Here is a 57,406-nt window from a genome sequence, read left to right as displayed (position 1 = left end):
CAGCGCCGGCCGCCTGATGCGCACCGACACCATCGCCGTGCGCGCCGACGTCAGCCTGGAGACGGTCAAGCGCTTCCTGCGCTGGAAGGAGACGGTGCCCGACAACACCCATGCGCTGATGGTGGTCGACCGCAACGGCTTCTTCGTCGGAGTGCTGCCGCTGGCTCGCCTGGTGTCCAACGACCCCGAGATGGCCGTCGCCGACCTGATGGACCACGAGGTGGACAGCATCCAGGTGACCATGCACTCCCGTGACGTGGCCACCCTCTTCCAGACCCACGACCTGGTCTCCGCGCCGGTGGTCGACGAGACCGGCCTTCTGCTCGGGCGCATCGTCATCGACGATATCGTCGACGTGATCCGCGAGAACTCCGAGCAGGCACTGATGAACATGGCCGGCCTGGACGAGGAGGAAGACCTCTTCGCGCCGGTGATGCCCAGCGCCAAGCGACGCGCCGTATGGCTGGGCATCAACCTGCTCACCGCCTTCCTGGCCTCCTGGGTCATCGGCCGCTTCGAGGATGCCCTGGACAAGATCGTGGCCCTCGCGGTGCTGATGCCCATCGTCGCCAGCATGGGCGGCATCGCCGGCAGCCAGACCCTGACCCTGGCGATCCGCGGCCTGGCCCTGGGCCAGATCAGTCGCACCAACAGCAGCTGGCTGCTGCGCAAGGAGATCGGCATCGCCGCCCTCAACGGCGTGCTCTGGTCGCTGGTGGTGGCCGTGCTCGCGGTGCTGTGGTTCGACAGCATCGCCATCGGCGTCATCATCGCCGCGGCACTCGTGATCAACATGCTGGCCGCCGGCATCGCCGGCATCGTCATCCCGCTGATGCTCAAGCGCTCGGGTATCGATCCCGCCCTCTCGGGGTCGGTGATCCTGACCACGGTGACCGACGTGGTGGGCTTCATGGCGTTCCTGGGACTGGCCACGCTGTTCCTGCTGTAACCGCTGCCCCGTCTGACACCTGCCCCTATCAACAACAACCCCCGCCGATGGCGGGGGTTGTTGTTGATGGCCATGAGAACACCGACCGATCAGGTCTCACGATTGCTCTCGGCCAGGTCGACCAATTCGCGTACGGCCACCGCGAAGAGCGGGAAGCCGCCATGGGCGCCGCTGCTCACCTCCTCGAGCAGGCGACACCAGCGCTGGTGCATGCCCTGGTGCAGCGAGAGCCACTGTTCGACCCGCTCGGTGGAATCCCTGGGGCCGTCATCCATGCCCAGCACGCTGATGGTCAGCGCCAGCTGCTGGCGATCGATGTCGTCGCGGAAGGTCTCACGGGCCTGAGCCTGCCAGCTGTCGCGCACCTTGAGATCGGTGATCTGCTGGATCATCCACGGCAGCTCCAGGCGATCGCCGATCTCGTAGTACACCTCGGCGACACGCTGGGGCTTCTCGTTGGTCTGGCGGGCCGCCTGGATGATGCCGAGTGCCGCGTAGAGGCTGCCGGCGGCGGCCACGGTAGAGGCCAGGGCCTGTGGCACGCCGGCCTCCATGAGCTCGTTGCGGCGGGCCTCCCAGGCCTCGAGCTCTTCGCCGCGCAGGCGCTTGCCGATGTTCTCCTGCAGCTTTGCCAGGCGCGGGGCGAAGAAATCGATGGCATCCCGGGTATTCATGCCGGTGCGATTGCGCAGGAACCAACGGGTGGCACGACGCAGCATGCGCATCAGGTCGAGCATCATGGCGTACTGCACGGCGCTGGGCACCAGGTTGTCCAGCGCCTCGATCTGCTCCCAGAGGCGCGGCAGCTGGAAGCTGTCACGCGCGACCACGTAGGAGCGGGCGATAGTGGCACGGTCGGCGCCGGTGGAATCGATCAGCCGGCGCACGAAGACGATGCCCATGTGATCGACCAGGTCGTTGGCGACCTGGGTGGCGACGATCTCGCGCTTCAGGCGGTGGTCGTACATCTCCTGCTTGTAGCGCTCGACCAGCACCCCGGGGAAGATCCGCTCGACGAACTTGACGATGGTCGGGTCGTCGGGCACGTCAGAGGCGATCAGGTCGCCCTTGAGCACGCTCTTGGCGTAGGAGATCAGCACCGAGAGCTCCGGCAGCAACATCCCCTGCTCGTTGGCGGCGCGCTCCTTGAGCACCTCGTCGTCGGGCAGGAACTCGAGCTCGCGGTCGATCTGGCCGGCGGCCTCCAGCTCGCTGATGAAGCGCCGGAAGGGCCCGATGCCCTGCCGGGAGAGGAGCTCGGCGAGATCCAGCGCCTGGGTCTGGCGATAGTTGTCCAGCAGCACCAGGTCGGAGACTTCACCGGTCATGTCGGCGAGCAGCTGGTTGCGTTGCTTCTCGGTCATGTCTCCACGCTTGACCACCTCATCGATGAGGATCTTGATGTTGACCTCATGGTCGGAGCAGTTGACCCCGCCGGCGTTGTCGATGAAATCGGTGTTGACCCGGATGCCCCGGGCGGACGCTTCCATGCGCCCGCGCTGGGTGAGGCCGAGGTTGCCGCCCTCGCCGATGACCCGGCACTGTAGCTCGCGGCCATCGATGCGCAGGCCGTCGTTGGCCTTGTCTCCCACCTGGGCGTCGGTCTCCTCGCTGCTCTTGACGTAGGTCCCGATCCCGCCGTTCCACAGCAGGTCGACCCGTGACTTGAGCATGGCGCGGATCAGCTCGTTGGGGGCGAGCTTGTCCTCCTTGATGCCGAACAGCGCCTTCATCTGCTTGGAGATGGGGACGGTCTTGGCCGAGCGCTTGAACACCCCGCCGCCCTCGGAGATCAACTCGGCGTTGTAGTCTTCCCAGCTGGAGCGCGGCAGGGCGAACAGGCGCTGGCGCTCGGCGAAGCTCGCCGCCACGTCCGGGGTCGGATCGACGAAGATATGCAGATGGTTGAAGGCCCCCACCAGGCGGATCCTGTCGGAGAGCAGCATACCGTTGCCGAAGACGTCGCCCGCCATGTCACCGATGCCGAGCACCGTGAACTCGTCCTCCTGGGTGTTCAGCCCCAAGCCACGGAAGTGGCGCTTGACCGACTCCCAGCCCCCCTTGGCGGTGATGCCCATCTTCTTGTGGTCGTAGCCGTTGGCCCCGCCCGAGGCGAAAGCATCGCCCAGCCAGTGGCCGTACTCGGCCGAGATCTCGTTGGCGATGTCGGAGAAGGTCGCGGTGCCCTTGTCAGCGGCCACCACCAGATAGGCGTCGTCGTCATCGTGGCGCACCACGTCGCGAGGCGGCACGATCTCGCCCCCCACGCGGTTGTCGGTGACGTCGAGCAGGGCACGGATGAAGGTCTTGTAGCAGGCGATGCCCTCCTGCTGGAGGGCATCGCGGTCACCTCCCTCAGGAAGGCGCTTGCAGACGAAGCCACCCTTGGCGCCCACCGGCACGATCACGGCGTTCTTGACCTGCTGCGCCTTGACCAGGCCGAGCACCTCGGTGCGGAAATCCTCGAAGCGGTCGGACCAACGCAACCCGCCCCGCGCGACCTTGCCACCGCGCAGGTGCACCCCCTCCACGCGCGGCGAGCCGACGAATATCTCGTAGGCCGGCCGCGGCTTGGGCATGCCGGTGACCCGGGAAGGCTCCATCTTGAAGGACATGTAGTCCTTGTGACGGCCATCGTCGCCCCGCTGGTAGTAGTTGGTGCGCTGGGTCGCCTGGATCAGCTCCATGTAGCGGCGCAGCAGCTGGTCATCATTGAGGCTGGCGACATCGTCGAGCAGCCGGATGATACGCGCCATGCAGTTATCGATCTCACCTTCCGGCGGGCGCTGGGCTGGATCGAAGCGCAGCTCGAAGAGCGTCACCAGCTCACGGGTGATCTCCGGATGGTTGACCAGGGTGGTGGCCATGTAGTCCTGGGAGACACCGAAGCGGATCTGCTTGAGATAGCGGGCATAGCCTCGCAGCATGGCCACCTCGCGCCAGTCCAGGTTGGCGCCGATGATCAGCCGGTTGAAGGGGTCGTTGTCAGCTTCCCCGTTCCAGATCCGCTGGAAGGCCTCGACGAAGGGCCCGCGCATCTCCTGCAGATTGACCTCGGTACTGGTGTGGTGCTCCAGATCGAAGTCGTGAATCCAGTAGCTGCCGTCGCTGGCCTGCAGCTCGTAGGGGCGCTCGCCGATCACCCGCAGCCCCAGGTTCTCCATCATCGGCAGCACGTCGGAGAGCGGGATGGGCTGGTCACGGTGGAACAGCTTGAGGTTGACCCCGCTGCCCTCCTCCTCGACCAGCCGGTAGAGGGAGAGCGCCAGCGGACAGCCGTCATCAAGCTCGCTGATGTGCTGCAGGTCGTAGACCGCGGTACGCGCCGAAAAGTCGTCGCGATAGCTGGCGGGGAAGGCATCGCGGAAGCGGTCCATCAGCAGGTTGGCCTGCTCCTCGCCGAATCCCTCGATGGCGGCGCCTTGGAGGTCGTCGCGCCAGTTGCGGGCCAGGGTCGCCAGCTTGACTTCCAGGCGTCGCAGGTCGTAGTCGGCGGGCTGGTCCCCCTTGAAGCGCAGGATGAACTGGATGCGGGCCAGCACCGACTCCGAGAGGTAGGTGTTGAAATCGCCGAAGGTGGCGTCGAGTTCCTCGCAGAGCAGGGCCTGGGTGCGCAGACGCAGCTCGGTGGAGAACACATCGCGTGGCACGAAGGCCAGGCAGGAGTAGAACTTGCCGGAGCGGTCCTCGCGGATGAACAGTCGCACCCGGCGCCGCTCGCGCATGTCGAGGATGCCCAGGGCCGTCTGGGTCAGCTCGTCGGTGTCAATCTGGAAGAGATCGTCGCGCGGATAGACCTCGAGGATGTGCAGCAGGTGCTTGCCGTTGTGTCCCTTGGGGTTGAAGCCGGACTTGTCCATCACCGTCTTGAGCTTGCGACGCAGGATGGGCACGTTGCGCGGCGACTCGTTGTAGACGGTGGCGGTGAACAGGCCGAGGAAGCGGCGCTCGCCGATCACCCGCCCCTGGTCGTCGTAGCGATCGATCGAGATGTAGTCGGGATAGGTCGGGCGATGGATCCGCGCATGATGGGCGCTCTTGGCGAACGACAGCAGCTGGGGGACCAGCACGTAGTGGTCCCCCTCGACGCCCTGGTCGGTGCGGATACGCTCCTGGTAGCGGGGCTGGTCGAGGCGGAACACGCCCAGCTTGCTCTCGTCGACCCGGTCGAGGCGCTGCCGCCCATCGGCCTCGTGGACGACATACTCGTCGTAGCCGAGGAAGGTGAAGTTGTCATGCAGCAGCCATTCGAGAAAGGCGATGGCCTCCTCGTGATCGCCGGCATCGACCTGCTCCGGGCGCGAGGCCTTGAGCTCGGTGACAGCCGCCCGGGCCTGCTCGCGCATCGGCTCGAAGTCGGCCACCGCGGTGCGCACGTCGCGAAGGATTTCCTGCAGGCTCGCCTCGATGTCCTCGAGCAGCGCCGGGTCCGAGTGGCGGTCGACCTCGATGGCGATCAGCGACTCTCGGCCTTGCGGGGCATCGGCCTGCCGGGTCGGAGTGACCCGGTTGAGCCGATGCTGGCCGTCGCGCTCCGTCGCCAGCACCGCATTGTGGATGGCGTGGACGGTCATGCCCCGCCGGTTGAGCTCGATGCGTACCGAGTCGACCAGGAAGGGCATGTCCTCGTGGAGCACGGCGATGAAGGTGTGTGTGGACTGCCAGCCATGCTGCTCGAAGTCGGGGTTGAACACCCGCACCTTGGGATCGGCAGGATCGAATTGCTGCAGGAAGTGCCATACGGCGAGGGTGGCGCCATAGATGTCGTCGAGACGGCGGTCGGCCAGGTCATCGAGCGGTACCGTGGCATAGAAGTGGCGGGCGAAGGCACCGACTTGGGCGGCCTTGTCTTCGTCCAGACGGCCTTGCAGCCGCTCCTCGAGTTGCTTAAGCAGATCCTGGCGGGTCTCCTCGTGTGCGACGTGTTGCATCCATCACCTCGGCTGCCTGCGGCCGCCGGAGGCGGCCGGGAGAACTTGACGTGGCGGCCCCCTGGCCGCATCGCCTTCCAGCTTACGTCACTTCCCGCGCCCACCCCAGCCACATGCCCCTTCACTCATGGAGCATGTCGTTTGCGCATCGCCGCTTGACATCCAGTCGGCCCGCGACGCCTCAGTCACGGCGCTCCAGCAGGACCCCGCATTCACAGTGATGCGTCCAGGGAAACTGGTCGAAGAGCGCGAAACGCCGGATGTCGTGGGTGCGGGCCAGCGTCTCGAGATTGTCGGCCAGGGTCTCGGGGTTGCATGAAATATAGACGATACGCGCATAGTCGCTGAGTTGGCGACAGCTCTCGTCATCGAGACCCGCCCGGGGCGGGTCGACCAGCACCGTGGAGAAGGCATAGTCGTCGAGGGCCATCTCGGCCACCCGGCGCCCACCCTTCTCGCCCTTCAGGGCCTGGGAGAACTCCTCGGCGGACATGCGACCGACCTCGGCGTTGCCGATGCCATTGGCCGCCAGGTTGACCCGGGCACTGGCCACCGAGGTTCGCGAGATCTCGGTGGCCAGTACCCGCCGGAAGTTGTCGGCCAGCGCCACGGTGAAGTTGCCGTTGCCGCAGTAGAGCTCCACCAGGTCACCGTTCTGGCTGCCCCGAGTGACGTCCCGAGCCCAGGCCAGCATCGCGCGGCAGATCTCGGCATTGGGCTGGGTGAAGCTGTTCTCCACCTGCTGGTAGACCAGGTCATCGCCGTCCACGGCGAGGCGCTCCCAGACATGGTCACGCGCCAGCACCAGGCGCTGCTTGCGGGCGCGGCCGATGACCATAATGCCCAATGCCTGCTGGAGGGCACGGGCCTCGGCCTCCCAGGCCTCATCGAGCCGACGATGATAGATCAGGGTGACCAGCGCCTCGCCGGAGAGGGTAGTGAGAAACTCTACCTGGAACAGCCGGCGGCGCAGCAGGTCGTTGTCGCGGATGGCATCGAGCAGGCGCGGCATGAGGTCATTGATCTGCCGGCTGGCCACCGGATAGTCATCCAGGCGGACCACCGTCTTGCGCTTCGGATCCTCGGGGTCCCCCTCGGTCCCCTGCATTTCGAACATCGCATAGAAGAGGTCATCCCCCTGGTGCCAAAGGCGAAATTCGCAGCGCTGACGATAGTGACTCGGCGGTGAGGGAAACACCTCGAGCGTTGGCGGCGCGAAGCGCGCGAAGTCACGGCTGATGCGCTCGCGCTTGGCCGCGAGCTGCTGGTCATAGCGGGCGGGATCGACGACGGGAATGGCCACGGCGGCTCCTGGGAAGAAGATGACAAGATTGCGAGAGTCATGCAGATGCCGACACGCGCGATCGGCTCAGGCCGGATGCAGCAGCCTCGGCGAGGCGAAGCCGAAGGTGGCCAGCCCCCTGCCCAGGCGTTCGTCGGGGGTGGTGACGAAGCTCGGCGTGTCGCCCTGGCGAGGGGCGAAAACCGTTACCACCTGGGCCACCCGGCGGGCGATGGCCTCGCCGGAGTCGATCCAGGTCACCTGCCGCGGCGCGGCCTCGGCGAGCCACGGGGCCAGCAGCGGGAAGTGGGTGCAGCCGAGCACCACGGTATCCAGATCGGGATCCTCCCACAGCGGGGCGAGGGCCTGGCACAGAATCGTCCGGTCGGGAAGCTCCCCGGCCACCAGGCGCTCCGCCTCGATGACCAGGGCATCCGCGGCGACCCGGGTCACCCGGCAGTCGGCGGCGAAATCCTGGATCAGCTGCAAGGTGTAGGGCCGCGACACCGTGGCACGCGTCGCCAGCAGGCCGATATGGCGCGTCCGGCTGAGCTGGGCCGCCGGCTTGATGGCCGGCACGGTGCCGACCACGGGGATCGCCAGGCACTCGCGCAAGACGTCCAGCGCCAGGGTGCTGGCGGTATTGCAGGCCACCACCAGGGCACTGCAGCCACTGGCCGCGACGGCGGCCTCGCACACGGCCCGGATTCGCTGTACCAGCCAAGCATCCTCGCGCTGGCCATAGGGCAGCATGGCATTGTCGCAGGCATAGGCCAGAGCGGCCTCAGGCAGGCGCTGGCGCAGCGCCTGGACCACCGACAGCCCGCCGACGCCGGAATCGAAGACCAGGATCGGCCCCGCCATCAACCTTGACTCCGATGCCACAGGGCCAGGTCTCTAGAGATGGTCGAGGGCGTGTGAAGCAGGAGCGGATCATGCATGACGAGAGGAAGGCAGCTGAGCATGTCAGCCATTCTACCCCAGACCCGGAGCAGAGCAGAAACCCGCGCCCGATATCGGCGGCGGGAGGGTCAGGTCATCGGCTCGGGGGCATCACGTAGCTCGGCATAGAGCTCGGGATAGGCCTCCTGCAGCCGCTCGAGCTGCGCCTGGGCGCCCTCGGGCAGCGCCGCCGCGAGGGCCTCGAGGTCCTGGTCGTTGAAGTGCTCACGGATCAGCGGGAACAGCAGCTCGCGCTCGTCCCGCAGGTAGGCACGGTGACTGTCCAGGTAGGCCTTGAGGTCCTCGGCGAAGCGGTCCATGGGCACCACAGCATCCATCAGGATCATGTCGAGGTCGTTGGACAGCCGCTTTAGCCGGGACTTCAGCGACCGATAGTCCCGGGACAGGCGCTCGGTGACCTCGACACTCGAGGGGTCGAGCTCCTTGAGGCGCTCGGTGCAGACCTTCTCGAGTGGCTGGGTGAAGCCTTCCTGATAGTCGAGAATGTAGTCGACGACCTCCCGGACCAGCTGGAAGTTGGGACGCTCGCCGCACGCCAGGGACTTCTGCTTGAGCTGCAGGACGTGCAACATGCGCGCCATGTTGGCATGATCCTGACGCAACTGCTTCAGCATGGGCATGACAGGAGTCTCCTCTGTGGCGATGTGGAACATCACTCTTCGATTCACCGCGGCAGGTCGGGTTCACCGAGCCGTGCCCCGAGGCAAGGCCAACCTGTCTCAAGCTAGCCCCTCAGGGGGAATTGTGCCTGTCGCCCAAGGTCGTATTGCCTGCGACGACACATCCACTCTAGCAGTCGCGAGCCAAGGAGTCAGAAATGGATCTCTTCCAGGGCAACACCCCCGACGATGCCGCGCCGCTCGCCTTTCGCATGCGCCCGCGCCGGCTCGAGGACTATGTGGGGCAGCAGGCGCTGGTCGGCCCTGGCAAGCCCCTGGCGCGCATGGCCGAGAGCGGCGTGGTGCGCTCGATGATCCTCTGGGGCCCCCCGGGGACCGGCAAAACCACCCTGGCCGAGATCCTCGCCGAGGTATCCGGCGCCCACCTGGAGCACCTCTCGGCGGTGATGGCTGGGGTCAAGGAGATCCGTGCCGCCGTCGATCGCGCCCGGGACAGGCAGGCCCGCGAGCGCCCCACCCTGCTGTTCCTCGACGAGATCCACCGCCTCAACAAGAGCCAACAGGATGCCCTGCTGCCCCATGTCGAGTCGGGGCTGCTGACACTGATCGGCGCCACCACGGAGAACCCCTCCTTCGAGGTCAACTCGGCGCTGCTCTCCCGAGCACGCGTGCACGTATTGAAATCGCTCGCCGAGGAGGAACTCGTGGAGGTGATGCGGCGGGCGCTGGCCGACGAGGCGCGCGGCCTGGGCGCTCGGCAGATCCGCGTGGACGACGCCGTGCTGGCGCTGTTGGCCCGGGCCGCCGCCGGCGATGCCCGCCGCGCCCTGGGCCTGTTGGAGACCGCCTGTGACTTCACCGTGGCCGAGGGCGACGGCGAGCGCCTACTTCGCCAGGCACTGGAAGACGTCATCGGCCACCAGGCCAGCGCCTTCGACAAGCAGGGCGACCACTTCTACGACCTGCTCTCGGCGATCCACAAGTCGGTGCGCTCCTCGCGACCCGACGCCGCCCTCCTCTATATCGCCCGCTTCGTGCAGGGCGGCGGCGATCCGCTGGACGTGATCCGCCGCCTCGCGGCCGTCGCTTCGGAAGACGTGGGCAACGCCGACCCGCGCGCCCTGCCCCTGGTGATGTCCGCCTGGGACGCCTACCTGCGCCTGGGCGACCACGAGGGCCAGCGCGCCATCGCCCACGCCGCCATCCACCTGGCGGTGGCCCCCAAGAGCAACGCCATCGACCAGGCTTGGAAGCAGGCCAAGGCCTTCGTGGCGGAGCAGCCCCAGCTGGAGGTGCCAAGCTACCTGCGCAACGCCCCGACCAAGCTGATGGAATCCCTGGGTCACGGCCAGGGCTACCGCTACGCGCACCACGAGCCCCACGGCTATCCCGCCGGCAGCACCCATGACTGCTGGCCGTCCGCCGTCCCCCAACAGCATTTCTACACGCCCACGGAATACGGCCAGGAGAAGCGCTACGGCCAGCTCATGGCCTGGCGGGAGCAGCTCGACCGGGAAGCGGATGGGGACGGTGGCGACAGCACCTAGAGAACAGTGGCAAGCAGCCAAGCGGCCAAGCGGCCAAGCGGCCAAGCGGCCAAGCGGCCAAGCGGCCAAGCAGGATAACCTAGCCCCAAAAAGAACCCCCGCCGGACCTCAAATCCGACGGGGGCACTCATTCTTTGCCTCAATGCCTGCCACCTGCCACCGAACAGCTTGGCGGCTCGGCGCTTTCAGCTCGGCGCTTTACTGCGTATCGCGGATCACGTCGGTGCCCTCGGGGATCTCGAAGGTGAAGCGGCTGTCGTCCAGCGGCTCGTTCATGCGCACGTTGTCGAACTCGATGGCGGTGCGCTGCCCGGTGCTGTCGGTCATCTGCAGCAGGTTCAGCGCCTCGCCGCGGAAGGTCATCTTCAATTCCTCAAACAGGGTATCGGGATCCTTGGGCACCAGGGTAAAGGTCTCGCTGCTGCCCTGCTGCTGACGGCTGACGTCGTAGCTGCCCGTCAACTCGTCGGCGCTGCCGGACAGCAGCAGGGCCGGGGTATGGGTCACCCGCTGGTCCAGCGGCTGCACCGTGGCCTGCTCCAGGTCCGGGTCGTAGAGGGTGACCTCCTCGCCTGTGGAGACCACCACCTGCTCGTAGGGGGCATCCACCTCCCAGCGGAACTTGCCGGGACGCGATAGCCACATGCGGCCGTGGACCTCCTGCAGGCGCTGGCCGCTGCCATCGAGGATCTGCTGCTCGAAGTCCGCCACGTAGGTCTCGAGCGGCTCGAGAATGTCCGCCAGCCGCTCGGCGCCTTCGCTGGCCAGGGCCGACATCGGCACGGCGAGCGTCATGGTCAGCGCGGCGAGGGTCTTCTTCACTATCATCGTCTGTGTCTCCCTGAACGGGTCCATCATGGCGTCCTGTCACTCGGACCCGGGATACCCCGGCGGGTTGCATCCCCGCCGGGGGCTTCCATCATTGCTGCAAGGTTGCCACGCGTCAGTGGCCCACCGGCGGCGGGGCCAGCACCTCACGCGCACCGTTGGTGCCCATGGTGGAGACCACCCCGGCCATTTCCATGGATTCGACCAGTCGCGCGGCCCGGTTGTAGCCGATCTTGAAGCGGCGCTGCACCGCCGAGATGGAGGCCCGGCGACTCTCGGTGACATAGGCCACCGCCTCGTCGTAGAGGGCATCCTGCTCGGCGTCGTCGTCACCGCCGCCCTCGGCCTCCAGGCCGGTGAGGGCCTCGGCGGAGACGCCGCCGGAGAGGATCTCGTCGATGTACTCCGGCTCGCCGCGGCGCTTCCAGTCCTCGACCACCCGATGCACCTCGTCGTCGTCAACGAAGGCACCATGGACGCGGGTCGGCATGCCGGAGCCGGCCGGCAGATAGAGCATGTCGCCGTGGCCGAGCAGGTTCTCGGCGCCCCCCTGGTCGAGGATGGTGCGCGAGTCGACCCGGGACGAGACCTGGAAGGCCATGCGGGTGGGAATGTTGGCCTTGATCAGACCGGTGACCACGTCCACCGAGGGACGCTGGGTGGCCAGTATCAGGTGGATGCCGGCGGCGCGGGCCTTCTGGGCCAGCCGCGCGATCAGCTCCTCGACCTTCTTGCCGACGATCATGAACATGTCGGCGAACTCGTCGATCACCACCACGATGTAGGGCAGCTTCTCGAGCACCGGCGGCGACTGGTGCATCTCCCAGGGCTGGGGCTCCCAGAGCGGGTCGGCCACCCGGGCGCCGGCCCGCTCGGCCTCGTCGAGCTTGCCGTTGAAGCCGGCGATGTTGCGCACGCCCATGGACGCCATCAGCTTGTAGCGACGCTCCATCTCGGCCACGCACCAGCGCAGCGCGTTGGCGGCCTCCTTCATGTCGGTGACCACCGGCGCCAGCAGGTGCGGGATGCCGTCGTAGACCGACAGTTCCAGCATCTTGGGGTCGACCATGATCATGCGCAGCTCGTCGGGCGTCGCCTTGAGCAGCATGGAGATCAGCATGGCATTGACCCCCACCGACTTGCCCGAGCCGGTGGTGCCGGCCACCAGCAGGTGGGGCATCTTGCCGAGGTTGGCCACCACCGGGCCGCCCCCGATATCCTGGCCCAGGGCCAGGGTCAGCGCCGAGGCCTCGTGCTGGTAGCGGTCGGAGTCGATCACCTCGCGCAGCCGGATCATCGCGCGATGCGGGTTGGGGATCTCGATGCCCACGGTCGGGCGGCCAGGAATCACCTCCACCACGCGCACACTCTTGACCATCAGCGAGCGCGCCAGGTCCTTGGCCAGGTTGCTGATCTTGGAGACCTTCACGCCGGCTGCCGGCTTGATCTCGAAGCGCGTGATCACCGGGCCCGGCCAGGTCTCGACCACTTCGGCCTTGACCCCGTACTCGCGCAGCCGCGTCTCGAGCAGTTCGGCCATCTCGGCCAGCTGCTGCTCGGAGTAGTTGCGCTGCTGGGGCTGCGGCGGCGTCAGCAGCCGCAGGCTGGGCAGCTCGCCATCGGGTTCCGGCAGCTCGTCGAGCACCGGCCGCTGGCTCTGCAGGTGCTCCACGGTCCACAGGGCCGGCCCCTCGGGCTCGTCGGCGGCCTCGCGCCCCTGCTCGGCGGTCGCCACCTGGGGCGCCGGCTCCGGCGTCGGTTCCGGTGGGGCAACCCCCGGATCACGCCGGCCGGTGGACGCCTCCCCGTCCCCCATGGCGCCCTCACTCGTCGGCACCCAGGCCAGTTGCGGTTCGTCCGTGTCGTCGGGCTCCTCCCGGTAGGCGTCCTGCCAGTCGACCAGCTCCGGCTCACGGCGCCGCCCCTCGCGGGCCGGCGAGTGCGGCGAGGCCCCCGAGGAGGCCCGGGCGGGGGGCGGCGCATCGGCCTCCCCGCCGGCTTCGGCGCTGACGGAGGCGGCATCGACGCTTGCATCGAGACGCCCCTCGTCACGCCAGGCCCGCAGGGCGGGACCCTGCCAGGCCGGCATCACCTCGTCATCATCGGGCAGTACCGGCTCGGGCACCGTTTCCGGGACCCGGCGTGTGCTGTCCTTTTCGCGGCTCTCCGGCCCGGTGCGCGACGTCTCGCCAGGCACGGGTGGAGCGGCGTGGCGAGCATCGGGCGTCGGCTCGCGTGAGGCCGGGGGCATCGTGGCGTCGGCAGGCATCGCCTCGGCGTGGGGCGAGGAGGCGGGCATCCGCTGCTCCCCCGGCGGGGTAATCGCCACCCGCGGCTCCATGGCCTCACGGGCGGCCCGGGCGGTGTAGGCCGCCTCGGGTTTCTTGGCCGAGGGCGTGCGCTCGGGCACCTCCCAGGGAATGTCGGTCACACCGTCGTTGCCGAAACCGGGTTCGCGACGCGAGACCCCGTCGGCGGCCAGCACCGGGTCGGCCTCGCGACGACGGCCGCCCCCCAGACGCTGCCACCAGCGCGGCCGGTGATCGGCCTCGGGCGAGGCCTCGTCGGCCTCCCGCTCATCGGCTTGGGCGACCGGGGGCTCACTCTCTTCCCGGGCCTGGTCACGCTGCTCGGCGCGTCGTTCGCGCACCAGGCCGAAACGGTCGGCCACCCAGCGCCATAGCGCCAGGCTGCGGTGGCCCAGCTCATCCATCACCGTCAGCCAGGAGAGCCCGGAGAACAGGGGAAAACCGCAGAGCATGGCGGCCACGGCCAGCAGGCCGGTACCGCCCGTCCCCACCAGGGGGATCAGGGCACCGACCAGCCCCTCGCCGAGGATGCCCCCCGTGGAGTAGGGCAAGGAGCCATCGGGACGGTAGAAGTGCAGCGCCCCCAGGGTGGTGGAGCCCAGCAGCAGCAGCACCAGCCCCCCACAGCGCACCGCCAAGGCGGTGGCATCCCACTCGAAGCGCACCTGTCGCGAACTGATCAGCCACCAGGCGGCGAACCCCAGCATGCCGGGCCACCACAGGGCACTGACCCCGAACAGCGAGTACAGCACATCGGCGAGCCAGGCCCCGATGGGCCCCATCCAGTTGACGACCTCGGTCTCGGGGCCGCTGCGCGACCAGCCGGGATCCTGGGCACGGAAGCTGTAGAGCGCCAGCAACAGGAACACACAGGCGGCCAGCAGCAGGATCACCACGCCCTCGCGCGCTGACCCCTGCAGCCGCAGGCCGACGCGCTTCGCCGTCTCCCTGGCATTCGCCGCCGTCACCCGACGTGACGAGGTCCTCTTCTTGGCACTCAAGCGGCCATCCCCCTTGCGCCAACATGGCGTCTTCCAGATTTCATTGTGCTCAATCATACCGAGCAAGTGCTCACCATCACAGGGCCTGCATGCCTTGAGCCTCATCCCGCCGCGCGGCAGACTGGGCGGGTCATCAACGAGGAAGACGCTGCCCATGCTCCCCTGGCTCCCTGAGCGCCCCGTGGGCTTCCCGCCCATCGCATCTGCCCTGCGCGATCCCGACGGCCTGCTGGCCGCCGGCGGGGCCCTGACCCCGGAATGGCTGCTGGCTGCCTATCGCCGCGGCATCTTTCCCTGGTTCAGCGATGACCAGCCGGTCCTGTGGTGGAGCCCGGACCCGCGCATGGTGCTGTTCCCGGATGAGATCCGGGTGCGGCGCAGCCTCGCCAAGCGGCTGCGCAACGCCGGTTTCCGGATCACCGCCGACACCGCCTTCGAAGGGGTGGTGGCGGCCTGCATGGCGCCCCGTGACGGTCAGCCCGGCACCTGGATCACCGCCGAGATGCAGACGGCCTATGGGCGCCTGCACCGGCTCGGCGCGGCCCATTCGGTGGAGGTGTGGCACGCCGACGAACTGGTGGGCGGCCTCTACGGGGTGGCCATGGGGCCGGTATTCTTCGGCGAATCGATGTTCTCCCGTCAGGCGGATGCCTCGAAAGTGGCCCTGGTGCACCTTGCCCGGGCCATGACCGCCGGCGGTGGCCGGCTGATCGACTGCCAGATGCATACCGGGCACCTGGCCAGCCTGGGGGCCAGGGACATCGCCCGGAGCGAGTTCATCGGCTATCTTGAACAGTGGCTGGGCGATGCCGGCAGTGGCCGCCGGGAGACGGTCGACGACATCTCGGCAGCGACCTGGCCCTTCGATGCGATCGACACCCTTGCATGACCGAGCCAGCGATTCAGAGGAGATGGCAGCCTTGAGCAGCAATGCCCCCCGGCAGCCGGTAAGGGACCTGCGCTTCTTCCTGACCGTGCCCCATGCCTGCAGCTACCTGGCAGGCCGCGAGGCGACCACCCTGTTCCTCGACCCCCAGGAGTCACCGGGCCAGGGGGTCTACGATGCCCTGGCCCTGCTCGGCTTCCGCCGCAGCGGTCGTCACCTCTATCGACCCCACTGCGACGCCTGCAATGCCTGCATCTCGGTGCGCATCCCGGTGGCGGAGTTCGTGCCGAGTCGCACCCAGCGCAAGCTGGCCAATCGCAACGCCGACCTGACGCTGCACGTGCGTCCCGCCCTCTTCGATGCCGAGCACTATGCGCTCTATGCCCACTACGTCCGGACCCGTCACGCCGACGGCGACATGTACCCACCGAGCCACGAACAGTACCGTACCTTCCTGACCCTCGATCAGGCCTACGCCAGGCTGCTGGAGTTCCGGCTCGACGGCCGGCTGGTGGCCGTCTCGGCCTTCGACCAGCTCGAGCACGGCCTCTCGGCCATCTACACCTTCTTCGACCCCGCGCTGGAGCTGGAGCGTCGCTCGCTGGGCACCTTCGCCGTGCTCTCGCTGATCCAGCGTGCCTGGGACCAGGGGCTGCCCCATGTCTATCTGGGCTACTGGATCCGCGAGTGCCGCAAGATGAACTACAAGCAATCCTTCCGGCCGCTGGAGATGCTCGACGGCCGCCACTGGCGCCGCATGATCACCCTGTAAGGGCGAGCGGAGCGCGGGTTCCTTTGCCTTGACGAGCGGCATGCGGCACAATATCGCGCTATCCTGTCGGCACGGGCGGCGAGGCCGTGAGACCGTGCCGCCTTCTTTCGTCATCTCATCAGCGAGGAACCGCCTATATGGCACGTGAAGACCATATCGAAATGGAAGGCGTCGTCGTCGATACCCTTCCCAACACCATGTTCCGTGTCGAGCTGGAGAACGGCCACGTGGTCACCGCCCACATCTCGGGCAAGATGCGCAAGCACTATATCCGCATCCTCACTGGCGACAAGGTCAAGGTCGAGCTGACCCCCTACGACCTGTCCAAGGGCCGCATCGTCTACCGCGCCCGCTGAGCGCCGATCGGGCCGCCAGGGCCCGGACCCCGCTCGAGTGTCGGCCGCCTTCGCGTCCGCCACCTCCTCCCGCTGCAAGGCCCGAACGAACAACGCCCCGTCCGCAGACAGGGCGCTGTGGGTTGGTGGCCGCCTGATCCCCGTCAGGGCGCGTCGGCCAGCTCCGACTCCGTGGAGAGGTGGAGCTCGCCCTCCTCCACGCTGACGTGCACCACCCCGCCGTGCTCGGCCAGCTCGCCGAACAGGATCAGCTCGGCCAGCGGCTTCTTGAGCTTCTCCTGGATCAGGCGGGCCATCGGGCGAGCCCCCATGTCGGGATCGTAGCCCTTCTCGGCCAGCCAGTCCCGGGCGGCCTCGTCCACGTCGAGCTGGACCCGCTTCTCGTCGAGCTGCGCCTGAAGCTCGACCAGGAACTTGTCCGCCACGTTGCGCACCACCGGGGTAGGCAGGGCATGGAACTGGATGATGCCGTCCAGGCGGTTGCGAAACTCCGGCGAGAAGGTCTTGCGGATCACCTCCATGGCGTCCGTGGAGTGGTCCTGGGTCTGGAAGCCGATGGAGCGCCGCGTGGCCTGCTCGACCCCGGCGTTGGAGGTCATGATCAGGATCACGTGGCGGAAGTCCGCCTCGCGGCCATTGTTGTCGGTCAGGCGGCCATGGTCCATGACCTGCAGCAGCAGGTTGAAGACCTCGGGATGCGCCTTCTCGATCTCGTCGAGCAGCAGCACGCAGTGAGGCTGCTTGGTGATCGCCTCGGTCAGCAGGCCGCCCTGGTCATAGCCGACGTAGCCGGGAGGCGCGCCGATCAGCCGCGACACGGTGTGGCGCTCCATGTACTCGGACATGTCGAAGCGCACCAGCTCGACGCCCATGATATGCGACAGCTGCCGGGCCACCTCGGTCTTGCCCACCCCGGTCGGGCCGGCGAACAGGAAGCTGCCCACGGGTTTGTCCGGCGACTTGAGGCCGGCACGCGACAGCTTGATCGCCGCGGCGAGGCTGTCGATGGCCTCGTCCTGGCCGAACACCAGCATCTTCAGGTCGCGATCGATGTTGGCCAGCAGCTTGCGATCGGAACTGGAGACGCTCTTCGGCGGGATCCGCGCGATGGAGGCCACCACCGCCTCGACCTGGTCGACGTCGATGGTGTCCACGCGCACCTCCGGCGGCAGTAGCCGCTGGTGGGCACCGGCCTCGTCGATCACGTCGATGGCCTTGTCGGGCAGGTGGCGATCGTTGATGTAGCGGTCCGACAGCCGGGCGGCACTCTCCAGGGCCGCATCGGTGTACTTCAGCTGATGGTGTTCCTCGAAGCGCGAGCGCAGCCCCTTGAGGATGCGGATGGTGTCCTCCACCGAGGGCGCCATGACGTCGACCTTCTGGAAACGGCGCGCCAGCGCGCGATCCTTCTCGAAGATGCCACGGTACTCCTGGAAGGTGGTGGAGCCGATGCAGCGCAGCTCCCCCGAAGAGAGCAGTGGCTTGAGCAGGTTGGAGGCGTCCATCACCCCCCCGGAGGCGGCGCCGGCACCGATCACCGTATGGATCTCGTCGATGAACAGGACAGCATGGGGCTGCTTGAGCAGCTCGGCCAGCAGGTTCTTGAGACGCTTCTCGAAGTCGCCGCGATACTTGGTGCCGGCCAGCAGGGCGCCCATGTCCAGCGAATAGACCACGGCGTCGCTGATGACGTCGGGCACGTCCTCCTCGACGACGCGCTTGGCCAACCCCTCGGCGATGGCGGTCTTGCCCACGCCGGCCTCACCGACCAGCAGCGGATTGTTCTTGCGCCGGCGGGCCAGGATCTGCACCACCCGCTCAAGCTCGTGCTCGCGGCCGATCAGCGGATCGATCTTGCCCAGCCGCGCCTGCTCATTGAGGTTGGTGGCGTAGCCGGTCAGCGGGTTGGAGCCGGTCTCGGCACCGCCCTCCTCGGCTTCCTCGGCCTCCGGCGAGGGCGACGACTGGCTCTGGCCGTGACCGGCCACCTTGGAGATGCCGTGGGCGATGTAGTTGACGGCATCGACCCGGGCGACGTTCTGCTGCTTGAGGAAATAGACCGCCTGGCTCTCCTGCTCGGAGAAGATCGCCACCAGCACGTTGGCGCCGGTGACCTCGCTCTTGCCCGAGGACTGGACATGGAAGACGGCGCGCTGGAGCACGCGCTGAAAGCCCAGGGTCGGCTGTGTCTCTCGGTCCGACTGGTCATCGGGGATCAGCGGCGTGGTGGAATTGATGAAATCCTGCAGGTCGGACCGCAGCTTGTCGAGGTTGGCCCCGCAGGCACGCAGCACATCCGCCGCCGAGGCGTTGTCAAGCAGCGCCAGCAGCAGGTGCTCCACGGTCATGAACTCGTGGCGCTTGGAGCGGGCCACGGTGAAGGCCGTGTTAAGGGTCAGTTCAAGTTCTTTACTCAGCATGGCAGTCCCCTTCTCGCCGCCCAGGGCTTCGCGTCGGATCATTCATGGTCCGGCATCATCAACATCGGGTACAAACGGCGCCGTTGCAAGTCTCCCTTCAACGCAGGACCGTCGCTGTCCCTCTTCGACCATGCCGCTCAGTCCGCCGCCTCGATGTCGCACAGCAGCGGATGCTGACACTCTCTTGCATATTGATTGACCTGATGGCTTTTGGTTTCCGCAATATCGCGGGTAAAGACACCACAGGTGGCCTTGCCCCGCGTGTGCACGGTCAACATCACCTGCACCGCGGTCTCGCTGTCCATGTGGAAGAAGGTCTGCAGCACCTCGACCACGAACTCCATGGGCGTGAAGTCATCGTTGTGTAGCACCACCTTGTACAAGGGGGGACGCGCCACTTCCGGGTCGGCATGCTGCACCGCCAGGTCGCCGTCGTCCTCCTCGGGGCCCGGCGGCCGGGTCATGCCCCCCCGCGTGGCCACCATGGCCACTCGCCACGCCACCTCATCGTCTCTACTGAACATAAGGGCCACTATCCATCTCGACAAGCCGGAGGCCGTCCATTATCTCAACCGTGATTGGACGCCATCATACCGGCAGGGTTCACCGCCTCTGTTCGCCACCAGGACGCCTCAACGCAAGGGCCCCCGTCCGCCGGGCGGCGGACGGGGGCCCCGGGTCCAGCGTCGCGACTCACATGTTGTCGGCGACGGCCTGGCCGAACTCGGAGCACTTGAGAAGCTTGGCATCGTCCATCTGGCGATGAAAGTCATAAGTGACCTCGCCCTTGGAGATGGCCTTCTCCATGCCCTTGAGCACCAGGTCGGCCGCTTCGACCCAGCCCATGTGACGCAGCATCATCTCGGCGGAGAGAATCAGTGAGCCCGGGTTGACCTTGTCCTGGCCGGCGTACTTGGGTGCCGTGCCGTGCGTGGCCTCGAACATGGCCACGGTATCGGACAGGTTGGCGCCCGGCGCGATGCCGATGCCGCCCACTTCCGCCGCCAGCGCATCGGAGATGTAATCGCCGTTGAGGTTCAGGGTGGCGATGACGTCATACTCGGCCGGACGCAGCAGAATCTGCTGCAGCATGGCGTCGGCGATGACGTCCTTGACCACGATCTCCTTGCCGTTATTGGGGTTCTTCATGGTCATCCAGGGGCCGCCGTCGAGCAGCTCGGCGCCGAACTCCTCCTTGGCGAGCTCATAGCCCCAGTCCTTGAAGGACCCCTCGGTGAACTTCATGATATTGCCCTTGTGCACCAGGGTCAGCGACTCGCGGTCGTTGTCGATGGTGTACTGCAGGGCCTGGCGCACCAGACGCTTGGTGCCCTCGACGGAGACCGGCTTGACGCCGATGCCGCAGTTCTCGGGGAAACGGATGTTCTGGACACCCATCTCCTCGCGCAGGAACTTGATGACCTTGTCGGCCTCCGGGGTACCGGCCTTCCACTCGATGCCGGCGTAGATGTCCTCGGAGTTCTCGCGGAAGATGACCATATCCACGTCGGCCGGCTTCTTGACCGGGCTCGGCACGCCTTCGAACCAGCGCACCGGACGCTGGCAGACGTAGAGGTCGAGCTTCTGGCGCAGGGCGACGTTCAGGGAGCGGATGCCGCCGCCCACCGGCGTGGTCAGCGGCCCCTTGATGGAGACGACATAGTCCTTGACCGCCTCCAGGGTCTCTTCCGGCAGCCAGGTGTCGGCGTCATAGACCTGGGTGGCCTTCTCGCCGGCGTAGACCTCCATCCAGTGGATCTTGCGCTCGCCGTTATAAGCCTTCTGCACGGCAGAGTCGATGGCGATCTTCATGGCCGGCGTCACGTCGACACCAATACCGTCGCCCTCGATGAACGGAATGACCGGCTCATTCGGCACGTTCAGCGTATTGTCGGCGTTGACGGTAATCTTCTGGCCGCCCTCGGGCAGGACGATTTTCTGGAACCCCATTGAGAACTCCCCTGTCTGGTCTGTTCTGGTCTGTTCAGTGGTGCGCGGAGTATAGCATTCACCCTCCGGAGCGGAGTAGGCTTGACGTCAGATTTGTCGACAATCCATGGTAGCAAGACTTTGGTCGAATGAGTGTCCTTTACCTGTTGCACAAGCCCTATCGCATGCTCTCCCAGTTCACCGACCGGAAGGCCAAGGACGGGGAGCGCCGCGCGACCCTGGCCGACGTCATCGACGTGCCGGATATCTATCCGGCGGGTCGACTCGACCACGATTCGGAGGGGCTATTGCTGCTCAGCGACGACGGCGAGTTGATCCATCGCATCAGCGACCCCCGCCACAAGCAGCCCAAGACCTACCGCGTGCAGGTAGAAGGCGAGCCCACTGAGGTCGCCCTGCAGGCACTGCGCGACGGCGTCGCGCTCAAGGAGGGCAGGACCCGGCCCGCGAAGGTGCAGCGCCTGACCGAGAGCGGGCTGCCCGAGCGCGACCCGCCCCTGAAGACGCGACGCCACCCACGCACCACCTGGCTCGAGCTGACCATCACCGAGGGCCGCAACCGCCAGGTCCGCCGCATGACCGCCCATGTCGGTCACCCCACCCTGAGGCTGGTGCGGGTGGCCATCGGCCCCTGGCGCCTGGATGGCCTGGCCCCCGGGCAGTGGCGACGGGAGACGCTTCACGCCCCGCGCAGGCCGCCAGCAGGTGCTCACCGGGGCCCAGCAAGAGGAGGCCGCCGATGAGCCGCTGGCAGCCCTTCATCAGCGTGGCCACCGTGGTGGAGCGGGCCGGGCGCTTCCTGGTGGTAGAGGAGGATCGTGGCGGAGCCGAGACCCTCTTCAACCAGCCCGCCGGCCATCTGGAGCCCGGCGAACGTATCCAGGAGGGCGCCCTGCGCGAACTGCGCGAGGAGACCGCCTGGCAGGTGGGCATCACCGACTACCTGGGCATGTATATCTACCACACACCGGATGGCCTGACCTTCCACAGCCATGGCTTCTTCGGCATGGCGCTGGCCCACCTGGGCAATGAGCTGGACCCGGCCATCCTCGCCGTGCACTGGCTGACCCTCGACGAGCTCGAGGCGCTGGACCGGGAAGGCCGGCTGCGCAGCCCGCTGGTGCTGCGGCGTGTCCGCGATGCCCTGGCGAGCCGCTTCTACCCCATGGACGTGATTCACGAAAGATAAGCGGCCAAGCGGCCAAGCGGCCAAGCGGCCAAGCGGCCAAGCCGAGGCTCAAGCAGAAAGCAGAAAGTAACGAGCCTCCTTGCTCCTTGGAGCTTGTAGCTCGCCTCTCGGCGCCTGGCGGCAAGATCATGTATAATCCCCGCCCATTTGAGCCATACCCGATTCGAGAGCGCCCATGACCGCCACCCCAGTCAAGGTGATCGTCGGCATGTCCGGCGGCGTCGACTCCTCCGTGTCCGCCCTGCTGCTGCTGGAGCAGGGCTACGACGTCGAGGGCCTGTTCATGAAGAACTGGGACGAGGACGACGGCACCGAGTACTGCACCGCCAAGACCGACCTGGCCGACGCCGAGGCGGTATGCGAGAAGCTCGGTATCCGGCTGCACACCGCCAACTTCGCCGCCGAGTACTGGGACAACGTCTTCGAGCACTTCCTGGCCGAGTACCAGGCGGGGCGCACGCCGAACCCGGACATCCTCTGTAACCGCGAGATCAAGTTCAAGGTGTTCCTGGAGTACGCCGAAATGCTCGGCGCCGAGAAGATCGCCACCGGCCATTATGTTCGTCAAGGGCGGGTGCGCCAGGGGCAGGGCGACATTCGTCCGAGGTTGCTCAAGGGGCTCGACCCCCAAAAGGACCAGAGCTACTTCCTGCATGCCGTCCCCGAGGCTGCCATCGCCCGAACCCTCTTCCCGGTGGGCGAGCTGGAGAAGCCCGAGGTGCGCGCCATCGCCGAGCGCCATGACCTGATCACCGCGCGCAAGAAGGACTCGACGGGCATCTGCTTCATCGGCGAGCGCCGCTTCCGCGACTTCCTCAAACAGTATCTGCCCGCCCAGCCCGGCATGATCGAGACCCCCGAGGGCGAGGTCATCGGCGAGCACATGGGGCTGATGTACTACACCCTCGGCCAGCGTCAGGGGCTCGGCATCGGCGGTCTCGCCGACCATCCGGACGCGCCCTGGTACGTCGCCGCCAAGGACCTCGAGCGCAACGTGCTCGTCGCCGTACAGGGCAAGCATCACCCGCTGCTCTACACCGACGCGCTGGTCACCGAGGCCATGGACTGGGTGGCCGGCACGCCACCCGCCGCCGAGGGCCGCTATACCGCCAAGACCCGCTACCGCCAGGCCGACGTGCCCTGCCGGATGCGCGTCACCGCCGACGGCGGGGTGGAGGTGGGCTTCGATGAGCCCCAGCGCGCCGTCACCCCTGGTCAGTCGCTGGTCCTCTACGATGGCGAGATCTGCCTCGGCGGCGGGGTCATCCGCGAGACCTGGAACACCACGGAGCCTGCCTCATGACCGACTCGACCCCGATCCACCGCGCGCCGGATACCCCGGTCGCCCGTCAGGCCCTGGCGCTGGCCGGTGTCTTCCAGGCCGCCAGCCTGGTCGACGAGCTCGCCCGCACCGGCCAGGTCGAGTCGCGCGCCTGGGAAACCCTGATCCGTGCCACCCTGGACACCAACCCAGAGAGCTTCGAGGCGATCTACGGCGGCCATCCCAACAACCTGCGCCGCGGCCTCGACGTGCTCGAGGGCGTGGTCGGCCGCCAGCAGGTCAACCCCGTGGTGCTGCGCTACGGCTTCTCGCTGTTGATGCTGATGAACAAGCTGCGCGGCAACGACGCCCTGATGGATGACCTCGGCACGCGCCTGACCCGTATCCAGGGCCAGGCCGAGCACTTCGGTGAGACCCACGAGAACGTCATCGCCAGCCTCGGCGAGGCCTATCAGGAAACCCTCTCGACCTTCAAGACCCGCATCGTCGTCCAGGGCGACCCCTCGCTGCTGCAGAGTCGCATGATGCCCGAGCGGGTCCGCGCCATCCTGCTCGCCGGCATCCGTTTCGCCCTGCTCTGGCACCAGCAAGGGGGCCGACGCTGGAAGCTGGTCTTCCAGCGCGGCGCCCTGAAGAAGACCCTGGAACAGCTGGGCTGAGCCCCTTCCACTTCCCTTGACCGGAATCCGACCATGCACGCCGCTTCCCTGCCCCTCTCCGCCCTGACTGCTCTCTCCCCCATCGATGGCCGCTACGCCGGCAAGGCCAAGGCCCTGCGCGAGCACTTCAGTGAGTTCGGCCTGATCCGCGCCCGGGTCATCGTCGAGATTCGCTGGCTCCAGCGCCTTGCCGAGCATCCGCAGATCACCGAAGTACCCAGGCTCTCCGCCGAGGCCACCGCCTTCCTCGAGGCCCTGCTGCGCGACTTCTCCGTAGAGGACGCCGAACGCATCAAGACCATCGAGCGCACCACCAACCATGACGTCAAGGCGGTGGAGTATTTCATCAAGGAGAAGATCGCCGGCCAGCCGGAGCTGCACGCCGTCACCGAGTTCGTGCACTTCGCCTGCACCAGCGAGGACATCAATAACCTCTCCCACGGCGTGATGCTGACCGACGGACTCCGCGCCCTGCTCCCGGTGATGCACCGGGTGGCAGACGAGATCGCCCGCCTGGCCCATGATCACGCCGCCCAGCCGATACTCTCGCGCACCCACGGCCAGACGGCGAGCCCCACCACCCTGGGCAAGGAGATGGCCAACGTCGCCTACCGCCTGCGCCGCCAGCTCGCGCAGATCGAGGGCGTCGAGATACTGGGCAAGATCAACGGCGCGGTCGGCAACTACAACGCGCACCTGGCCACCTATCCCGAGGTGGACTGGGAAGCCAACGCCCGCAGCTTCGTCGAGGGGCTGGGGCTGACCTTCAACCCCTATACCACCCAGATCGAGCCTCACGACTACATCGCCGAGCTGTTCGACGCGGTGTGCCGCTTCAACACCATCCTCATCGACTTCGATCGCGACGTCTGGGGCTACATCTCGCTGGGTTACTTCAAGCAGAAGACCGTCGAGGGCGAGATCGGCTCCTCGACCATGCCCCACAAGGTCAACCCCATCGACTTCGAGAACTCCGAGGGTAACCTGGGGGTGGCGAATGCCCTCCTCGGCCACCTGGCCCAGAAGCTGCCGATCTCCCGCTGGCAGCGCGACCTCACCGATTCCACGGTGCTGCGCAACCTGGGCGTCGGCCTGGCCTATGGCCTGATCGCCTACCAGGCCTCGCTCAAGGGCATCGGCAAGCTCGAGGCCAACCCGGCGCGCATCGCCGAGGACCTCGATGCCAGCTGGGAGGTGCTGGCCGAGCCGATCCAGACGGTGATGCGCCGCTACGGCATCGAGAAGCCCTACGAGAAGCTCAAGGAGCTGACTCGCGGCAAGCGCATCGACCAGACCGGCTTCGCAGCCTTCATCGACACCTTGCAGCTTCCCGAGACCGTAAAGGAAGAACTGAAGGCGCTGACCCCGGCGACCTATATCGGCAACGCCGAAGAGCAGGCGAGGAAGCTATGAACTCCGATGCGCCGCTGCCCATGCTGGGCGGCCTGACCGCCGCCGAGTTCCTGCGCGACGTCTGGCAGCAGAAGCCGCTGCTGATCCGCGGCGCCTTTCCCGATTTCGCGTGCCCACTGGACCCGGATGAGCTGGCGGGGCTCGCCTGCGAGGAGGGCGTCGAGGCCCGTCTGGTGGAGGAGCACGGTGCCGACGGCGCCTGGCAGGTCCGCCACGGCCCCTTCGATGAGGTCACCTTCGCCACACTGCCCGAGCGCGACTGGACCCTACTGGTCCAGGCCGTCGACCACTACGTGCCCGAGGTGGCCGAGTTACTCGAGGCCTTCGACTTCCTGCCCCGCTGGCGACTCGACGACATCATGATCAGCTACGCCCCCCCAGGCGGAAGCGTCGGCCCGCATGTCGACCAGTACGACGTCTTCCTGCTGCAGGGCAGCGGCCAGCGCCGCTGGCAGCTGGGCGGCAAGGTCGGCGACGACGCCCCGATCCTCGATGGCATCGACCTGCGCATCCTCGAACGCTTCGAAGTGGCCCCTGGCGATGACTGGATTCTCGAACCGGGCGACATGCTCTACCTGCCGCCCGCCTGGGCGCACCATGGCGTCAGCCAGACCGACGACTGCCTGACGTTCTCGGTGGGCTTCCGCGCGCCCTCCGCGGACGAGGCGATCACCTCGTTTGCCGACTATCGCGGTGAGCAGCTGCCGGCATCGAGGCGCTACGCCGATGCCGGCATGACGCCGCCCAAGGACCCCGCCGAGCTCGACGATGACGCCGTGGCCCGCATGCGCCACCTGATCCTGGAGACCCTGGACGACCCGGCCCAGCTGGCCCAGTGGTTCGGCCGCGTGATGACCCAGCCCAAGTACGTCGACCAGCTGGTCCCCACCGAGACGCCGACCGAGGTAGAGGACCTTGTCGCCGCCCTTCAGGAGGGCGAGGAACTGGCACGCAGCCCCGGTTCGCGCTTCGCCTGGCGGGCCCTGGACGACGACCGCGCAACCCTCTTCGCCGATGGCGACGGACTGAACTGCCCCCTGCCCCTGGCCCGGCATGTAGCCTCCGATGCCCCGCTGGACGAGGGCCTGCTCGCGCTGCCCGGTGCCGCCGAGCTGCTCGCCCGCCTGCTCGATATCGGCAGCCTGGCCTGGGCGGACGAGCTGGAGGAGTAGCAAGGAGCAAGGAGCAAGGAGCAAGGAGCAAGGAGCAAGGAAAACAATGTGTCACCAGGAGAGACGAAGTGAAAGAGACAGAGCTGGCCATTAAAGAGGGCAGCTGGGACGCGTTAGGCGCCGAGGCCAGCGAGATCCGCCGGGTGGTCTTTATCGAGGAGCAGCAGGTGCCTCAAGAGGAGGAGTGGGACGGCCGCGACCCCGACTGTCGCCACTTCCTGGCCCTGCACGACGGCATTCCCCTGGGCACCGCCCGGCTGCTGCCCGATGCCCATATCGGTCGGGTGGCCGTGCTCGCCCAGGCCCGCGGCCTGGGGATCGGCGCGGCCCTGATGCGGGCCGCCATCGAGGCCGCCCGCCGCGACGGCCATAACACGGTGGAGCTCGCCGCCCAGACCCACGCCCTGACGTTCTACGAACACCTGGGGTTCAGGGCCTTCGGTGACGACTTCCTCGAGGCCGGTATTGCGCACCGCAATATGCGCCTTCCCCTCGGCGCTTGAATCGCGACCCCCTGCTTCCGCGCGGAAACTCGACTACAGGAAAGGCCTCTCCCCGCACCGTCCTGTAGTCGAGTTACAACGCCCTCTCCCCCCAAGGATCAATTGCTGAAGCCCGCCATCAGGGGCCATAGTGGCTTCCATGGCGAGGGTAAAACAGCTGTTTACCAGCGGCCCGAAGGGGTCAGGCAGATCGGCTGGCACACCCTCCCCGAGGTTCGACCAAGGCCGTAGAGACAAGCCCCGGCATCTGTTCGACCCTGACAGTTCTTCGCAGATGCAGCATAAGGCATTGCCGAATGGTGCAGCAGGCGATTCCAGCGGCCGCGACACCGGTTTTTCCCGACATCGCGATCACGAGCTTCCACTCCTGACCCGAAGGATGGCCCATGACGACATTCAAAGACGAACTCAAGGCTCTGGCTCAACTGCGCGAAGCCCAGCAGGGCAAGTGGGACAACATCAACCCCGAGCATGCCGCCCGCATGCGGGTGCAGAACCGCTTCCAGACCGGCCTGGACATCGCCCGCCACACCGCCGGGATCATGCGCGAAGACATGGCGGCCTATGACGCCGACACCGCGCAGTACACCCAGTCGCTGGGCTGCTGGCATGGCTTCATCGGCCAGCAGAAGATGATCTCCATCAAGAAGCACTTCGGCACCACCAAGCGTTCCTACCTCTACCTCTCCGGCTGGATGGTCGCCGCCCTGCGCTCCGAGTTCGGCCCCCTGCCCGACCAGTCCATGCACGAGAAGACCACCGTGCCGGGCCTGATCGAGGAGCTCTACACCTTCCTGCGCCAGGCCGATGCCTGGGAACTCAATCACCTGTTCCATGACCTGGACGAGGCCAAGAAGGCCGGTGACCAGGCGAAGGCCGACGAGGCCATGGCGAAGATCGACGGCTTCGAGACGCATGTCGTGCCGATCATCGCCGACATCGACGCCGGCTTCGGCAACGCCGAGGCCACCTACCTGCTGGCCAAGAAGATGATTGAGGCCGGGGCCTGCTGCATCCAGATCGAGAACCAGGTCTCCGACGAGAAGCAGTGCGGCCACCAGGCCGGCAAGGTCACGGTGCCCCACGAGGACTTCATCGCCAAGATCAACGCCGTGCGCTATGCCTTCCTGGAACTCGGCGTGGAGGACGGCGTGATCGTTGCCCGCACCGACTCCCTGGGCGCCGGCCTGACCCAGAAGATCGCCGTGACCCACGAGCCCGGCGACCTCGGCGACCTGTACAACGGCTTCCTCGATGGCGACGCGATCGCCTCGGCCTCCGACATCAACAACGGCGACGTGGTGATCAAGCAGGACGGCAAGCTGGTCAAGCCCAAGCGCCTGGCCTCCGGCCTCTACGAGTTCAAGCCGGGCACCGGCGAGGACCGCGTGGTGCTGGACTGCATCACCAGCCTGCAGAACGGTGCCGACCTGCTGTGGATCGAGACCGAGAAGCCCCATGTCGGCCAGATCGCCGGGATGGTCAACCGCATCCGCGAGGTCTGCCCGGATGCCAAGCTGGTCTACAACAACAGCCCGTCCTTCAACTGGACCCTGAACTTCCGCCAGCAGGTGTTCGACGCCTGGGAGACGGAAGGCAAGGACGTCTCAGCCTACGAGCGCGCCGACCTCATGAACGCCACGTACGACGACACCGAGCTCGGGCAGCTGGCCGACGAGTGGACCCGCAACTTCCAGCGCGACGCTGCCCGCGAGGCCGGCATCTTCCACCACCTGATCACCCTGCCGACCTACCACACCGCGGCCCTCTCCACCGACAACTTGGCCAAGGGCTACTTCGGCGACGAGGGCATGCTGGCCTATGTGGCCGGGGTGCAGCGCAAGGAGATCCGCGAGGGCATCGCCACCGTCAAGCACCAAGACATGGCCGGCTCCAACATCGGTGACGACCACAAGGAGTTCTTCCACGGCGATGCGGCGCTCAAGGCCGGCGGCAAGGACAACACCATGAACCAGTTCGGCTGAAGCCGCTGGCGGTAACCACTGGAAACCTTGGGGAGGCCGATAGACCTCCCTTTTTTCATATTATTGGCCGCATGGCGACGCTACACTCGTGGCCAGAAAGTCCGGCGCGCTGGCCAAGCCGGTTCGCAGTGGGTAGACTCGTTAAAGAACACCGTCCATTAACCTTTGGTCACCATCCCGGGACCGAGTGTTCGTCACGGACATCAAGGAGATCCTGCATGAAACGCCTTCTTCCCGTTCTGGCCATCGGCGTCCTGACCCTGGCCGGCTGCGCCAACACCGCGCCCTATTCGGGCAACGTCTACAGCGGCAACCAGGCCAAGTCGGCCCAGACCGTGACCTTCGGCACCATCACCGCCCTGCGCCAGGTGCAGATCCAGGCCGACAGTCGGGCCGGGGGCCTGCTCGGCTCCGGCGGCGGTGCCGTGATCGGCGGCATCCTCGGCAACCAGGTGGGCGGCGGCACAGGGCGCCAGCTGGCCACCGTGGCCGGCGTCATCGGCGGCGCCGTCGCGGGCACCAAGGTCGAGGAGGCGACCAACCGCATCACCGCCTGGGAAATGGAGATTCGCCAGGATAACGGCCAGAACGTGGTCGTTGTCCAGAAGGCGGACCAGAACTTCCAGGTCGGCCAGCGCGTGCGCCTGATCGGCAGCGGCAGCAGCGTCAGCGTGGCCCCCTACTGAGGGCAGCCCTGGCCGCATGGGCGGCCGTCAATAAAGAAGGCCCGCGGAGCGATCCGCGGGCCTTCTTCGTTCCGGTGGCGACAGCCGGCGTGACCGGGACATCCTCAGTGCAGGTCGACCTTGTTCATGGCCCAGCCGGCCAGCTTGGTGGCGATCAGTGCCACCAGGCCAATCACGATCACGGTGAACAGCATGTCCACGGGGCGCACGATGAAGGTGGCGCCGAGCACCGCCAGGGCCGGGCTCCATATCCAGCGATCATCTTCGCTGCGCAGCACGGCCGGCAGCAGCGTGTCGAGAATACCGCTGACGGAGGCCTCCCAGCGCTTGAGGAAGAGATACAGGAGCACGGCGAAGGCGATCAGCCAGATCAGGGTCAAGGTCATGGCACTCTCCAGGGAAGGGTCGATCGAAGACTAGGGAAGGGTCGATCGAAGGGAATCGGGAAATCGGACTCCGGCAAGGGTATCCCTGCCCGGTAGGCCACGCAACCGTCCGAAAGTCCCCGCCCCGGGACCGGAAAGGCGTGAATGCGACTCAGGATCGGCCCTCACATCCTGAATTTCCTCCATGCCCCTGACAGTCGCTTGACTGCCGCGTTACCATGTCGCGCTACATGCACTCACCGAAAGGTTCATCAATGCAGATTGCGCAGAATTCCGTTGTCGCGTTCCACTACACCCTGACCAACGATGCAGGTGAAGTGCTGGACAGCTCGGAAGGCCGCGAGCCACTGACCTACCTCCACGGCGCAGGTAACATCATTCCGGGCCTCGAGAAGCAGCTGGAAGGTCGCGCCACCGGCGACAAGCTCGAGGCCAAGGTTGCCCCGGAAGAGGGCTACGGCGACGTCCAGCCTCAGCTCGTGCAGGAAGTGCCGCGTGACGCCTTCCAAGGCGTCGAAGACGTCGAGCCGGGCATGCAGTTCCAAGCCCAGACCCAAGGCGGTCCGCTGATGGTCACCGTGACCAAGATCGAGGGCGACACCGTCACCGTCGATGGCAACCATCCGCTCGCCGGCCAGCCGCTGAACTTCGACGTGGAAATCGCCGAGGTCCGCGAGGCCAGCGAGGAAGAAGTCGAGCACGGCCACGTGCACGGCGAGGGCGACCACGAGCACTGATATCTCGTGCCGACCGCACCGGCCGCCGACAGGCGAAACCGGGATCACGAAGGGGCAGCCAAGGGCTGCCCCTTCGTCGTTCAGGCGCGCGGTCGTTTCGGGCCCTCGTGCTCGAAGGCCCGCAGGGTGCGATGACCGCCCCAGAGCCGCATCGCGGTGGTCACCAGGCAGGCCCCGCCGAAGACCATCGCCAGCAGCGGGAAGTGCCCGGGAAACAGGCAGAAGAGCACGAAGGCCAGCACGGTCTCCGTGCCCTCGGTCAGGCCGTGCAGGTAATAGAAGGCCTTCTGCTGGAAGCGTGGCCGTTCCAAGCCATGGCGCGTGGCCATGATGGCGAAGGCCAGGAAGGAGGTCCCGGTGCCGATGAAAGCGAACAGCAGGAAGGCCGCCGCCAGGGCATTGGCTGCCGGGTCGGCAAGGGCGAAGCCCAGCACGACCGCCGCGTAGAAGACGAAGTCCAGGCCGATGTCGAGGAAGCCCCCGGCATCGCTCGCCTCCCCCGTCAGCCTGGCCAGAGCACCATCCAGCCCGTCGCCCAGACGGTTGAGCAGGATCGCCACCAGCGCCGGCAGGTACCAGCCGAGGGCCAGCAGCGGCAGAGACAGCATCCCCACCAGGAAGGCCGTGACCGTCACCTGATCGGGGCGGACCCTGAGCCTGGCGAGGCCGCGGGCCAGCGCCGACAGCGGGCCCTGGGTCAGCGGCATGGTCCAGCGATCGAGCATGCTAACGCCCTGTCTCGTCGGCCCCGTCGCCACCCCGCCGCCAGGCGAAGTAGCGCGCCAGCCAGCCCAGCAGGCGTTCCGGCTTGTGGGCATTCTTCCACACCCCGGCCGTGGCCTTGACCGCCTCGCTGTGGGTCGGATAGGGATGGATGGTGCCCAGCAGCTTGTTGAGCCCGATGCCGCGGGTCATCGCCAGGGTGAACTCGGCGAGCATCTCCCCCGCCCCCTGGCCGACGATGGTGGCCCCGAGGATCCGGTCGCGACCGGGCACGGTCAGCACCTTCACGAAGCCGCGGGTACTGCCCTCGGCGATGGCGCGATCCAGCTCGCTCAGGGCGTAGCGGGTGACCTCGACCTCGACGCCCGCTGCGAGGGCCTCACGCTCGTTGAGCCCGACCCGCGCCACCTCAGGGTCGGTGAAGGTGACCGCCGGCAGGGCCCGATAGCTCACCCGAAAGCGCTTGAGCTCGCCGAACAGCGCATTCACCGTGGCATGCCAGGCCTGGTGGGCGCTGGCATGGGTCAGCTGGTAGGGGCCCGCCACGTCGCCGCAGGCCCAGACATTGGGCAGTACGCTCTGCAGCGACTCGTCCACGGCCAGGGTGCCATCGGACCGGGTCTCGACGCCGAGGGCCTCCAGGCCCAGTCCCTCGACATTGGCCTGGCGCCCCACCGCCACCAGCAGGTGGGTGAAGGGCAGCCGCTCGAGCACCGGTTCTTCCCCGTGGGCGTCATGCCGCTCGACCTCCAGGGCATGGCCACCGCCCTCATCAACCACCACCCGCAGCGCCCGGGTGGCGAGATGCACCGCCAGGCCTTCCTCACCCAGCCGGGCCTCGACCTCGCTGGCCACCTCCCGGTCTTCCCGAGGCAGCAGCTGGCCGCCCATCTCCACCAGCGCCACCCGGCTGCCCAGCCGGGCGAAGCTCTGGCCCAGCTCGCAGCCGATGGGCCCACCGCCCAGCACCACCAGGCGTTCGGGGAGCGTCTCGAGTCGCCAGAGATTGTCGGAGGTGAGCACCTCGATGGCCTCCAGGCCCGGCAGCGGCGGCACGCGCGGCCGCGCCCCGCTGGCGATGATCACATGGCGGGTAGTGATCACCCGCTCCGTCTCGCCCTCCCGGATCCGCACTCGCCAGGGATCGTCGAGAACGGCATTGCCTTCGATCACCTCGACGCCCAGCCCCTCGTAGCGCTCGCGACTGTCGTGGGGCGCCACCTCGCGGATGGCGCGCTGGACATGGCCCATCACGGCGGTGAAATCCACCTCGGGTTCGCCGGCAGTGACGCCGTAACGTGGCGCCTCGCGGATCTCATTGGCGAGGCGGGCGGCGCGGATCAGCGCCTTGGAGGGCACGCAGCCGGTGTTGAGGCAGTCACCGCCCAGGCGATCACGCTCGACCAGGGCCACCCGCGCCTTCACCGCCGAGGCAATGTAGCTCGCCACCAGCCCCGCCGAGCCGCCGCCGATCACCACGATGTCCTGGTCGAAGCGGGCCGGCCGCGCGAAGCGACGGGCCAGCTGGCGGCGCTTGCCGATGGCCACCAGGCCACGGGCCAGCCAGGGGAAGAGGCCGATCAGCACGAAGGAGCCGATCAGGCCCGGCGAGAGGATGCCGGCCAGCGACTCCAGGTTGCCGAGTTCGCGTCCCGCGTTCACGTACACCGCGGTGCCGGGCAGCATGCCCAGCTGGCTGACCCAGTAGAAGGTCGTCAGCCGCATGCGGGTCAGGCCCATCACCAGGTTGATGACGAAGAAGGGAAACAGCGGGATCAGCCGCAGGGTGAAGAGATAGAAGGCCCCCTCGCGCTCGATGCCGGCGTTGATGCGCTCGAGCTGGGTGGCGAAGCGTCGCTCCAGGGGCCCGCGCGCCAGGGTGCGGGCGATCAGCGCGGCGAGCGTCGCCCCGAGGGTACTGGCGAAGGAGATCAGCAGCAGCCCCCAGCCGAAGCCGAACAGCGCCCCGCCGAGCAGGGTCAGCAGGGTGGCCCCGGGCAGCGAGACGGCGGTGATGGCCACGTAGATCAGGAAGAAGCCGCCGGCGACGGTCAGCGGTTCGGCGGCCAGCCAGGCCTGGAAGCGCGCCTGCTCGGCCTGGAGGTTATCGAGGGTCAGGGCTTGATCGGCCCCACTGAGGAAGTAGGCCGCGACCAGCAGGGCGATCACGGCCGCGAGTATCAGGCGTCGTCGTGTCAAGGGGGACTCCCGTAGGTAAATGATAAGGGTCACCGCATCCGCGGCCGTCGAAGACGCCCCTCTGTCGTTGTGGCTGACGGTAACTTACGCGGAAGCGACCACAGTGTCCTGTAAGGAACTGGGAGGATAGGGAACTCAATGGCATCACGTCTCTCCAACCTATCAACCCTGATCCATGGAGCCCTACGATGAGAGCCTTGCCCTTTCCTGCCTTTTGCCGGATGAGCCTGCTTGCCTTGCCGGCCGCGATTGGCACCATCGGCCTCGCCCAGGCCGATGGTGAGAGCGCCAGTGCCGTCTTCGCTGGCGGCTGCTTCTGGTGCATGGAGGAAGCCTACGACAAGGTCGAAGGGGTACTGGCGACCACCTCCGGCTACAGCGGTGGCCACACCGAGGACCCGACCTATGACCAGGTAGCGGCCGGCGGCACCGGTCATGCCGAAGTGGTCAAGGTCGACTACGACCCCGAGCAGGTGGACTACGAGACCCTGCTGCACGTATTCTGGCGCAACATCGACCCCTTCGCCGAGGACCGCCAGTTCTGCGACAAGGGCGCCCCCTACCGCAGCGCCATCTTCCCCATGGACGCGGAGCAGCACGCGCTGGCCGAGGCCAGCCGGGACGCCGCCGCCGAGCGCTTCGACCAGCCCATCACCACCGAGATCACCGACTTCGAGGCCTTTTACCCTGCCGAAGACTACCACCAGGACTACTACCTCGAGAACCAGGTGCGCTATCGCTTCTACAAGTCGGGCTGCGGCCGCGTCGACCGGCTCGAGGAGGTCTGGGGCGACGAGGCCGGCGCCAACTCGGCCCCCTGATCCTCGTGGCGTTCGCGTCGCCACAGCCAGCCGGCCAGCCCCAGGGTCACTGACAGCATCAGCCAGGAGGCCAGGACCACGCCCTGCCAGCCGGCGGCCCGCCAGAACGGCTCCAGCCAGAAGCCGCCCAGGCTGGCACCGCTGTAGTAGAACACCAGGTAGAGCGCCGAGGCACTGCCCCGTGCCGAGCGGGCCCGGCGCCCCACCCAGCTCGAGGCCATGGAGTGGGCCAGGAAGAACCCGAAGGCGTTGACGGTCAGTCCGGCGATGATCCACCAAAGCGACCCGGCCAGAGTCACCGCGGTGCCGACGATCAGGATCAGGATCCCCAGCATCATGCAGGCCGGCTGCGACCAGCGCGCGGCCAGCCGTCCGGAGAGCGACGAGCCGAGGGTACCGCCCAGGTAGGTCAGGAAGATCAGCCCCAGCACCCGGGTCCCCAGCCCGAAGGGGGGATCGGCCAGCCGGAAGGTGATGTAGCTGTACTGGTTGATGAAGATCAGGAAGTTGATCCCGCCGAGCAGGTAGGCGCCGAGCAGCAGCGGATTGCGCAGGTGACTGCCCAGGTCGGCCAGGGCACCGCGCAGCCCGAAGCGCCGCGGCGTGAAGGCGCGGGCGGCGGGCAGCAGCTTCCAGAACAGCGCCAGCCCGACCAGCGTCATCGCCCCCACCACCAGGAAACTGGCCGATGCCCCACCGACCTCGGCCACCACACCGCCCACCACCCGGCCACTAATGCCGCCCAGGGAGTTGGCACCGATATACAGCCCCACCGCCGAGAGCAGGGCCGGGTGCTCGAACTCATCGCCCATCCAGGCGATTGCCACCGCCGGCAGCCCGCCCAACACGAAGCCCTGCAGGGCGCGCATCGCCAGCAGCGTCTCGAAGTTCGGCGCGAACGCCAGCCCCAGCGAGAGCAGCCCGGCCGCCAGCAGGGTCAGGCGCATGATGGCGCCCCGGCCGATGGCATCCGAGAGCGGGCCGAACACCAGCAGCGAGGCGGCCAGCGCCAGGGTGGCGACCGACATCACCAGGCTGATTCCCAGCGTCGAGACCCCGAAAGTCTCGCGCAGCGCCGGCAGCAGCGGCTGTGGGACATAGAGGTTGATGAAGACCAGAAAGGAGCCCAGGCACAGGGCCAGGGTCGCGCGCCACCAGGCGCGGGTATGTGCGGCGATCATGACGTCCTCCGACTTGGCAGGCCATGATCCACCGGCGAGAATGATAAGCCAAACAGAATATCCAGATCATTAACATCTGGTTTTCTTATGACCCGATCCCCGGAGCACCGATGAGCCTGCCCTTCGACCTGCGCACCCTCAGGGTCTTCCTGGCCGTGGCCGACCAGGGGGGCTTCACGGCCGCCGCCCGGGCACTCCACGTGGCGCAGTCGGCGGTCAGCCAGACCATCGCCGGTCTGGAGAAGGGCCTGGAGTTGTCGCTCTTCCACCGCCACGAGCGACGCATCGCCCTGACCCCGGAGGGCGAGGCCCTGGTGCCCCATGCCCGAGCGCTACTCGAACGCGCCGAGGCCGCGCACCTCGCCATGCGCGAGCTGCATGGTCTGGTCAAGGGCGAGGTGCGCATCGGCATCCCCTCGATGCTCGGTTCCTACTACTTCCCGCCGCTGCTGATGGGCTTCAAGGCCCGCCATCCCGGCATCCGGCTGACCGTGGTGGAGGCCGGTGCACGACGCCTGCAGCGAATGATCGCCGAGGGCGAGCTGGACCTGGGGGTGGTGATCGACGACGATAGCTGCCGTCACCTAGAGCGGCGACGCCTGGTGCGCGAGGAGATGGTGGTCTGCGTGCCGCGGGAGCACCCCTTCGCCAGGCGCGCCAGCGTCTCCGCCGAGGCCTTCTTCAGCGAGCCCCTGGTGCTGTTCCAGGATGGCTACTTCCACCGCGAGTTCGTCGATGCCATGGCGCGCGAGACCGGCACCACGGCCGACATCGCCTTCCAGTCGAATCTGATACCGCTGACCAAGGCGATCGTCCGCCAGGGGTTCGGCATCACCACCTTCCTGCGGCGGGTGGTGGAGGAGCCGGAGCTCCGGGCGGTCTCCTTCGACCCGCCCGCCTGGCTGGACCTGTCGCTGGCCTGGGGACGCGGCGCCTACCTGTCGCGGGCCGAACAGGCCTTCCTGGACTTCGTGCTGGCCCACCGTGAGGTACTCTAACCGAGTCAGCCCTCGCTGGTCTCGCCCAGGCGTCTAGCCAGCAAGGTTGGCTCCAGGGTGCGCCTCGCCTGCCAGAAGTGGCGCCGCCAGTAACGGTTGTCGAGCTCGGAGATCATCACGCCCCGGGAGGTGGAGGCGTGCAGGAAGCGGCCCTCGCCGACATAGATGCCCACATGGCGATAGACCCCGGGGGGACGAAAGAACACCAGGTCGCCGGGGCGCAGGGCATCACGCTCGACCTCGAGGCCGGCTCGCACCTGTTCCTCGGTGGTCCGCGGCAGGTCGAAGCGGAAGGTATCGCTGAAGACGTTCTGCACCAGGGCCGAACAATCGATCCCCCGCATGGAGCTGCCGCCCAGCCGGTAGGGCGTGCCAGCCCAGCGCTCGTGCTGGGCCAGCAGGGCCCGGCGGATCAGCGTCGGGGGCGGGTTGTGCAGGCCGCGGGCTTCCAGGATGGGGTTGTCCACGGGAGACATCAGGGGGTCGGCGGGCATCCCCGGCAGGTCCCGGGCGAAGTAGCCGCCGACGACATGCTCCTCGACGCCGCTCGAGGCGGCACAACCCGCCAGCAGCACCAGGGCGCCCCCCAGGGCGGTGATACGACACATGCGTTTGTCCAGCATCCTGCGACGACCTCGTTCCCTGAGCCGCACCCGGCATCTCTCGGTCCCGCGGTGATGTCGCTGTGGCAGTGCTGCCGGGATGCGGCCCGGTGCCACTGCCAAAGCGGCCTGTCGGCGGCTCGCTGCCTGGAAGTGGCTCCCGACAGGAGGAGCCATGTCATAAACCCTACTGACTATAAACCATACGTTCTTAACAGGGCGAGCCCTCAGTGGAGGGTACGACGGTCGCCCGGCAGCGTATCGATGTGCAGCGGCGCCCAGTGGCGTGGCCGTGCCCCGGGAAAGTCGAGGCTGGCCCAGGCCCCCGCTAGCGGCGGCGCCCCCGAGAGCCAGGCCACCAAGGCCTGGCGGAGGCCGGCCAGGAAGCTCTCGCGCTCCGGGGTCTCGCCCATGAAGAACGAGAAGCCGGCGTGCAGGCCGCGGGCATACTCCTCCCAGCCCGCGTAGTGCTCGACGGCTAGCCCATGAGCACGCTCGAGCAGGTCCAGGAACGCCGCCTCGTCGAGCCACCCCAGCTGGCGGCCGGCGATGGCCAGGTCCACGGCCTGGGCGATGTCCCAGGCCGCCAGATCGACCTCGTTGCAGCCGTCCTCATTGTCCCTGACCCGCTGCAGGCGCAGCAGATGAGCGCCCTCCTCCTCGCTGCACGCGCCGCTCCCCAGGGTAGCGATCTCGGAGGCCAGCCGCCCGTGGTTGAGCGTGTAGGGGGCATAGTTGATCTGGTACTCCTGGCGATCGCCGACCTCGATCAGGTACCCGAGGAACTCACCCAGCTCCGCCGCCCCATGAAGGGCATAATGCCCATCGACCCAGTCGCGGATGGCCGCGCATTCGCGCTCGCTCTCCGGCTGCGGCAGGCTCCAGGCCGGGCTGTTGAGCGGCCCGACCAGCGCCATCGCGGTGAAGTGGACAAGCGTCGGTCGCGGCCCGGGCTCGCGCCAGGCCCCGCCGCGCCAGTCGAGCCAGTGGAAGAGGCTCCCGGGGTCCTCCAGGTGCCAGCGGATCTCGGCGACCATCGGGGGCTGGTCGGGCTCGGGCAACAGGCTCTCCCAGTGGGCCCAGGCCTGCAGCAGGCGACGTGCATCGGGGTAGAAGCGGCACAGCGAGCCCTGCAGGGCCTCGGCCAGCGTCGCCAGGCGGGCCGCATCGAAGTCCCCGCTGTCCATGGCCATCTGCAGGTGGAAGGCAAACTTCTCGGCCATGTGGATGGTGGCGGCGTGACGGCTCGCCTGCCTGAGGGCATCGCGGCTCGCCAGCTCGTCCGCGACCGGATGGCCGAAGGGGATCTCGGCCGGCGGCAGGGCGCCATGGACGGCATCCGCCGCCAGCTGGTTGAGGTGGTGGGCCTGGGCCGGCAGCCAATAGCGGGAAAGCGCCTCGACGCCCTCGTCGGCATGCAGGTCTAGGGTCTCGACCAAGTAGCGGCGCGCCTCCTCGCGCCGAGCGACCGGCAGCTCAGGCACCGGCCCCTGGCAGGCGGCGAATTCGGGCTCGCGTACCGCCGCCAGCGCCAGTGTCCAGTGGCGGGGGTCGCCACGCCAGCGTCGCAGGGCGACGCGCGAGGCCTCGATGAGTTCCTCCGGGATCAGCCCCTGCAGAGCCGGGCGCCAGGGGCTCACCGGCGAGTGCAGCAGTAGCGCCCAGTCCGCCTGGAGGTCGGGCAGCCGGTTGCGGCCCTCGAACAGGCTGCGCCCCCGCTGGTAGGCCCGAGTCAGGGCCGCCCAGTCGCTGTAGCGGCGCAGCGCCAGGTCGGCGCCATGGACGGCGAAGTCGCGGGCCTCCTGCGCCTCGAGCCAGCCCAGGCAGGCGCCGGCCCAGGCCAGGTCGATCAGCCGCAGCCAGTCCCAGGCGGCCCACTCCAGCGGCTCGCCCTGATCGAGGAAGCCCAGCAGCACCCGGCCATAGTCGCGCTCGCCCCCCGCCAGGGCCTCCCGCCACTGCCGGCGCTCCTCGGCGTTTGCCTCGAGCAGGCGTCCGGCATCCAGGTCCCAGGCCTGGCGATCGCCCTGGGAGGCCAGCCACAGCAGGCTGCGCACCAGGTCCTCGCGGCTGCGAATCTCCCAGGCCTCCTCCAGCCAGCCCGCCAGCCCCTGCCAGTCGTGCGGCCCGGCGGGCAGCTCGACGACCGGCGAGAAGGCGGCGCGCAGCCGCCAGACCCGATCCTCGGGGGCCGTCGGCCAGAGCGCGGGCGACGTGGCAGGGGCGGCATGGGTGGCATGGGTGGCCAGCCACTCCTGCAGCATGTCCCAGGTCACCCCCTCCCCGTCGTGCTCCAGGACCGAGAGGGCCTCGCAGGCCTCGAAGAAGCCGTCGTCGCCGCGTACCCAGCCCTCGGCACTGCGGGCATGCAGCAGCGCCTCCAGCCAGGCATCGAGGCTGGCGTGGTGGGCGCTGACCTCCTCGGCGAGCCGCTGGGCCCAGGCCCGGGCACGCGCCTCCCCGAGCCAGCCCGCCGCACCGCCCAGGGCGATGACCTCCAGGCCGGCCAGCAGCCTGGCCGGGTCGACGCCGGCGCCCCCGGCGCCCAGGGCCTCCAGCAGGCACCAGCCCAGCTCGCCACGGTCGGCCACCCCGAGGGCGGCCAGCCGCTCGACGGCCGTATCGGCCTCCACCGTCAGGGGATCGGGCGTGAAGGCCCAGTCACACAGCACCAGCTGCTGGGCCCACCAGGCATTCAGGGGATCGACCAAGGCTCACCTCGCCATAAAACCGGAACAGAAACGTGCCGCGCCGCACACCGCAGCGAATCGGCGCCATAGTGTAGCGGAAAGCGTTGCCGCCGCCGATGGCCGAGTGGCCAGCGGCCATGAAAAACGGGCGGAGCCGGGGCTTGGCGGCTTGTTTTAAATAATGCACACTCGTCCAACAAGATGATCAATCCCGACGAGGAATCACCATGTCCGCGGAACCCCAGCTACTGATCGACAAGGCCTATGTGGCCGGCCAGTGGCGCGATGGCGCGCGCCGCTTCGCCGTGGCCAACCCCGCCACCGGCGAGACCCTGGCCGAGGTCCCGGACCTCGACGCCGAGGATGCCCACGAGGCCGTCACCGCCGCGGCAGACGCCTGGCCAGCCTGGCGGCGCCGCACCGCCAAGGAGCGCGCCGCCCTGCTGCGCGCCTGGTTCGACGCCATCATGGCCCATCAGGAAGCCCTGGCGCGGCTGATGACCCTGGAACAGGGCAAGCCGCTGGCCGAGGCCCGCGGCGAGGTGGCCTATGGGGCCTCCTTCGTGGAGTACTATGCCGAGGAGGCCAAGCGCGTCGCCGGCGAGACCCTGCCCAGCCACGGCGCGGACAAGCGCATCCTGGTGTTCCGCGAGCCGATCGGCGTGGTGGCGGCCATCACCCCCTGGAACTTCCCGTTGGCGATGATCACCCGCAAGTGCGCCCCGGCCCTGGCCGCCGGCTGCCCGGTGGTGATCAAGCCCGCCGAGGCCACCCCGCTCACCGCCCTGGCCCTGGTGAAGCTCGCCGAGGAAGTCGGCTTCCCGGCCGGGGTGATCAACGTGGTCACCGCCTCCCGGCCGGCCGAGATCGGCGAGGTGCTGACCACCGACCCGCGGGTGCGCAAGATCTCCTTCACCGGCTCCACCCCCGTGGGCAAGCGGCTGCTGGCCCAGTGCGCCGGCACCGTCAAGAAGGCCTCCATGGAGCTGGGCGGCAATGCCCCCTTCATCGTCTTCGACGACGCCGACCTGGACGCCGCCGTGGAAGGGGCGGTGGCCTCCAAGTACCGCAACTCCGGCCAGACCTGCGTGTGCACCAATCGCCTGCTGGTGCAGGCCGGGGTCTATGATGCCTTCATCGAGAAGCTCGCGGCCCGCGTCGTCTCCCTCGAGGTCGGCAATGGCCTCGACGAGGGCGTGGTGCAGGGCCCGCTGATCAACGCCGCGGCGGTGGAGAAGGTCGAGGCACACATCGCCGACGCACTGGACAAGGGCGGCCGCTTGGTGTGCGGCGGCAAGCCCCACGCCCTGGGTGGCACCTTCTTCCAGCCCACGATCATCGCCGACGTGACCGAGGAGATGAAGGTGGCCACCGAGGAGACCTTCGGGCCCCTGGCGCCGGTGTTTCGCTTCGAGACCGAGGAGGAGGCCATCGCCATGGCCAACGCCACCGAGTTCGGCCTCGCCGCCTATTTCTATGCCCGCGACTATCGTCGTATCTGGCATGTCATGGAAGGGCTGGAATATGGCATGGTGGCGGTGAACGAAGGCATTCTATCCACCGAGCTGGCGCCCTTCGGTGGAGTCAAGGAGTCGGGGCTGGGACGCGAAGGGTCGCGCCACGGCCTGGATGAGTACACTGAACTAAAATACGTCTGTGTCGGCGGCCTCTGATCGCCCGCCGCCTCTTACCAAGGAGACAGGACCCATGAACAACGCACAGCTCAACGAACTCAAGCAGCGCTACGTGGCCAGCGGCGCCGCGAGCCCCGCCACCCAGTTTGCCGACCGCGCCGAGAACGCCCTGGTGTGGGACGCCGACGGCAATCGCATCATCGATTTCGCCGGCGGCATCGGCGTGCTCAACATCGGCCACCGCCATCCCAAGGTGGTCCAGGCGGTCAAGGACCAGCTCGACAAGGTGATGCACACCTGCCAGACCGTGATGCCCTATGAGGGCTACGTGAAGGTGGCCGAGAAGCTCAGCCAGGTCACCCCGGTGCGCGGCCACGCCAAGGTGATGCTGGCCAACTCCGGGGCCGAAGCACTGGAGAACGCCGTCAAGATCGCCCGTGCCGCCACCGGCAAGAACAACGTGATCTGCTTCGACGGCGGCTACCACGGCCGCACCTTCATGACCATGGCCATGAACGGCAAGGTCGCCCCCTATTCCACCGACTTCGGCAGCATGCCGGGCAACGTCTTCCGCGCCCCCTACCCGGTGCCCTACCACGGCGTCAGCGAGGACGAGGCCCTGCGCGGCCTGAAGATGGCGCTCAAGACCGACGCCAACCCGCGCGACACCGCGGCCATCGTGCTCGAGCCGGTGCTCGGCGAGGGCGGCTTCTATCCGGCACCGGCCAGCTTCCTCAAGGCGATCCGCGAGATCTGTGACGAGCACGGCATGCTGATGATCGTCGACGAGGTGCAATCCGGCTTCGGGCGCACCGGCAAGATGTTCGCTATCGAGCACAGCGGCGTCGAGCCCGATATCATCACCATGGCCAAGAGCATGGCCGACGGCATGCCGATCTCGGCGGTGGTCGGCACCGACAAGCACATGGACGCCTCCGGCGCCAACTCCCTGGGCGGCACCTACACCGGCAGCCCGGTCTCCTGCGCCGCCACCCTGGCCGTGCTGGATGTCTTCGAGGAGGAGAACATCCTCGAGAAGAGCCAGGCGCTCGGCGACAAGCTGGCCAAGCGCTTCGCCCAGTGGCAACAGACGTTCGATTGCATCGACAACGGCCGCAACATGGGCGCCATGGCGGCCATCGACCTGGTCTCCGACAAGGCCAACCACACCCCGGACGCCGACCTGGCCGGCGCGCTGTGCAAGAAGGCCCGCGAGAAGGGGCTGATCCTGCTCTCCTGCGGCCTCTACGGCAACACCATCCGCTTCTTGATGCCGGTCACCATCGAGGATGAGGTGCTCGAGGAAGGCCTCGCCATCGTCGAGGAGTCCCTCAAGGAGCTAGTCGGCAGCAAGCGTGCCGCCACCGCCTGACCGGGCTTGCCCGGAAACGGCACACAACGCGAACCGCCCGGCTGGAGACAGCCGGGCGGTTCGCGTTGGCGCCCCAAGGCGTTGACGCCATGAGGCCGAAACCCTGCTATGGTCGCAGCTTGGCTGCTCGGTCCTTCGCTCTCCCGCTCGCCTATCGGTATGGCACCATGATCCTTCGCACGCTCTCCCTGCTGCGCTCCCTGCAGGGCGCTCATCACACAGTCACCGATGCCCAGGCCCGCATCCAGCAGGCCGGTGACTACCGCTGGCTCCGCCGACAGCTGGGCCAGGGAATGGTCGACGCCCGGCAGACCGCGCTGGCCGACGACACCCCCGCCGTGTCGGTAGTACTGCCCTTCGTGGCCACCCCCGCGCGGCGCCGCGGGGGGCGCTGGCCGGAGGACCCCGATGAACGAGAGGGCTGCTTCGTGGAGGGGGCCCACGCCTGTCGGGCCGCCGGGGCCCCGGGCTACCGCAAGCTGGAGAGTCTCTCCCAGGGGCTGGCGCAGGGTGGCATGGCGGTGCTCAAGGACGCGGCGCGCTTCCAGTACCTGCTCGACCAGCAGGCCCTGCGGCTCACCTGGCGGCGCCCGGGTGCCCTGCCGCCCGACCTCGCCCAACAGCTCGGCCGCCACCTGCCCGACGGCGATGCCAAGCGTCACGGCCTCTTCCTGCTGACCCTCAAGGTGCCCGCCTCCCCCCCCGAGGGCATGCCGAACGGCGCCTGGCTGGACGGCTGCCTGGATCGCTACCGGCGCATCCTGCCGACCCCGGCCGGCTGAACCGCCAATGGCCGGACGCTAGTCGCCCTCCGCGGCCAGGTGGCGGACCATCTCGTCGGGCGGGATCCGACGCCCGGCGATGTAGAAGACCTCGTCACCCGCCGCCAGCAGCAGCTCGTCGTCAGGGTTGAGCACCGGGTGCGGTTGTGCGGCCTGCCGGATCGCGATCAGCGAGGCCCGGCACTGGCGGCGCAGGCGCCTCGACACCCGTTCGACGGTGAGCGGAAGCGACGGCCCCGCGAGGCGGGTCGAGTACTGGGTCTGCACCTGGTCGGCATCGACGAGCAGGCGCATGACCTCCTCGCTGCCGGGGTCGAGGGCGGCCTTGACCAGCATCTTCTGGTGCAGGGAGGGAATCACGTTCACCTTGGGACAGTGAGTCTCGAGCAGACGCCCCACCATCTGGTTCTTCACGTAGGCGGTGATCCGGCAGCGCTGATCGACGAGAGCGGAGAGGTGCATGCAAACCAGGTTGGTCTCGCTGTCGTCCTCGACGTCGACCACCACCAGGGAGGCGTACCTTGCCGAGGCGCGCTCGTAGAGCGTCTCGTCCGACAGGGAGGCGGCCCGGAAGTACTCCACCCCCTGTTCGAGGAAGGGGTTGCGCGTCGGGGCGTTCGCATCCACGCAGAGCGCCACCACTTGCCCGGGCCGCGCCTCCTCGCGGACCTGCCCGACCAGGGACTCGGTGTAGGCATTGAAGCCGACGATGACGATATGGTCCTTCTGCACGATCGATTGCTCCCCGTTGAGGCGCCGGGTGAACTGCGAGATCACCAGGGCGGAGGCCTTGCCCAGCAGGGTGGCGAACAGGCCGATGCCCACCGGAACGATAAAGAACACGACCATCAGCTGCCCGCCCCGCGTCACCGGGGAGTAATCCCCATAGCCGACGGTGGAGATGGTGACGATCATGTAGTAGAGAAAGGTGGTGGGCGAGTCGACCAGAGCCGTCTCGCCGGTCAGCGTCAGGCCGAGCCAGGCGAGCAGCAGGTAGGCGACCAGCAGCAGGCCAAGCACCCCCCAGCCCATGTCGGCCACACCGCGGACCAGCACCGCGCCGAGTCGTTTCAGTACATACATGGGTTTCCCTTGATACGGCCTTGCCATTCCCGATGGCGAGGCGACAGGAAAATCGCCCTCGCCCCGGCCGCATGCCGGAGCGAGGGCGCTTCGCATCGTCGCGGCGCGTCAGGCCTTCTTGACCTTGGCGATCACCCACAGCAGCACCACGGCGCCGACGATGGCGGTGACCAGCGAGCCGATGAAGCCACCGGCCTGCAGGCCCAGCAGGCTGAACAGGCCCCCGCCGATCACGGCCCCCACCACGCCGACCCCGATGTTACCGAGGATGCCGAAGCCGCCGCCGCGCATGATATGGCCGGCGATCCAGCCGGCCAGGCCACCGATAATCAACCAGGCAATGATTCCCATGACAGACACTCCTTATATGTGCTTGGTGAAGAACGCAACTGATCAAGAGGGCTCGATGGTGCCTTGCCGGGCGCCGGGAGAAAAGCCTCAGAACGCGGAACCGGGCTGCTCGAGGAAGGCCAGCTCCTCGCGGGTGGAGTCCCTTCCCAGCACGGCATTGCGATGGGGGTAGCGACCGAAGCGCTCGATCACCTCGCGGTGGCGGTGCTCGTGACGCAGGTTCTCCTCCAGCCCCGGCTGGGCGAACAGGCGCATGGCCTCGTCATGGATCGTCAGCGACTCGCTGTGCATGTAGGGCATGAAGAGAAAGGCCCGCCAGGGCACGTCCAGCAGCCGGTCCGCGCGCTGGGCGACCGCCTCCTGGGACAGCACCAGGGCCACCGGATCCCAGGCGAAGGCACGAGACGCCCCCCGATGGATGTTGCGCGGGAACTGGTCAAGCACGATCACCTCGGCCAGACGGCCGCGGGCGGACGCCCGCCACTGCCAGAACTCGCCACGCCCCGCGGCCGCGAGCCAGTCACCGAAGCGCCGTGCGATCTCGGCATCCAGGGCCGAGTCCTTGCGAAACCACTGGGCGGGCGCGAGTTCCCTGAACCAGAAGTCGATCACCGCCTCGGGGCGACGCTCTTCCATGACGGCCTCCTCTTCGCCCCGGGGTGGAGCTGGTACCATCACAGGGTAGCCGCCCCACCCCCTGCCCACCACCGAAGGGAGCCCCATGACCACCTACGACCTGCTGCAGATGCTGGGTTACGTCTTCAACATCCTCGGCCTGCTGGTCTGCATCGGCGGCCTGACCCTGGCCCGCCGTCCCGACCACCGCGTGCTCGGCCGCAGCCTGGCGGTGTTGGGGTTCGTGATCGCCGCGGCCCCGGTGCTGGTGCAGCTCCTCGGCCTGGTCGAGCCCGTGCCGGTGAGTGCCCTGCCACCCCGCTAGGCGGGATGACAGCGCCCCCTAATGTCGGACAATTAGACGAAAGATGAATGGCGGTGCCGTGTCACGGGATTAGACTCGTCCACCAACGTAGTAAATTTACTGACATTCATGCCGCTGACCGCCCGGAAGCGGCCGAACTCACCCCTCACAAGGATGTTTCCGACATGCACGTCCTGACCCTGGCGTCCTTCCTCTTCTTCACGGGGCTGGTCGCCTTCATCACCTGGCGCATCACGCGCCGCGACGACCACTCGACCTCGAGCGGCTTCTTCCTGGCCGGGCGCAGCCTGACCTTCCCGTTGATCGCCGGCTCGCTGCTGATGACCAACCTCTCCACCGAGCAGATGGTGGGGCTCAACGGCGCAGCCTTCAGCGACGGCCTCTCCGTGATGGCCTGGGAGGTGGTGGCGGTCATCGCCCTGGTGGCGCTGGCGCTGTTCTTCCTGCCGCGCTTCCTGAAGAGCGGCATCGCCACCCTGCCCCAGCTGCTGGAGCTGCGTTTCGACAAGACCACCCAGCTGATCACCAACATCATCTTCCTGATCGCCTATGCGGTGATTCTGCTGCCGATCATCCTCTACTCCGGCGCCATGGGCCTGCAGGGCATGCTCGACCTGCAGGGGCTCACCGGCATCGAATCGCCCACCGTGCTGCTGTGGCTGACGGTCTGGCTGGTGGGGCTGATCGGCTCCGTCTACGCCCTGTTCGGCGGCCTGCGCACCGTCGCCGTCTCCGACACCCTTAATGGCGTGGGCCTGCTGATCGGCGGCTTCGTGATCGTCTACTTCGGCCTGCAGGCGGTGAGCAGCGACGGCGGCCTGCTGGAGGGCTGGGCGATCCTCAAGGAGAGCAATCCCGAGATGCTCAACTCGATCGGCTCCAGCGAGCAGCAGGTGCCCTTCGCGACCCTGTTCACCGGGGTCTTCCTGATCAACCTCTTCTACTGGACCACCAACCAGCAGATCATCCAGCGGACCTTTGCCGCCAAGACCCTCGCCGAGGGCCAGAAAGGCGTGTTGCTGACGGGTTTCTTCAAGCTGCTCGGCCCCCTCTATCTGGTGCTGCCCGGCATCATTGCCTACCACCTCTATGCCGACCAGGGCGTCGTCGCCGATGAGGCCTATGGCCACCTGGTGTTCAACGTGCTGCCCGCACCGCTTACGGGTTTCTTCGCCGCGGTGATGGTCGGCGCTATCCTGTCGTCGTTCAACTCGGCGCTCAACAGCACCACCACCCTGTTCAGCCTGGGCTTCTACAAGGTCGTGCTCAACAAGAATGCCAGCGAGGCGCAGGTGGTGCGCTCGAGCAAGGTCTTCGGCTGGGTCATGGCCGTCGCCGCCATGACCATCGCCCCGCTGCTGGCCGGTCAGGAGAGCCTGTTCGGTTACCTGCAGAAGATGAACGCCATCTACTTCATTCCTATCCTGGCCGTGGTGCTGGTAGGCCTGCTGACCCGTCGCGTGCCGCCACTGGCGGCCAAGGTGGCCCTGGTGGGCGGCTGCCTGCTGATCTTCGCCGGCTACTTCATCCCGCCCTTCGACAGGCTGCCGATGGTGATGCACGAGTTCCACTTCGTGGCCGGCGTCTTCGTGCTGCTGGTGGCGGTGATGCTGCTGATCGGCCGGCTGATGCCCCGCGAGACCCCCTGGGTCCACGAGGACAGCGGTGCCGTCGACCTGACCCCCTGGCGGGGCGCCATCCCTGCCGGCATCATGCTGGTGATCCTGGTGATGGCCATCTACGCGGCCTTCGCCGGCTGACGCCGCCCGGCCTGCCCGATGCTGCCCCGCCCCGCGCGGGGCAGTGTCGTTTCATGGCCCTACGCCTTGTCAGGCACGCGTCCGACCCGCACATTAGGTCAGCATACGACCCTGCCAGGATGCCCCATGCGCACCCCGCTTACCCGTGAACTCCATGACCTGCTCGAGCGCGGCCGCGACCGCCAGCTGCGCCTGGCGGTGACCGGCCTGTCGCGCTCGGGCAAGACGGCCTTCCTCACCTCGCTGGTCAACCAGCTGCGCCATGCCGGCCTCGAGGCGCGACTCGACCTGCTGCCGGCCGCCCGCGAGGGACGATTGCTCGGTGCCCGGCGGGTGCCACAGCAGGACCTCGCCGTGCCGCGCTTCCCCTACGACCAGGCGATGCAGGCGCTGGACGACCAGCCCCCACGCTGGCCCGAGCCGACCCGCGGCATCAGCGAGCTGCGCCTGGTGATCCGCTACCGGCCGGCCCGGCGCGGCCTGCTCGGCAGCGAGACACGCCAGCTGACCCTGGACCTCTTCGACTACCCCGGCGAGTGGCTGCTCGACCTGCCGCTGCTGGACCACGACTACCTGAGCTGGAGCCGGGCCCAGCGGCATGACGGCGGCAGCGAGCGCGCCGCCCTGTTCGCCGACTGGCACCGGGCGGTGGCCGGCCTCGACCCGGCCGAGGAGGTCGACGAGGCGCGCCTGGCCGAGATCGCCGAGCTGTATGCGCGGGGACTGCGGGCCGCGCGAGAGGCCGGCTTCGCCGACCTGCAGCCGGGGCGCTTCCTGCTGCCCGGGGAACTCGAGGGCGCCCCGGTGCTGCAGTTCTTCCCCCTGCCGGGCATCGCCGAGGCCGACCGCGACGCGCTCGCCGCCCTGCCGGCCGAGAGCCTCTACGCCACCCTCGCCCGGCGCTTTCGCCACTACCAGCAGCATATCGTCAAGCCCTTCTATCGCGAGCACTTCCGCCGCTTCGACCGCCAGATCGTGCTGGTCGACGTGCTCGGGGCCCTCAATGCCGGGCCGGAGCGCTTCGAGGACCTCTCCCGCGCCCTGTCGAACCTGATGCAGAGCTTCGACTACGGCCGACGCAGCCTGCTGACGCGGCTGTTCGCCCCGCGCATCGACCGCCTGGCCATCGCCGCCACCAAGGCCGACCATGTCACCCCCGAGCAGCACGGCCGCCTGGTCGCCCTGCTCGAGGCGCTGCTCGCCGACCCGCTGAAGGAGCTGCGCTTCGCCGACGTGCCGGTCCGGGCCCTGTCGCTGGCGGCGATCCGCGCCACCCAGGGCCGCGAAGTGAACCAGCAGGGGCGACGCACCCCGGCCCTGCGCGGCACCACCCTGGCCGGCGAGTCGCTGCTGGTGTTTCCCGGCGAGGTCCCCGACCGGCTGCCGGCGGCGGACTTCTGGGCCCGCCAGGGCTTCGATTTCACGGCCTTTCGCCCCCTGCCCCGCGACAAGGGCGCACCGCTGCCGCACATTCGCATGGATGCCGCCCTGGACTGGCTGATCGGAGACAAGTTGACATGACCCCTTCCCGCGAACAGGACCCCCGCCCGGGAGAACGCTTCACCCTCGATGGCACGCCAGCGCCGGAGGCCGACACCCAGGATCCCCAGCCCGGGCGGCACTTCGATGCCGGGCTGCCGAGCCAGCCGCTGGCCGAGCCACAGGCCGATGCGGCCGCCGGCGAACGGGCGCTGGGAGATGGCCTGATGCGCCCGCGCAAGCGGCGCTGGGGGCTGCTCGCGCTGCTCGGCGGCAGCCTGGGCCTGGGCGCGGTGGAGGCCGGCCGGACCCTGCAGGCCGCCAGCCTCGGCGGCGACTGGCTGGCCGGCGGCTGGAGCCTGCTGCTGCTGCTGGCCCTGGGGCTCGGTGGCTCGGCGCTGCTGCGCGAACTGTGGCGCCTGCGCCGCCTGTCCCGCCACGCCCGGCTGCGCGAGCGCCTCGCCGCCCTGCCCGAGGCCACCCCGGCCCGGGCGCAGGCGCTGGCCGAGCAGCTGCGCCGCGACCTCGACTTGGACGACGACCATCCCCACTGGCAGGCCTTCCTGGCCGCCCGCGAGCCCCACCATGATGGACGCGACACCCGGGCACTGCTCACCCATCACCTGCTCGCCCCCCGCGACCGGGAGGCCCGCCGACTGATTTCACGAATGTCCGGCGAGACGGCGGTGATGGTGGCGGTGAGCCCCCTGACCCTGGTCGACATGGCGCTGGTCGCCTGGCGCCACCTGGCGATGGTCGACCGTCTGTGCCGCCTCTATGGGCTGGAACTGGGCTATGCGGCACGCCTGCGGCTGCTGCGCAGCGTGCTCTACCAGATGGCCTTCGCCGGGGTCAGCGAGATCGCCAGCGAGGCGAGCATGCAGATGCTGTCGATGGACCTGGCCGGCAAGCTCTCGACGCGTGCCGCCCAGGGCCTCGGCGTCGGGCTGCTGGGGGCACGCCTGGGACTGCGCACCCAGCGCCTGGCCCGGCCGCTGGATTTCGCCGCGGACGAGGCACCGCGCATGGCCGACCTGCGCCGCGACCTCTGGCAGCAGCTACGCCGCCTGGAGGCCGGCGAGGAAAAGGCCAAGGCGCGCCATCCTTGATCCGGATCATGACAGTGCCCGTCCGGGTGACTAGGCTCGATAGATATCAACGCCCACCAACGAGAAGGACGTCCATCATGTTCCATTCCATCCTGGTGCCCGTCGACGGCTCCGAGCACGCCAAGAAGGCGCTGTCCGTGGCCTGCCAGCTGGCCCGGCAGGACGGCGCCGCCCTGCACCTGCTGCACATTCCCGAGGAACTCGCCCATGAGACCACCCTGGTCTGGGGCATCGGCGCCATCGCCATCGAGGCCTCGCGGGAGGAACGCGAGGCCGTCGGCAAGCAGGTGGTGGACAGGGCCGCCGAGGCAGCCCGTGAACTCGGCGCCACCAACCTCGAGACGGTCATCGGCCAGGGCGACCCGGCCCGCACCATCATCAGCGAGGCGCGCCACCGCGACGTCGATGCCATCGTGATGGGCAGCCGGGGCCTGAGCGACCTCAAGGGGCTGGTGGTCGGCAGCGTCTCCCACAAGGTCAGCCACGCCGCCGATTGCACCGTGATCACGGTCCGCTGACCGCCCACTCGCGGGTCAGGCGAGCCGCCGCTGGCTCTCGCTGTCGAAGAGTACGGCGCGCCCCATGTCGACTCGCAGGGAAAGGCGCTCGCCCGGCGTCACCCGGCACTTGGGCCCCACTCGCGCGGTGACCTCGCCATCCCCCAGCGGCATATTCAGCAGGATATCCGCCCCGGTCGGTTCGACAACGCTGACCCGCGCCTCCAGCAGTGTGCCCTCCGCCTGCTCGGTCAGGCGCCGGTCTTCCTCGCTGAAATGCTCCGGTCGCAACCCGAGGATCACCGGCCGACCGACCTGCTCGGCCAGGGCCGGCGTCTCCCGCGATGCCGGCCAGGGCAGCACCAGCTCCTCCTCCCCCGCGGTGGCAATCCGCAACCGATAGTCGCCCGCCTGCCCCTCCAGGGTGGTGGTGATGAAATTCATGGAGGGCGAGCCCATGAAACCGGCGACGAAGATATCCACGGGGTCGTTGTAGACCTCGTCCGGCGTGCCCAGCTGCAGGATATGGCCATCACGCATCACCGCGATGCGATCGGCCAGGGTCATGGCCTCGATCTGGTCGTGGGTGACATAGACGATGGTGGTGCCGAGGCGCTGGTGGAGCTTCTTGATCTCGGTGCGCATGTCCACACGCAGCTTGGCGTCCAGGTTCGAGAGCGGCTCATCGAACAAATACACTGCAGGCTCGCGAGCCAGGGCGCGGCCCATGGCCACCCGCTGGCGCTGCCCCCCGGAGAGCTGCGCGGGCTTGCGATCCAGCAGGGCGGTGATCTGCAGCAGGTCCGCCACCCGATCCACCGCCGCCTCGCGCTCGGCCTTGGGGACCTTGCGCATTTCGAGGCCAAAGCTGATGTTCTGGCGCACCGTCATGCTCGGATAGAGCGCATAGGACTGGAAGACCATGGCGATGTCGCGCTCCGCCGGGGTCAGCCAGGTGACGTCGCGGTCGGCGATCCGAATCTCCCCGGCGGTGACCGGCTCCAGGCCGGCGATGGCGTTCATCAGGGTCGACTTGCCGCACCCCGAGGGGCCGACCAGGATCAGGAATTCGCCGGACTCGATGGCCAGGCTGACGTCCTTGAGGACGCGTTCGTTGCCGAAGTCCTTGCGGACCTCGTGGATCTCGAGAGCTGACATGGCGATTTATCTCTTCATGATTTTATTCATAGGGAACGCTGATTTATGTCGCGAGCGACGAGAGGCTGGCCGCCGCCGGAGCGCAGTAACCGGAGTTGACTGGCTGCTCAATGAGGATTGCGACGGCCCGACGCCTCGGCACCGCCGACGGCCAGGATATCGAGCGCAGCAATAAAGCAGTGTTTCCCTAGCCCTTGACGGACCCCGCGGTGAGCCCGCGCACGAAATACTTGCCGGCCAGCACGTAGACCACCAGGGTCGGCAGCGCCGCGATCATGGCGGCGGCCATGTCGACGTTGTACTCGCGCACCCCCGTCGAGGTGTTGACCAGGTTGTTCAGGGCCACCGTCACCGGCTGGGTGTCGTGTGCCGAGAAGGCCACCCCGAACAGGAAGTCGTTCCAGATCTGGGTGAACTGCCAGATCACCGAGACCACGATGATCGGCGCCGAGACCGGCAACAGGATGCGCCAGAAGATGCGGAAGAAGCCCGCCCCATCCAGCTTGGCCGCCGACACCAGCTCGGTGGGGATCGCCACGTAGAAGTTGCGGAAGAACAGGGTGGTGAAGGCGATGCCGAAGATCACGTGGACCAGGATCAGCCCCGCCCGGGAGCTGGAGAGCCCCAGCCAGCCCAGGGTCTGGGCCATGGGCAGTAGCACCACCTGGAAGGGGATGAAGCAGCCGAACAGCATCAGCGCGAAGAGCAGCTCCGAGCCCTTGAAGCGCCACTTGGTCAGCGCATAGCCGTTGAGCGCCCCGACCACTGTGGAAATCGCCACCGCGGGGATGACGATGGCGAAGGAGTTCCAGAAGTAGCCGCCCACGCCCTCGCAGCGCATCCCGGTACAGGCCTCGCCCCAGGCCTTGACCCAGGGCGCCAGGGTCGGCGACTGGGGCAGTGCCAGCAGGCTACCGGCGCTGATCTCGTCCAGGGGCTTCACCGAGGTGATCAGCATCACCGCCAGCGGCAGCAGGTAGAAGAGCGCGGCCAGCAGCAGCGCGGCGTAGAGCGCCAGACGCGCCAGGCGTGCCCCGGGGGTCCGGCGTCGAATCACGTTATCCATGCTTGCGGCTCCTCAGCTCCGAGTAGAGGTAGGGAATCAGGATCGCCAGCACGCCGCCCAGCATCAGCATGGCACTGGCCGAGCCGAGGCCGACCTGCGCCCGGGTGAAGGCGTGGGTGTACATGAAGGTGGCCGGCAGGTCGGTGGCATAGCCCGGGCCGCCGCCGGTCAGGGCCACCACCAGGTCGAAGCTCTTGATGGCGATGTGGGCGAGGATCATCACCGCGCTGAACACCACCGGCCGCAGGCAGGGGATCACCACCCGCCAGTAGATGCGCGGCAGGCTGCCGCCGTCGAGCTGGGCGGCCTTGATGATGCTGTCGTCGATGCCGCGCAGTCCGGCCAGGAACAGCGCCATCACGAACCCCGAGGCCTGCCACACGGCAGCGATCACCAGGGTGTAGACCGCCATGTCGGGGTCGACCAGCCAGTCGAAGGTGAACGACTCGAAGCCCCAGCCACGCACCATGGCCTGGAGGCCGAGCCCGGGGTTGAGTAGCCACTTCCACACCACCCCGGTGACGATGAACGACAGCGCCATGGGGTAGAGGTAGACCGTGCGCAGGGCACCTTCGCGGCGGATGCGCTGGTCGAGCAGGATGGCCAGGAAGGCGCCGAGCACCAGGCAGATCCCCACGAAGAGGCCGCCGAAGATCACCAGGTTGGTGGAGGCGACCCACCAGCGCTCGTTGGCCATCAGCCGGCCGTACTGGGCGAAGCCGATGAAGTCGTAGCTCGGCAGCATGCGCGAGCTGGTCAGCGAAAGCACGAAGGTCCACAGCATGAAGCCGTAGACGAAGAACAGCGAGACGGCGACGGAGGGCGCCAGCACCAGTCGCGGCAGCCAGGCCTGTAGGTGTCCGGACGACGAGCGTCGGCCCAGCGCACGTCCGGCGTGGGAGAGAGAAGTCGAGCGTGTCATGGGAGGAGTCCTCGTGAATGAACACGGGCGCCGCCGTAACGGCGCCCCCGGCCAGCGCTAGCTAGAGTGCAGCCTGGGCCGTGTTGACCATGCGCCGGGCGGCCTCCTCGGCCTCCATGTCAGTGTCGTTGAAGTAGTTGGTCACGACATCGAAGATGGCGCCCTGGACGGCGGCACGAACCGCCATGCCGTGCGCCATGCTGGGCACCAGGCCGCCCTCCTCGGCGGTGCGCTGGAAGTCGGCCAGCGACTGCTGCGCGCAGCGGTCGAACTCGCTCATGTCCAGGTCGGGGCGGGCGGGAATCGAGCCCTTGGCGAGGTTGAAGGCCTCCTGGAAGGTGGGCTCCAGCACCAGCCGCGCCAGGTCCTGCTGGGCCTCGCGGTCGGCCTCGTCGCTGACCCGGAACATCGCCAGGCTGTCGATGTTGAAGGTGAAGGCCGAGGCCGTACCCGGCGCCGGGGCACACAGGTAGTCCTCGCCGGCGGTGAGGCCCGCGGCGGTGAACTCGCCCTTGGCCCAGTCGCCCATCAGCTGCATGGCGGCATCGCCTTCGATGACCATGGAGGTGGCGATGTTCCAGTCGCGCCCCGACATGTCGTCATCCATCAGCTCACGCAGGCGCTTGAAGGTCGCGAGCGCCTCGACCATCTGCTCGCCGCCCAGGGCCTCGGGATCCAGCTCCACCAGGGCACGACGATAGAAGGCGCTGCCCCCCTCCGCCAGCACGATATCCTCGAAGAGGGTGGCGTCCTGCCAGGCCTGGCCGCCGTGGGCCAGCGGGATATAGCCCGCCGCGCGCAGCGGTTCCGCCGCGGCGAACAGCTCATCGAGGCTGGTAGGCATCTCGACACCCGCATCCTCGAGTACCTCGGGATTGGCCCACAGCCAGTTGACGCGATGGACATTGACCGGCACCGCCACGTAGTGGCCGTCATGGCGCATCACCTCGGCCACCGTCTCGGGCAGCAGCGCCTGCCAGTCCTGGGATTCGGCCACGGCGTCGAGATTGCCCAGCAGGCCGAGCTCGCCCCACTCCTGGATCTCGGGCCCCTTGATCTGGGCCGCGGAGGGCGGATTGCCGGACATGGCGCGGGACTTGAGCACCGTCATGGCGGTCTCGCCACCGCCGCCGGCCACCGCGAAGTCTTCCCAGTTGTGCCCCTCGGCCTCCATCAGCTCCTTGAGCACATTGGCCGCCCGGGCCTCGCCGCCGGAGGTCCACCAGTGCAGGACCTCGACATCGCCGGCCTGGGCAGCGGTCAGGGTCAGGGAGGCTGCCAGGCCGGTGGCCAGGGCGAGCGCGGTCTTGCGGGGTGAGTGACAGCGTGTTGAAACGTGCATGGCGTGGAGTCCTCGTATTGTCTTGTTATGGCCTCCCGGATCACCGGGATGCTGACACGCTACGCCAGTCGGCCGGCGAAGGGGCGTTACCGAGTCCTGCAAAGTGTTGGGACATTATTGCAGGTCGGTAACATTGGCCTGGCGGGGCAAGGTCAGGGTGACGACCAGCCCCCCCTCGGGGTGGTTGGCAAGCCCGATCTCCCCGCCATGGGCCCGCACGATGTGTCGCGCGATCCCCAGCCCCAGGCCGCTGCCGCCGGTATGCCGGCTGCGCGAAGGCTCGAGCCGCACGAAGGGAGAGAAGACCCGTTCGCGCTGGGCCTCGGCGATGCCGGGGCCCCGGTCGTGGATGGTGATGATCAGCCGGTCCGGGGCATCCTCGAGCCGCACCTCGGCGCGTCGCCCGTAGAACAGCGCATTCTCCAGCAGGTTGGCCAGGCAGCGCTTGAGGGCCAGCGGCTTGGCGGCGATGGGCGCCGCGCTGCCTTCGATGACCACCTCGCCACCATGCAGGCGCAGCTCGGCCGCCAGGCCCTCCAGCAGGGCGGCGGGGGCGACCTCGACGATCCTTTCATGCAGGTCCAGCCCCTTCACCGAGGCCAACGCGCCCCGCACCAGGGCATCCAGCTCGTCGAGGGAGGCACAGAACCGCTCACGCTGCAGCGGGTCATCGAGCATTTCGGCGCGCAGGCGCAGCCGGGTGATCGGCGTCTTGAGGTCGTGGGAGATGGCCGAGAACAGCCGCTCGCGCTCCTCGACCTGCTCACGGATGCGCCCCTGCATGCGGTTGAAGGCCACGGCCGTCGCCACCACCTCACGCGGCCCGGTCTCGCGCAGCGGCGAGGCATCGAGATCATCGCCCAGCTGGCGGGCGGCCCGCGAGAGCCGCGACAACGGCCGCGTCATGCTGCGAATCCCCAGCAGCGAGAGCCCCAGCACCGTCAGCAGCACCATCAGCCCGGCCAGCAGGCGCTCCCCCGACAGCCAGGCGCGCGGCTCGAACAGCTCGGCGATGGGCAGCAGGGTGGCCACATAGAGCCAGGTCCCGGGTTCGAGCTGAAGCTGCACGACCAGGATCGGCGGCGATAGAGGCTCCATCAGCAGGCTGTGCTGCCCCCAGCGCGGGGGCAGGTCAGTCAACAGCACCTCGTTGTTGAAGACACGCAGGGTCTCGGGCCGCGAGAACTCCACCAGCACCTCGTCGATGTTGAGCTCATTGGTGAGGATGCGCTGGAAGTTGTCGACCACGATTGCCTTCTCCGGCCCCTCGCCGATGTCCGCCACGCCGATGCGGTGCTCGTTGACGCTGACGAAGAAACGGGTGCCGCCCATGTTGCGCAGCTGGTCGAGCACGATATGGCGGTACTCCCTCGGCAACGAGCGGAAGAACTGCATGGTGGAGGCCACGCTGTAGGCGACATTGCTCGACAGCTCATCGAGCTGGGCCATCCGGCTGGAGCGCACCTGCGAGGTCCAGATCGCATAGCTGGCCAGCTGGGCGGCCAGCACCCCCACTACCATGATCAGCACGAAGCGTCCCCGCAGCGTACCCGGCAGGCCACGGGAGAGCCGCCGGCGCAGCCGCCGCCAGCGGCTCTGCGTGGTCACGGCAGGGCCTCGACCCGGGCGGTGAGCACATAGCCCGCGCCGCGCACCGTGCGGATCAGCTGGGAGTGCTGGGCATCCTCGCCGAGGCGCTGGCGCAGGCGACACACATGCACATCGATGGAACGGTCCAGGGGAGGCGACGGACGCCCGCGGGTCAGCACGTAGAGGTCCTCCCGCGACAGCACCCGTTCGGGATGCGCGAGGAACACCTGCAACAGTTGGAAGTCCGCACCGGAGAGCGGGATCTGCTGGCCGTGGGTATC

Annotated in this window: 49 protein-coding genes (2 of these 49 only partly in view); 25 read left to right on the top strand and 24 right to left on the bottom strand. The window is 67.9% G+C overall.

The features are described from left to right. Window positions 1-949, top strand: partial view of a magnesium transporter gene (gene mgtE, locus OP498_RS08785; RefSeq protein WP_280553263.1) — the 3' portion only. The gene continues 404 nt to the left of window position 1, outside the view; 949 of the gene's 1,353 nt are visible here — the last part of the coding sequence; the start codon falls outside the window, past its left edge; the stop codon is at window positions 947-949. An 89-nt stretch (window positions 950-1,038) separates the two neighbouring features. On the opposite strand, the gene OP498_RS08780 is transcribed toward mgtE, so the two are convergent. The 4 genes from OP498_RS08780 to OP498_RS08765 all read right to left on the bottom strand — a co-directional run bounded on the left by OP498_RS08780 (window position 1,039) and on the right by OP498_RS08765 (window position 8,739). Further along, window positions 1,039-5,880, bottom strand: a complete 4,842-nt coding sequence (locus OP498_RS08780; protein WP_280553262.1) for an NAD-glutamate dehydrogenase — start codon at window positions 5,878-5,880, stop codon at window positions 1,039-1,041. A 181-nt stretch (window positions 5,881-6,061) separates the two neighbouring features. Next, window positions 6,062-7,183, bottom strand: a complete 1,122-nt coding sequence (gene trmA / locus OP498_RS08775; protein WP_280547607.1) for a tRNA (uridine(54)-C5)-methyltransferase TrmA — start codon at window positions 7,181-7,183, stop codon at window positions 6,062-6,064. 66 nt (window positions 7,184-7,249) lie between these two features. Further along, window positions 7,250-8,026, bottom strand: a complete 777-nt coding sequence (gene murI / locus OP498_RS08770) for a glutamate racemase (protein WP_280547606.1) — start codon at window positions 8,024-8,026, stop codon at window positions 7,250-7,252. Window positions 8,027-8,193: 167 nt separating this feature from the next. Then, window positions 8,194-8,739, bottom strand: coding sequence for a hemerythrin domain-containing protein (locus tag OP498_RS08765; protein WP_280547667.1), 546 nt, complete (start codon window positions 8,737-8,739; stop codon window positions 8,194-8,196). Between the two features lie 203 nt (window positions 8,740-8,942). Here OP498_RS08765 and OP498_RS08760 point away from each other — a divergent pair, with 203 nt between their 5' ends. Continuing rightward, window positions 8,943-10,292, top strand: a complete 1,350-nt coding sequence (locus tag OP498_RS08760) for a replication-associated recombination protein A (protein WP_280553261.1) — start codon at window positions 8,943-8,945, stop codon at window positions 10,290-10,292. Between the two features lie 198 nt (window positions 10,293-10,490). On the opposite strand, the gene lolA is transcribed toward OP498_RS08760, so the two are convergent. Together lolA and OP498_RS08750 are read right to left on the bottom strand one after the other, a co-directional pair. Beyond that, complete coding sequence (gene lolA / locus OP498_RS08755; RefSeq protein WP_280553260.1) at window positions 10,491-11,120, bottom strand: outer membrane lipoprotein chaperone LolA; 630 nt, start codon at window positions 11,118-11,120, stop codon at window positions 10,491-10,493. A 115-nt stretch (window positions 11,121-11,235) separates the two neighbouring features. After that, window positions 11,236-14,430: a DNA translocase FtsK 4TM domain-containing protein gene (locus OP498_RS08750; RefSeq protein WP_280553259.1), complete on the bottom strand. Its 3,195-nt coding sequence runs from the start codon at window positions 14,428-14,430 to the stop codon at window positions 11,236-11,238. A gap of 154 nt (window positions 14,431-14,584) precedes the next feature. Here OP498_RS08750 and aat point away from each other — a divergent pair, with 154 nt between their 5' ends. From aat to infA, 3 genes are all read left to right on the top strand, one after another. Further along, window positions 14,585-15,319, top strand: coding sequence for a leucyl/phenylalanyl-tRNA--protein transferase (gene aat / locus OP498_RS08745; protein WP_280553258.1), 735 nt, complete (start codon window positions 14,585-14,587; stop codon window positions 15,317-15,319). 31 nt (window positions 15,320-15,350) lie between these two features. Then, complete coding sequence (locus OP498_RS08740) at window positions 15,351-16,088, top strand: arginyltransferase (protein WP_280553257.1); 738 nt, start codon at window positions 15,351-15,353, stop codon at window positions 16,086-16,088. Window positions 16,089-16,225: 137 nt separating this feature from the next. Next, window positions 16,226-16,444, top strand: a complete 219-nt coding sequence (gene infA, locus OP498_RS08735) for a translation initiation factor IF-1 (protein WP_040185975.1) — start codon at window positions 16,226-16,228, stop codon at window positions 16,442-16,444. Between the two features lie 143 nt (window positions 16,445-16,587). Here the strand turns inward: infA and clpA are convergent, their stop codons facing one another. The 3 genes from clpA to icd all read right to left on the bottom strand — a co-directional run bounded on the left by clpA (window position 16,588) and on the right by icd (window position 20,814). Then, window positions 16,588-18,864, bottom strand: a complete 2,277-nt coding sequence (gene clpA, locus OP498_RS08730) for an ATP-dependent Clp protease ATP-binding subunit ClpA (protein ID WP_280547666.1) — start codon at window positions 18,862-18,864, stop codon at window positions 16,588-16,590. Between the two features lie 137 nt (window positions 18,865-19,001). Further along, complete coding sequence (clpS, locus tag OP498_RS08725) at window positions 19,002-19,349, bottom strand: ATP-dependent Clp protease adapter ClpS (protein ID WP_348533111.1); 348 nt, start codon at window positions 19,347-19,349, stop codon at window positions 19,002-19,004. 208 nt (window positions 19,350-19,557) lie between these two features. Continuing rightward, on the bottom strand, window positions 19,558-20,814 hold the full coding sequence (gene icd, locus OP498_RS08720; protein ID WP_280547599.1) for an NADP-dependent isocitrate dehydrogenase: 1,257 nt from the start codon (window positions 20,812-20,814) through the stop codon (window positions 19,558-19,560). A gap of 128 nt (window positions 20,815-20,942) precedes the next feature. Between icd and OP498_RS08715 the strand changes: the two genes are divergently transcribed. From OP498_RS08715 to OP498_RS08675, 9 genes are all read left to right on the top strand, one after another. Then, complete coding sequence (locus tag OP498_RS08715) at window positions 20,943-21,557, top strand: pseudouridine synthase (protein WP_280547598.1); 615 nt, start codon at window positions 20,943-20,945, stop codon at window positions 21,555-21,557. Then, window positions 21,554-22,003, top strand: a complete 450-nt coding sequence (locus OP498_RS08710; RefSeq protein ID WP_280547597.1) for an NUDIX hydrolase — start codon at window positions 21,554-21,556, stop codon at window positions 22,001-22,003. Before OP498_RS08715 ends, OP498_RS08710 begins: the two co-directional genes overlap by 4 nt. Before the next feature lie 175 nt (window positions 22,004-22,178). After that, on the top strand, window positions 22,179-23,306 hold the full coding sequence (gene mnmA, locus OP498_RS08705) for a tRNA 2-thiouridine(34) synthase MnmA (protein ID WP_280553255.1): 1,128 nt from the start codon (window positions 22,179-22,181) through the stop codon (window positions 23,304-23,306). Then, window positions 23,303-23,944 carry a high frequency lysogenization protein HflD gene (gene hflD / locus OP498_RS08700; protein ID WP_280547595.1) on the top strand — a complete coding sequence of 214 codons (642 nt, stop codon included), beginning with the start codon at window positions 23,303-23,305 and terminating at the stop codon, window positions 23,942-23,944. Before mnmA ends, hflD begins: the two co-directional genes overlap by 4 nt. Before the next feature lie 48 nt (window positions 23,945-23,992). Continuing rightward, window positions 23,993-25,357, top strand: a complete 1,365-nt coding sequence (purB, locus tag OP498_RS08695) for an adenylosuccinate lyase (RefSeq protein ID WP_280547665.1) — start codon at window positions 23,993-23,995, stop codon at window positions 25,355-25,357. After that, on the top strand, window positions 25,354-26,529 hold the full coding sequence (locus OP498_RS08690) for a cupin domain-containing protein (RefSeq protein ID WP_280553254.1): 1,176 nt from the start codon (window positions 25,354-25,356) through the stop codon (window positions 26,527-26,529). Before purB ends, OP498_RS08690 begins: the two co-directional genes overlap by 4 nt. Before the next feature lie 68 nt (window positions 26,530-26,597). Then, on the top strand, window positions 26,598-27,032 hold the full coding sequence (locus OP498_RS08685) for a GNAT family N-acetyltransferase (protein WP_280553253.1): 435 nt from the start codon (window positions 26,598-26,600) through the stop codon (window positions 27,030-27,032). 386 nt (window positions 27,033-27,418) lie between these two features. Beyond that, window positions 27,419-29,017 carry an isocitrate lyase gene (locus tag OP498_RS08680; RefSeq protein ID WP_280553252.1) on the top strand — a complete coding sequence of 533 codons (1,599 nt, stop codon included), beginning with the start codon at window positions 27,419-27,421 and terminating at the stop codon, window positions 29,015-29,017. 218 nt (window positions 29,018-29,235) lie between these two features. Then, window positions 29,236-29,703: a glycine zipper 2TM domain-containing protein gene (locus tag OP498_RS08675; protein WP_280547591.1), complete on the top strand. Its 468-nt coding sequence runs from the start codon at window positions 29,236-29,238 to the stop codon at window positions 29,701-29,703. A 104-nt stretch (window positions 29,704-29,807) separates the two neighbouring features. On the opposite strand, the gene OP498_RS08670 is transcribed toward OP498_RS08675, so the two are convergent. Further along, entirely contained in the window at window positions 29,808-30,089 is a 282-nt protein-coding gene (locus OP498_RS08670) for a hypothetical protein (protein WP_280547590.1), read from the bottom strand. 254 nt (window positions 30,090-30,343) lie between these two features. Here OP498_RS08670 and OP498_RS08665 point away from each other — a divergent pair, with 254 nt between their 5' ends. Next, complete coding sequence (locus tag OP498_RS08665) at window positions 30,344-30,826, top strand: peptidylprolyl isomerase (protein WP_280547589.1); 483 nt, start codon at window positions 30,344-30,346, stop codon at window positions 30,824-30,826. An 80-nt stretch (window positions 30,827-30,906) separates the two neighbouring features. Here OP498_RS08665 and OP498_RS08660 read toward each other — a convergent pair whose 3' ends face one another. Continuing rightward, window positions 30,907-31,551 carry a CDP-alcohol phosphatidyltransferase family protein gene (locus tag OP498_RS08660; RefSeq protein ID WP_280547588.1) on the bottom strand — a complete coding sequence of 215 codons (645 nt, stop codon included), beginning with the start codon at window positions 31,549-31,551 and terminating at the stop codon, window positions 30,907-30,909. A 1-nt stretch (window position 31,552) separates the two neighbouring features. After that, entirely contained in the window at window positions 31,553-33,748 is a 2,196-nt protein-coding gene (locus OP498_RS08655; RefSeq protein WP_280553251.1) for a bifunctional TVP38/TMEM64 family protein/FAD-dependent oxidoreductase, read from the bottom strand. Window positions 33,749-33,969: 221 nt separating this feature from the next. Here OP498_RS08655 and msrA point away from each other — a divergent pair, with 221 nt between their 5' ends. Then, window positions 33,970-34,569, top strand: a complete 600-nt coding sequence (gene msrA, locus OP498_RS08650; RefSeq protein ID WP_280547664.1) for a peptide-methionine (S)-S-oxide reductase MsrA — start codon at window positions 33,970-33,972, stop codon at window positions 34,567-34,569. On the opposite strand, the gene OP498_RS08645 is transcribed toward msrA, so the two are convergent. Further along, window positions 34,491-35,750 carry an MFS transporter gene (locus OP498_RS08645; protein WP_280553250.1) on the bottom strand — a complete coding sequence of 420 codons (1,260 nt, stop codon included), beginning with the start codon at window positions 35,748-35,750 and terminating at the stop codon, window positions 34,491-34,493. The genes msrA and OP498_RS08645 overlap by 79 nt on opposite strands. Before the next feature lie 110 nt (window positions 35,751-35,860). Here OP498_RS08645 and OP498_RS08640 point away from each other — a divergent pair, with 110 nt between their 5' ends. Continuing rightward, window positions 35,861-36,748, top strand: coding sequence for a LysR substrate-binding domain-containing protein (locus OP498_RS08640; protein WP_280547585.1), 888 nt, complete (start codon window positions 35,861-35,863; stop codon window positions 36,746-36,748). A gap of 5 nt (window positions 36,749-36,753) precedes the next feature. Here OP498_RS08640 and OP498_RS08635 read toward each other — a convergent pair whose 3' ends face one another. Both OP498_RS08635 and OP498_RS08630 read right to left on the bottom strand, forming a co-directional pair. Beyond that, complete coding sequence (locus tag OP498_RS08635; protein ID WP_280547584.1) at window positions 36,754-37,356, bottom strand: NlpC/P60 family protein; 603 nt, start codon at window positions 37,354-37,356, stop codon at window positions 36,754-36,756. Window positions 37,357-37,577: 221 nt separating this feature from the next. Next, window positions 37,578-40,061, bottom strand: coding sequence for a DUF1266 domain-containing protein (locus OP498_RS08630; RefSeq protein WP_280547583.1), 2,484 nt, complete (start codon window positions 40,059-40,061; stop codon window positions 37,578-37,580). 206 nt (window positions 40,062-40,267) lie between these two features. On the opposite strand from OP498_RS08630, the gene OP498_RS08625 reads away from it, so the two are divergent. The 3 genes from OP498_RS08625 to OP498_RS08615 all read left to right on the top strand — a co-directional run bounded on the left by OP498_RS08625 (window position 40,268) and on the right by OP498_RS08615 (window position 43,828). Further along, the gene (locus OP498_RS08625) at window positions 40,268-41,713 is read left to right on the top strand and encodes an NAD-dependent succinate-semialdehyde dehydrogenase (protein ID WP_280547582.1); all 1,446 of its coding nucleotides are present in this window, start codon (window positions 40,268-40,270) and stop codon (window positions 41,711-41,713) included. Window positions 41,714-41,747: 34 nt separating this feature from the next. Next, the gene (gabT, locus tag OP498_RS08620; protein WP_280553249.1) at window positions 41,748-43,046 is read left to right on the top strand and encodes a 4-aminobutyrate--2-oxoglutarate transaminase; all 1,299 of its coding nucleotides are present in this window, start codon (window positions 41,748-41,750) and stop codon (window positions 43,044-43,046) included. A gap of 167 nt (window positions 43,047-43,213) precedes the next feature. Further along, window positions 43,214-43,828, top strand: a complete 615-nt coding sequence (locus tag OP498_RS08615) for a hypothetical protein (RefSeq protein ID WP_280547580.1) — start codon at window positions 43,214-43,216, stop codon at window positions 43,826-43,828. A gap of 18 nt (window positions 43,829-43,846) precedes the next feature. On the opposite strand, the gene OP498_RS08610 is transcribed toward OP498_RS08615, so the two are convergent. The 3 genes from OP498_RS08610 to OP498_RS08600 form a co-directional block, all read right to left on the bottom strand. Further along, entirely contained in the window at window positions 43,847-44,911 is a 1,065-nt protein-coding gene (locus tag OP498_RS08610; protein WP_280547579.1) for a potassium channel family protein, read from the bottom strand. Window positions 44,912-45,019: 108 nt separating this feature from the next. Next, a complete protein-coding gene (locus OP498_RS08605; protein ID WP_106230171.1) occupies window positions 45,020-45,262 on the bottom strand; it encodes a GlsB/YeaQ/YmgE family stress response membrane protein in 243 nt (80 codons plus the stop codon). Between the two features lie 87 nt (window positions 45,263-45,349). After that, the gene (locus tag OP498_RS08600; protein ID WP_280547578.1) at window positions 45,350-45,898 is read right to left on the bottom strand and encodes a DUF924 family protein; all 549 of its coding nucleotides are present in this window, start codon (window positions 45,896-45,898) and stop codon (window positions 45,350-45,352) included. Window positions 45,899-45,983: 85 nt separating this feature from the next. On the opposite strand from OP498_RS08600, the gene OP498_RS08595 reads away from it, so the two are divergent. The 5 genes from OP498_RS08595 (at window position 45,984) to OP498_RS08575 (ending at window position 51,068) form a co-directional block, all read left to right on the top strand. Next, the gene (locus OP498_RS08595) at window positions 45,984-46,202 is read left to right on the top strand and encodes a hypothetical protein (protein WP_280547577.1); all 219 of its coding nucleotides are present in this window, start codon (window positions 45,984-45,986) and stop codon (window positions 46,200-46,202) included. A 164-nt stretch (window positions 46,203-46,366) separates the two neighbouring features. Next, a complete protein-coding gene (locus OP498_RS08590) occupies window positions 46,367-47,962 on the top strand; it encodes a solute:sodium symporter family transporter (protein WP_280547576.1) in 1,596 nt (531 codons plus the stop codon). A gap of 126 nt (window positions 47,963-48,088) precedes the next feature. Beyond that, window positions 48,089-49,483, top strand: a complete 1,395-nt coding sequence (locus OP498_RS08585; protein WP_280553248.1) for a YcjX family protein — start codon at window positions 48,089-48,091, stop codon at window positions 49,481-49,483. Further along, window positions 49,480-50,550: a TIGR01620 family protein gene (locus OP498_RS08580; RefSeq protein ID WP_280553247.1), complete on the top strand. Its 1,071-nt coding sequence runs from the start codon at window positions 49,480-49,482 to the stop codon at window positions 50,548-50,550. The genes OP498_RS08585 and OP498_RS08580 overlap by 4 nt, the downstream gene beginning before the upstream one ends. A gap of 77 nt (window positions 50,551-50,627) precedes the next feature. Next, entirely contained in the window at window positions 50,628-51,068 is a 441-nt protein-coding gene (locus OP498_RS08575; protein WP_280547573.1) for a universal stress protein, read from the top strand. A 15-nt stretch (window positions 51,069-51,083) separates the two neighbouring features. Here the strand turns inward: OP498_RS08575 and OP498_RS08570 are convergent, their stop codons facing one another. The 6 genes from OP498_RS08570 to OP498_RS08545 all read right to left on the bottom strand — a co-directional run. Then, window positions 51,084-52,205, bottom strand: coding sequence for an ABC transporter ATP-binding protein (locus OP498_RS08570; protein WP_280547572.1), 1,122 nt, complete (start codon window positions 52,203-52,205; stop codon window positions 51,084-51,086). A gap of 187 nt (window positions 52,206-52,392) precedes the next feature. Then, window positions 52,393-53,271, bottom strand: a complete 879-nt coding sequence (locus OP498_RS08565; protein ID WP_280547571.1) for a carbohydrate ABC transporter permease — start codon at window positions 53,269-53,271, stop codon at window positions 52,393-52,395. Continuing rightward, window positions 53,264-54,193, bottom strand: a complete 930-nt coding sequence (locus OP498_RS08560; protein WP_280547570.1) for a sugar ABC transporter permease — start codon at window positions 54,191-54,193, stop codon at window positions 53,264-53,266. The genes OP498_RS08565 and OP498_RS08560 overlap by 8 nt, the downstream gene beginning before the upstream one ends. Before the next feature lie 61 nt (window positions 54,194-54,254). Continuing rightward, complete coding sequence (locus OP498_RS08555; protein ID WP_280547569.1) at window positions 54,255-55,535, bottom strand: ABC transporter substrate-binding protein; 1,281 nt, start codon at window positions 55,533-55,535, stop codon at window positions 54,255-54,257. Between the two features lie 114 nt (window positions 55,536-55,649). Continuing rightward, window positions 55,650-57,056, bottom strand: a complete 1,407-nt coding sequence (locus OP498_RS08550; protein WP_280553278.1) for an ATP-binding protein — start codon at window positions 57,054-57,056, stop codon at window positions 55,650-55,652. Between the two features lie 83 nt (window positions 57,057-57,139). Beyond that, a protein-coding gene (locus OP498_RS08545; protein WP_280553246.1) for a response regulator crosses the window boundary here: on the bottom strand, window positions 57,140-57,406 show its end. 459 nt of this gene lie beyond the right edge of the window; 267 of the gene's 726 nt are visible here — the last part of the coding sequence; its start codon lies beyond the right edge, outside the window; it ends in the stop codon at window positions 57,140-57,142.

The organism is Halomonas sp. 25-S5, from assembly GCF_029889845.1.
Lineage (GTDB): Bacteria > Pseudomonadota > Gammaproteobacteria > Pseudomonadales > Halomonadaceae > Halomonas.
This window is presented reverse-complemented; position numbering and strand designations above follow the sequence as displayed.

Coding starts and splice junctions, on each gene's coding strand:
- OP498_RS08580 (WP_280553247.1), top strand. CDS start 49,480: ATGACCCCTTCCCGCGAACAGGACCCCCGCCCGGGAGAACGCTTCACC.
- icd (WP_280547599.1), bottom strand. CDS start 20,814: ATGGGGTTCCAGAAAATCGTCCTGCCCGAGGGCGGCCAGAAGATTACC.
- OP498_RS08665 (WP_280547589.1), top strand. CDS start 30,344: ATGCAGATTGCGCAGAATTCCGTTGTCGCGTTCCACTACACCCTGACC.
- OP498_RS08645 (WP_280553250.1), bottom strand. CDS start 35,750: ATGATCGCCGCACATACCCGCGCCTGGTGGCGCGCGACCCTGGCCCTG.
- OP498_RS08625 (WP_280547582.1), top strand. CDS start 40,268: ATGTCCGCGGAACCCCAGCTACTGATCGACAAGGCCTATGTGGCCGGC.
- OP498_RS08600 (WP_280547578.1), bottom strand. CDS start 45,898: ATGGAAGAGCGTCGCCCCGAGGCGGTGATCGACTTCTGGTTCAGGGAA.
- lolA (WP_280553260.1), bottom strand. CDS start 11,120: ATGATAGTGAAGAAGACCCTCGCCGCGCTGACCATGACGCTCGCCGTG.
- OP498_RS08710 (WP_280547597.1), top strand. CDS start 21,554: ATGAGCCGCTGGCAGCCCTTCATCAGCGTGGCCACCGTGGTGGAGCGG.
- OP498_RS08585 (WP_280553248.1), top strand. CDS start 48,089: ATGCGCACCCCGCTTACCCGTGAACTCCATGACCTGCTCGAGCGCGGC.
- OP498_RS08570 (WP_280547572.1), bottom strand. CDS start 52,205: ATGTCAGCTCTCGAGATCCACGAGGTCCGCAAGGACTTCGGCAACGAA.
- OP498_RS08760 (WP_280553261.1), top strand. CDS start 8,943: ATGGATCTCTTCCAGGGCAACACCCCCGACGATGCCGCGCCGCTCGCC.
- OP498_RS08690 (WP_280553254.1), top strand. CDS start 25,354: ATGAACTCCGATGCGCCGCTGCCCATGCTGGGCGGCCTGACCGCCGCC.
- clpS (WP_348533111.1), bottom strand. CDS start 19,349: ATGGTGGCCACGCGGGGGGGCATGACCCGGCCGCCGGGCCCCGAGGAG.
- OP498_RS08575 (WP_280547573.1), top strand. CDS start 50,628: ATGTTCCATTCCATCCTGGTGCCCGTCGACGGCTCCGAGCACGCCAAG.
- infA (WP_040185975.1), top strand. CDS start 16,226: ATGGCACGTGAAGACCATATCGAAATGGAAGGCGTCGTCGTCGATACC.
- OP498_RS08780 (WP_280553262.1), bottom strand. CDS start 5,880: ATGCAACACGTCGCACACGAGGAGACCCGCCAGGATCTGCTTAAGCAA.
- OP498_RS08660 (WP_280547588.1), bottom strand. CDS start 31,551: ATGCTCGATCGCTGGACCATGCCGCTGACCCAGGGCCCGCTGTCGGCG.
- OP498_RS08615 (WP_280547580.1), top strand. CDS start 43,214: ATGATCCTTCGCACGCTCTCCCTGCTGCGCTCCCTGCAGGGCGCTCAT.
- aat (WP_280553258.1), top strand. CDS start 14,585: ATGCTCCCCTGGCTCCCTGAGCGCCCCGTGGGCTTCCCGCCCATCGCA.
- OP498_RS08670 (WP_280547590.1), bottom strand. CDS start 30,089: ATGACCTTGACCCTGATCTGGCTGATCGCCTTCGCCGTGCTCCTGTAT.
- murI (WP_280547606.1), bottom strand. CDS start 8,026: ATGGCGGGGCCGATCCTGGTCTTCGATTCCGGCGTCGGCGGGCTGTCG.
- OP498_RS08595 (WP_280547577.1), top strand. CDS start 45,984: ATGACCACCTACGACCTGCTGCAGATGCTGGGTTACGTCTTCAACATC.
- mnmA (WP_280553255.1), top strand. CDS start 22,179: ATGACCGCCACCCCAGTCAAGGTGATCGTCGGCATGTCCGGCGGCGTC.
- clpA (WP_280547666.1), bottom strand. CDS start 18,864: ATGCTGAGTAAAGAACTTGAACTGACCCTTAACACGGCCTTCACCGTG.
- OP498_RS08550 (WP_280553278.1), bottom strand. CDS start 57,056: ATGGTAGTGGGGGTGCTGGCCGCCCAGCTGGCCAGCTATGCGATCTGG.
- OP498_RS08675 (WP_280547591.1), top strand. CDS start 29,236: ATGAAACGCCTTCTTCCCGTTCTGGCCATCGGCGTCCTGACCCTGGCC.
- OP498_RS08560 (WP_280547570.1), bottom strand. CDS start 54,193: ATGACACGCTCGACTTCTCTCTCCCACGCCGGACGTGCGCTGGGCCGA.
- OP498_RS08640 (WP_280547585.1), top strand. CDS start 35,861: ATGAGCCTGCCCTTCGACCTGCGCACCCTCAGGGTCTTCCTGGCCGTG.
- gabT (WP_280553249.1), top strand. CDS start 41,748: ATGAACAACGCACAGCTCAACGAACTCAAGCAGCGCTACGTGGCCAGC.
- OP498_RS08610 (WP_280547579.1), bottom strand. CDS start 44,911: ATGTATGTACTGAAACGACTCGGCGCGGTGCTGGTCCGCGGTGTGGCC.
- OP498_RS08715 (WP_280547598.1), top strand. CDS start 20,943: ATGAGTGTCCTTTACCTGTTGCACAAGCCCTATCGCATGCTCTCCCAG.
- OP498_RS08590 (WP_280547576.1), top strand. CDS start 46,367: ATGCACGTCCTGACCCTGGCGTCCTTCCTCTTCTTCACGGGGCTGGTC.
- OP498_RS08765 (WP_280547667.1), bottom strand. CDS start 8,739: ATGCTGAAGCAGTTGCGTCAGGATCATGCCAACATGGCGCGCATGTTG.
- OP498_RS08555 (WP_280547569.1), bottom strand. CDS start 55,535: ATGCACGTTTCAACACGCTGTCACTCACCCCGCAAGACCGCGCTCGCC.
- OP498_RS08680 (WP_280553252.1), top strand. CDS start 27,419: ATGACGACATTCAAAGACGAACTCAAGGCTCTGGCTCAACTGCGCGAA.
- hflD (WP_280547595.1), top strand. CDS start 23,303: ATGACCGACTCGACCCCGATCCACCGCGCGCCGGATACCCCGGTCGCC.
- msrA (WP_280547664.1), top strand. CDS start 33,970: ATGAGCCTGCTTGCCTTGCCGGCCGCGATTGGCACCATCGGCCTCGCC.
- OP498_RS08605 (WP_106230171.1), bottom strand. CDS start 45,262: ATGGGAATCATTGCCTGGTTGATTATCGGTGGCCTGGCCGGCTGGATC.
- OP498_RS08565 (WP_280547571.1), bottom strand. CDS start 53,271: ATGGATAACGTGATTCGACGCCGGACCCCCGGGGCACGCCTGGCGCGT.
- OP498_RS08635 (WP_280547584.1), bottom strand. CDS start 37,356: ATGTGTCGTATCACCGCCCTGGGGGGCGCCCTGGTGCTGCTGGCGGGT.